The 56980-nt window shown below is 60.0% G+C and carries 52 protein-coding genes, 1 tRNA gene and 1 pseudogene (2 of these 54 cut by a window edge); 14 read left to right on the plus strand and 40 right to left on the minus strand.

From position 1 onward, the window contains the following. Positions 1–1128: the 5' end (the start) of a two-partner secretion domain-containing protein gene (locus tag D3878_RS06160; RefSeq protein ID WP_119784670.1), read on the minus strand. 2445 nt of this gene lie to the left of the window's left edge; 1128 of the gene's 3573 nt are visible here — the first part of the coding sequence; its start codon is at positions 1126–1128; its stop codon lies off the left edge, out of view. A gap of 30 nt (positions 1129–1158) precedes the next feature. Next, a complete protein-coding gene (locus D3878_RS06165) occupies positions 1159–2754 on the minus strand; it encodes a ShlB/FhaC/HecB family hemolysin secretion/activation protein (RefSeq protein WP_119784671.1) in 1596 nt (531 codons plus the stop codon). A 320-nt stretch (positions 2755–3074) separates the two neighbouring features. On the opposite strand from D3878_RS06165, the pseudogene D3878_RS06170 reads away from it, so the two are divergent. Beyond that, positions 3075–3248 (plus strand): annotated as a pseudogene (locus tag D3878_RS06170) (transposase); the annotation flags it as partial. Between the two features lie 92 nt (positions 3249–3340). Here D3878_RS06170 and D3878_RS06175 read toward each other — a convergent pair. The 6 genes from D3878_RS06175 to D3878_RS06200 form a co-directional block, all read right to left on the minus strand. Continuing rightward, positions 3341–3979, minus strand: a complete 639-nt coding sequence (locus D3878_RS06175; protein ID WP_119784672.1) for a PEP-CTERM sorting domain-containing protein — start codon at positions 3977–3979, stop codon at positions 3341–3343. A gap of 351 nt (positions 3980–4330) precedes the next feature. Then, positions 4331–4407, minus strand: a tRNA-Val gene (locus D3878_RS06180). Between the two features lie 32 nt (positions 4408–4439). After that, complete coding sequence (locus D3878_RS06185; RefSeq protein ID WP_119784673.1) at positions 4440–4904, minus strand: TIM barrel protein; 465 nt, start codon at positions 4902–4904, stop codon at positions 4440–4442. 40 nt (positions 4905–4944) lie between these two features. Beyond that, on the minus strand, positions 4945–7203 hold the full coding sequence (locus tag D3878_RS06190; RefSeq protein ID WP_119784674.1) for a RelA/SpoT family protein: 2259 nt from the start codon (positions 7201–7203) through the stop codon (positions 4945–4947). 7 nt (positions 7204–7210) lie between these two features. Next, on the minus strand, positions 7211–7561 hold the full coding sequence (locus D3878_RS06195) for a RidA family protein (RefSeq protein WP_119787735.1): 351 nt from the start codon (positions 7559–7561) through the stop codon (positions 7211–7213). An 83-nt stretch (positions 7562–7644) separates the two neighbouring features. Next, a complete protein-coding gene (locus tag D3878_RS06200; RefSeq protein WP_119784675.1) occupies positions 7645–8511 on the minus strand; it encodes an alpha/beta fold hydrolase in 867 nt (288 codons plus the stop codon). 125 nt (positions 8512–8636) lie between these two features. Here D3878_RS06200 and D3878_RS06205 point away from each other — a divergent pair, with 125 nt between their 5' ends. Then, entirely contained in the window at positions 8637–9431 is a 795-nt protein-coding gene (locus D3878_RS06205) for a 3-hydroxybutyrate dehydrogenase (protein ID WP_119784676.1), read from the plus strand. A gap of 68 nt (positions 9432–9499) precedes the next feature. Here the strand turns inward: D3878_RS06205 and D3878_RS06210 are convergent, their stop codons facing one another. Further along, positions 9500–10351 (minus strand): alpha/beta fold hydrolase, encoded by an 852-nt coding sequence (locus tag D3878_RS06210; protein ID WP_119784677.1) that lies wholly within the window; start codon positions 10349–10351, stop codon positions 9500–9502. A gap of 269 nt (positions 10352–10620) precedes the next feature. Here D3878_RS06210 and D3878_RS06215 point away from each other — a divergent pair, with 269 nt between their 5' ends. The 3 genes from D3878_RS06215 to D3878_RS06225 all read left to right on the plus strand — a co-directional run bounded on the left by D3878_RS06215 (position 10621) and on the right by D3878_RS06225 (position 12854). Continuing rightward, the gene (locus D3878_RS06215; RefSeq protein ID WP_119784678.1) at positions 10621–11253 is read left to right on the plus strand and encodes a hypothetical protein; all 633 of its coding nucleotides are present in this window, start codon (positions 10621–10623) and stop codon (positions 11251–11253) included. A gap of 40 nt (positions 11254–11293) precedes the next feature. Next, positions 11294–12301 carry an alpha/beta fold hydrolase gene (locus tag D3878_RS06220; protein ID WP_119784679.1) on the plus strand — a complete coding sequence of 336 codons (1008 nt, stop codon included), beginning with the start codon at positions 11294–11296 and terminating at the stop codon, positions 12299–12301. 73 nt (positions 12302–12374) lie between these two features. Further along, complete coding sequence (locus D3878_RS06225; RefSeq protein WP_119784680.1) at positions 12375–12854, plus strand: 3-oxoacyl-[acyl-carrier-protein] synthase III C-terminal domain-containing protein; 480 nt, start codon at positions 12375–12377, stop codon at positions 12852–12854. Positions 12855–12903: 49 nt separating this feature from the next. Here D3878_RS06225 and D3878_RS06230 read toward each other — a convergent pair whose 3' ends face one another. Further along, entirely contained in the window at positions 12904–13557 is a 654-nt protein-coding gene (locus tag D3878_RS06230; protein WP_119784681.1) for a 3-oxoacid CoA-transferase subunit B, read from the minus strand. Positions 13558–13572: 15 nt separating this feature from the next. Continuing rightward, entirely contained in the window at positions 13573–14271 is a 699-nt protein-coding gene (locus D3878_RS06235; protein WP_119784682.1) for a CoA transferase subunit A, read from the minus strand. Positions 14272–14410: 139 nt separating this feature from the next. Here D3878_RS06235 and D3878_RS06240 point away from each other — a divergent pair, with 139 nt between their 5' ends. Continuing rightward, positions 14411–14971 carry a LuxR C-terminal-related transcriptional regulator gene (locus D3878_RS06240; protein WP_119784683.1) on the plus strand — a complete coding sequence of 187 codons (561 nt, stop codon included), beginning with the start codon at positions 14411–14413 and terminating at the stop codon, positions 14969–14971. Here the strand turns inward: D3878_RS06240 and D3878_RS06245 are convergent. Then, positions 14968–15372: an acyl-CoA thioesterase gene (locus D3878_RS06245; RefSeq protein WP_233556246.1), complete on the minus strand. Its 405-nt coding sequence runs from the start codon at positions 15370–15372 to the stop codon at positions 14968–14970. The two genes, D3878_RS06240 and D3878_RS06245, sit on opposite strands and share 4 nt — an antisense overlap. A gap of 49 nt (positions 15373–15421) precedes the next feature. Further along, positions 15422–16198 (minus strand): SDR family oxidoreductase, encoded by a 777-nt coding sequence (locus tag D3878_RS06250; protein ID WP_119784684.1) that lies wholly within the window; start codon positions 16196–16198, stop codon positions 15422–15424. A 144-nt stretch (positions 16199–16342) separates the two neighbouring features. Here D3878_RS06250 and D3878_RS06255 point away from each other — a divergent pair, with 144 nt between their 5' ends. Then, positions 16343–18025 carry an electron transfer flavoprotein-ubiquinone oxidoreductase gene (locus D3878_RS06255; protein ID WP_119784685.1) on the plus strand — a complete coding sequence of 561 codons (1683 nt, stop codon included), beginning with the start codon at positions 16343–16345 and terminating at the stop codon, positions 18023–18025. A 72-nt stretch (positions 18026–18097) separates the two neighbouring features. On the opposite strand, the gene D3878_RS06260 is transcribed toward D3878_RS06255, so the two are convergent. The 4 genes from D3878_RS06260 to phaC form a co-directional block, all read right to left on the minus strand. Next, on the minus strand, positions 18098–19264 hold the full coding sequence (locus tag D3878_RS06260) for a cystathionine beta-lyase (protein ID WP_119784686.1): 1167 nt from the start codon (positions 19262–19264) through the stop codon (positions 18098–18100). Between the two features lie 29 nt (positions 19265–19293). Next, a complete protein-coding gene (gene rimO / locus D3878_RS06265; RefSeq protein ID WP_119784687.1) occupies positions 19294–20658 on the minus strand; it encodes a 30S ribosomal protein S12 methylthiotransferase RimO in 1365 nt (454 codons plus the stop codon). Between the two features lie 95 nt (positions 20659–20753). After that, positions 20754–21326 carry a polyhydroxyalkanoate synthesis repressor PhaR gene (gene phaR, locus D3878_RS06270; protein ID WP_119784688.1) on the minus strand — a complete coding sequence of 191 codons (573 nt, stop codon included), beginning with the start codon at positions 21324–21326 and terminating at the stop codon, positions 20754–20756. 181 nt (positions 21327–21507) lie between these two features. After that, positions 21508–23220, minus strand: a complete 1713-nt coding sequence (phaC, locus tag D3878_RS06275; protein WP_233556247.1) for a class I poly(R)-hydroxyalkanoic acid synthase — start codon at positions 23218–23220, stop codon at positions 21508–21510. Positions 23221–23292: 72 nt separating this feature from the next. Between phaC and D3878_RS06280 the strand changes: the two genes are divergently transcribed. Then, positions 23293–23559: a hypothetical protein gene (locus D3878_RS06280; RefSeq protein ID WP_119787738.1), complete on the plus strand. Its 267-nt coding sequence runs from the start codon at positions 23293–23295 to the stop codon at positions 23557–23559. Here D3878_RS06280 and pgeF read toward each other — a convergent pair. Both pgeF and D3878_RS06290 read right to left on the minus strand, forming a co-directional pair. Next, positions 23556–24329 carry a peptidoglycan editing factor PgeF gene (gene pgeF / locus D3878_RS06285; protein WP_119784689.1) on the minus strand — a complete coding sequence of 258 codons (774 nt, stop codon included), beginning with the start codon at positions 24327–24329 and terminating at the stop codon, positions 23556–23558. The genes D3878_RS06280 and pgeF overlap by 4 nt on opposite strands. Next, positions 24326–25372, minus strand: coding sequence for an RluA family pseudouridine synthase (locus D3878_RS06290; RefSeq protein ID WP_119784690.1), 1047 nt, complete (start codon positions 25370–25372; stop codon positions 24326–24328). Before D3878_RS06290 ends, pgeF begins: the two co-directional genes overlap by 4 nt. A 41-nt stretch (positions 25373–25413) precedes the next feature. On the opposite strand from D3878_RS06290, the gene D3878_RS06295 reads away from it, so the two are divergent. Beyond that, on the plus strand, positions 25414–26211 hold the full coding sequence (locus D3878_RS06295) for an outer membrane protein assembly factor BamD (protein WP_119784691.1): 798 nt from the start codon (positions 25414–25416) through the stop codon (positions 26209–26211). 60 nt (positions 26212–26271) lie between these two features. Here the strand turns inward: D3878_RS06295 and yaaA are convergent, their stop codons facing one another. Then, complete coding sequence (gene yaaA / locus D3878_RS06300; protein ID WP_119787739.1) at positions 26272–27048, minus strand: peroxide stress protein YaaA; 777 nt, start codon at positions 27046–27048, stop codon at positions 26272–26274. A gap of 31 nt (positions 27049–27079) precedes the next feature. On the opposite strand from yaaA, the gene D3878_RS06305 reads away from it, so the two are divergent. The 3 genes from D3878_RS06305 (at position 27080) to D3878_RS06315 (ending at position 30088) form a co-directional block, all read left to right on the plus strand. Next, a complete protein-coding gene (locus D3878_RS06305; protein ID WP_119784692.1) occupies positions 27080–27520 on the plus strand; it encodes a putative toxin-antitoxin system toxin component, PIN family in 441 nt (146 codons plus the stop codon). A gap of 79 nt (positions 27521–27599) precedes the next feature. Further along, positions 27600–28796, plus strand: coding sequence for a pyridoxal phosphate-dependent aminotransferase (locus D3878_RS06310; RefSeq protein WP_119784693.1), 1197 nt, complete (start codon positions 27600–27602; stop codon positions 28794–28796). A 158-nt stretch (positions 28797–28954) separates the two neighbouring features. Then, positions 28955–30088 (plus strand): HD-GYP domain-containing protein, encoded by a 1134-nt coding sequence (locus D3878_RS06315; protein WP_119784694.1) that lies wholly within the window; start codon positions 28955–28957, stop codon positions 30086–30088. A gap of 33 nt (positions 30089–30121) precedes the next feature. Here D3878_RS06315 and D3878_RS06320 read toward each other — a convergent pair whose 3' ends face one another. The 18 genes from D3878_RS06320 to D3878_RS06405 form a co-directional block, all read right to left on the minus strand. Beyond that, positions 30122–32617 carry a FimV/HubP family polar landmark protein gene (locus D3878_RS06320; protein ID WP_158592194.1) on the minus strand — a complete coding sequence of 832 codons (2496 nt, stop codon included), beginning with the start codon at positions 32615–32617 and terminating at the stop codon, positions 30122–30124. A 223-nt stretch (positions 32618–32840) separates the two neighbouring features. After that, a complete protein-coding gene (locus D3878_RS06325; RefSeq protein WP_119784696.1) occupies positions 32841–34028 on the minus strand; it encodes a tetratricopeptide repeat protein in 1188 nt (395 codons plus the stop codon). Further along, positions 34025–34915: an ExeA family protein gene (locus D3878_RS06330; protein ID WP_119784697.1), complete on the minus strand. Its 891-nt coding sequence runs from the start codon at positions 34913–34915 to the stop codon at positions 34025–34027. Before D3878_RS06330 ends, D3878_RS06325 begins: the two co-directional genes overlap by 4 nt. 12 nt (positions 34916–34927) lie before the next feature. Then, the gene (mshL, locus tag D3878_RS06335; protein WP_119784698.1) at positions 34928–36655 is read right to left on the minus strand and encodes a pilus (MSHA type) biogenesis protein MshL; all 1728 of its coding nucleotides are present in this window, start codon (positions 36653–36655) and stop codon (positions 34928–34930) included. 14 nt (positions 36656–36669) lie between these two features. Then, entirely contained in the window at positions 36670–37065 is a 396-nt protein-coding gene (locus D3878_RS06340) for a hypothetical protein (RefSeq protein ID WP_199688097.1), read from the minus strand. Continuing rightward, positions 37050–37766 (minus strand): MSHA biogenesis protein MshJ, encoded by a 717-nt coding sequence (locus tag D3878_RS06345; RefSeq protein WP_119784699.1) that lies wholly within the window; start codon positions 37764–37766, stop codon positions 37050–37052. The genes D3878_RS06340 and D3878_RS06345 overlap by 16 nt, the downstream gene beginning before the upstream one ends. Beyond that, positions 37763–38440: a PilN domain-containing protein gene (locus D3878_RS06350; RefSeq protein WP_119784700.1), complete on the minus strand. Its 678-nt coding sequence runs from the start codon at positions 38438–38440 to the stop codon at positions 37763–37765. Before D3878_RS06350 ends, D3878_RS06345 begins: the two co-directional genes overlap by 4 nt. Then, the gene (gene pilM, locus D3878_RS06355; protein ID WP_119784701.1) at positions 38437–39387 is read right to left on the minus strand and encodes a type IV pilus biogenesis protein PilM; all 951 of its coding nucleotides are present in this window, start codon (positions 39385–39387) and stop codon (positions 38437–38439) included. Before pilM ends, D3878_RS06350 begins: the two co-directional genes overlap by 4 nt. 133 nt (positions 39388–39520) lie before the next feature. Beyond that, positions 39521–42772, minus strand: coding sequence for a DUF6701 domain-containing protein (locus tag D3878_RS06360; RefSeq protein ID WP_147383896.1), 3252 nt, complete (start codon positions 42770–42772; stop codon positions 39521–39523). Between the two features lie 22 nt (positions 42773–42794). Continuing rightward, the gene (locus D3878_RS06365; RefSeq protein ID WP_119784703.1) at positions 42795–43208 is read right to left on the minus strand and encodes a hypothetical protein; all 414 of its coding nucleotides are present in this window, start codon (positions 43206–43208) and stop codon (positions 42795–42797) included. Between the two features lie 7 nt (positions 43209–43215). Beyond that, positions 43216–44049 (minus strand): prepilin-type N-terminal cleavage/methylation domain-containing protein, encoded by an 834-nt coding sequence (locus D3878_RS06370; RefSeq protein ID WP_158592195.1) that lies wholly within the window; start codon positions 44047–44049, stop codon positions 43216–43218. Positions 44050–44065: 16 nt separating this feature from the next. Next, the gene (locus D3878_RS06375; protein WP_119784705.1) at positions 44066–44641 is read right to left on the minus strand and encodes a type IV pilus modification PilV family protein; all 576 of its coding nucleotides are present in this window, start codon (positions 44639–44641) and stop codon (positions 44066–44068) included. Next, positions 44631–45152 carry a prepilin-type N-terminal cleavage/methylation domain-containing protein gene (locus tag D3878_RS06380; protein ID WP_119784706.1) on the minus strand — a complete coding sequence of 174 codons (522 nt, stop codon included), beginning with the start codon at positions 45150–45152 and terminating at the stop codon, positions 44631–44633. Before D3878_RS06380 ends, D3878_RS06375 begins: the two co-directional genes overlap by 11 nt. Before the next feature lie 90 nt (positions 45153–45242). After that, positions 45243–45707 (minus strand): type II secretion system protein, encoded by a 465-nt coding sequence (locus tag D3878_RS24590; RefSeq protein WP_119784707.1) that lies wholly within the window; start codon positions 45705–45707, stop codon positions 45243–45245. Positions 45708–45868: 161 nt separating this feature from the next. After that, positions 45869–46354, minus strand: coding sequence for a type II secretion system protein (locus tag D3878_RS24595; RefSeq protein WP_199688098.1), 486 nt, complete (start codon positions 46352–46354; stop codon positions 45869–45871). Between the two features lie 143 nt (positions 46355–46497). Further along, positions 46498–47028 (minus strand): hypothetical protein, encoded by a 531-nt coding sequence (locus tag D3878_RS06395; protein ID WP_119784709.1) that lies wholly within the window; start codon positions 47026–47028, stop codon positions 46498–46500. After that, positions 47009–48241, minus strand: a complete 1233-nt coding sequence (locus tag D3878_RS06400) for a type II secretion system F family protein (protein ID WP_119784710.1) — start codon at positions 48239–48241, stop codon at positions 47009–47011. The genes D3878_RS06395 and D3878_RS06400 overlap by 20 nt, the downstream gene beginning before the upstream one ends. Before the next feature lie 14 nt (positions 48242–48255). Next, positions 48256–49959 (minus strand): GspE/PulE family protein, encoded by a 1704-nt coding sequence (locus D3878_RS06405; protein WP_119784711.1) that lies wholly within the window; start codon positions 49957–49959, stop codon positions 48256–48258. Positions 49960–50114: 155 nt separating this feature from the next. Between D3878_RS06405 and D3878_RS06410 the strand changes: the two genes are divergently transcribed. Then, a complete protein-coding gene (locus tag D3878_RS06410; protein WP_119784712.1) occupies positions 50115–50807 on the plus strand; it encodes a glutathione binding-like protein in 693 nt (230 codons plus the stop codon). Between the two features lie 33 nt (positions 50808–50840). On the opposite strand, the gene D3878_RS06415 is transcribed toward D3878_RS06410, so the two are convergent. Then, positions 50841–51299 carry a MaoC family dehydratase gene (locus D3878_RS06415; RefSeq protein WP_119784713.1) on the minus strand — a complete coding sequence of 153 codons (459 nt, stop codon included), beginning with the start codon at positions 51297–51299 and terminating at the stop codon, positions 50841–50843. A 186-nt stretch (positions 51300–51485) separates the two neighbouring features. On the opposite strand from D3878_RS06415, the gene D3878_RS06420 reads away from it, so the two are divergent. Then, positions 51486–52991 (plus strand): tyrosinase family protein, encoded by a 1506-nt coding sequence (locus D3878_RS06420; protein ID WP_119784714.1) that lies wholly within the window; start codon positions 51486–51488, stop codon positions 52989–52991. 60 nt (positions 52992–53051) lie between these two features. On the opposite strand, the gene D3878_RS06425 is transcribed toward D3878_RS06420, so the two are convergent. Next, a protein-coding gene (locus D3878_RS06425) for a cadherin domain-containing protein (RefSeq protein WP_119784715.1) crosses the window boundary here: on the minus strand, positions 53052–56980 show its 3' portion. 343 nt of this gene lie beyond the right edge of the window; the window shows 3929 of its 4272 coding nt (coding positions 344–4272); the start codon falls outside the window, past its right edge — the gene reads right to left on this strand; the stop codon is at positions 53052–53054.

Here is a 56980-nt window from a genome sequence, read left to right on the forward strand (position 1 = left end):
GACAAAACCGCCATCGCCGCCCTGCGCGCCGCCTCTTGCTGAAATGGCGCCATACGCCCGGGTCAGTTCGTCAGACCATACGATGACCTTGCCGCCATTTCCCTGCGTGCCGGCATCCGCCCTGATCTCGGCATCCCTGCCAAGTACCGTTTGGACTGCATTCGTAAGCGCCGCATTCTTGCCCTGATAATCGCCGCCTACCAGTACAGTGCCGCCGCCAGTCTGGCCGCTGGCATCGATGCTGGCATTTCCGGTCAACCCCACCCGTTCGCCCAGCACGTGAACAGTGCCGCCGACGCCGGCGCCGGTGGCCGTGGTCTGGCTGCCCGCTTCCAGCAAGGCATCCTTGCTGGCCTTGAAGACGATCTTGCCATTCTCGCCCACCACCGCGCTGTTGGCGCTGACGAGGCCGCGCTGCCTGATCAGCGCGCCATAAATGCCGACCTTGCCGCTGTCCGCCACCACCTGGCCGAGGTTGATCGCCTGGTTGTCCGGTGCACTCACCACCACATGCAAGTCCGGATTGGCGCCATCGACCAGATGCACGCTGCGGCCTGCTGCCAGCACCACCTCGCCCTTGGGCGACGTCAATATGCCGCTGTTCTCGACATTCGGCGCGATCAGGTAAATCTGCCCGCCGGCGGCGCTGGTGATATTGCCCTGGTTTTGCAGGTTGGCGGCCTTGTCGCCCGCCTGGAATTTCATGCGACCGGCAAGAAAATCGTCGTTACTGATATTGAGCGTCGACGCTACCAGGCCGCCCACATTGACTTGCGCCCCGTGGCCGAACAGGATGCCGTTGGGATTAATCAGGAGCACCCGGCCATTCGACTGCAGCGCGCCGAGAATCTGGCTCGGGTCCTGCCCGACGATGCGGTTCAGCACCGTGCTGGAAGCGCCTTGCTGCACGAACTTGGTCAGTTCGCCGGCGCCGATGGAAAAACTCTGCCAATTGATGATGGCACCCGGCGAATTGGTCACGGTCAGGACGTTACCCTGACTGGCAATCGAGACCTGGCCATTGACGACCTGCGCCCCGAACGGATTGGCCAGCGCCTGCCCGGCACCAAAGCAGCCGGCTATCAACAGCGGCAACAGCTTGCGGCGCAATTCGGCATTTTTCTTCATAGCATATTTCCTTGTCACGACCCGAGCATCCTAGTACGACCAGTTCAACTTGAAGTGCAGGCGATCGTCTCCTGTCGAGGTAGTCCCGGTGCTCGCCATGGCATGACCGACATCTAGTTGCACGGCCAGCTGCTTTTGCAGCGAAACACGCAGGCCGACACCAGCGCTGCTGATGGCATTGCGCGCACGCTCGCCCGGCAGGGGCTTGTTGCGCCTGAGACCGGCGCCATCGATGAATCCGAGCATCCGGCATTGCGCACCGTTCCAGGGCAGGCTGCTACACAGGTTGGGCGTGTACACTTCCGCGCTGGCGTAATATCCCGAATCGTTGAAAACCTCGCGCTCCCGATAGCCGCGCACGGAAGATGCGCCACCGGCGCCGAACTGCTCGCCCGGCACCAGCGCATCGGGCGTGTACTGGCCATTCATCGTCAGGCGCACCTGCCAGTCATTGGCAAAGGCATGGTTCAAGCCCGCGCCAAAGCGCAGCATCTTGTAGGAAGCAGGCGCACCGAATCGCGCCAGGCCAAAGTCCGTATTGCTGCCGTTTTCGCCGCCAGGCAGATTATGGATCGCACTGACATAATAATTAATCGCGCTGGCGCCCGGTACCCAGTTGCCAGTGTAGGTCACGCTGAGCGGACGCACCGTAACATCATTACCCAGCTGCAGCGGCACGCCCGGGATTTGCACATCGCTCTGGTAAGCCTTGTAATCAATACCGTAGATCAGCTTGCTGTCGTATTCGCCGCGCCGCACCAGGGTCTGGTTATAGCGCGCGCCCAGCACGGTGCCGCGGCCGCTGATATTCAGGTTGACCAGGCCAGCGGCAACGGTGCCCGAATCGACATCCGAATAGCTGCCGAACAAATCGATTGAGTCGCCCAGCGCATACAGCGGAATGTGGTAGCCGACGCCATAAACGCCGACCCGGTTCGGCTCTTCCACGGTGGTTTGGTATTGCAGGCTCAGGACGTGGTCGAGGCCGCCGACGTTCGCATGCTGGTACAACACGCCGATATTGTGCTTGCCGGTCGCGGATTGTCCGCTGTTATCGAGATTCAGGCCGATGGTCCAGGGCTTTTCATCCTGCACCTTCAGCACCGCATCGATCACGCCTTCGCGTTCGCCGCTCTGCAGGTTCAGCGTAGTTTTCTTGGCAGGGTTTTCATTGGCCATGCGCAGGCTGGCGGAAATATCGTCAACGGCCGGTACCTCGCCCTCGCGCAACTGCGGCAGGCTGCGGCGCACATTGGCGGCATCGACGAACTGGTTGCCCTGCACCGTCACGGTGCCCACACGGGTCTCCACCACGCGCAGGCGCACTACGCCCTGGTTCAACTCCTGCTCCGGCAGCACCACTTGCACCAGTTTGAAGCCGCGCTTGTGATAAGCCGCTTCAAGTGCTTCCAGGGCACGCTGGACATAACCAAAATCGCGCGCCTTGCCGGCAAACGGCGCCAATAAGGTTTGCATCGCTTCCGGCTTCAGCAGGGTATTGCCTTCCACCTCAAAACGGGTAATTTCGAAACGGCCAATCGGATTGTCGGCATCCACGGCCGCATGGACCATAGTCGCAGCGGAAAGCATTGCGCCGAGAATCAGGCGGGAATAGGGAAATTTCATTATTGTTTTGCTGACTCTGACGGTAGACGGCGCTGTCTCAAATACAGTTTGGAAGCAGAAAATTGAAAGGAGCCAGCATGCCTAGAAAATTTCTATAAAGAAATGTGCAAGCCGTGCAACTGCTAAAACCATGTCAATGGCAATGTTTATTCTTGTCAATGTTAAATAAATTGTTTCGAGATAGCAAACAAATTACTTATAGCAATGTAAATCATCGTTAAACACGGTATAGGGCATGCGGGATCAGATTTCAGAACGACACCTGAGCCGCTGGGAACATAATGACGGTCGATTCACCGGCATTATTCATCTGGCATTCGGAACATGGCATGAGTTCGGCACTGTTTTACCGGTGGCGCAGCAAGTAGCGCGGCATGGATGCCTCCATGATGGCCCGGATAAAGGAGCTGGAGGAAGAGAATCGGCGCCTGAAGAAGATGTATGCCGAGAAGCGCTTAAAGGCCGAGATTGTCGCCGCGGAATTGGCAAAAAAATGGTGCGTGACGGGCAACAGGCCTATTAAGATAGGCAGTAAATAACCCGCCGAAGCGGGTTACTCAATTTTAAATATAACTTATTTGTTTTATTAGCTTTTCTTCCGCTGCGCCAGCGTAGCCGCCAAAAGTCCTAATGCAAGTAAAGAGATCGTTTCCGGTTCTGGCACATCATTTGATGCCGTTTGAGATACAACTATAGTTCCTTCAAATCCGGGATTATTCGCATTGTTAAAATACCCACTTCCAGTGTAGGTACCACCAAAAGCGAATGCGAACCAATCAATACTGGAAGGAAGTTCTAAGTCTGCCAAATGCACTTGGAATCCGCTCCATGTTTGACCATTGGAAATGAAGCCAGTGCTGAGCGATCGAATCCAAACATTATTGTAAGTATTAGTGGAGCCCCCATAAGTCGAATTGTTCCAACTAGTCCATACGTTTTGGTCCCAGCCAGTTGGCGTATTTACTATGTCACGAGTAGGCAGATCAACACCGAAGAAGTACAAGTTATTAGCACCACCTAAATTATTAGTCACCGAAAAATCAAGAACCCAATTTCCCGCATTGCCTGTAACTGAATATGAAACATCAACTGGAGCCGCATTCGCGACCGGTTGAATTAAAGCTCCGACGGTTAAGCACAGTGCTACAGTTAAATTACGCAACGAGAACATGGCACACTCCATTATTTCTGCGAAATAATTTATAGAATGCAATTTTTGTGCCATTTTTTCTTAATCGAATGTATTCAATGACTTAACAACGTTAGAGACAGGTCTCACAATCAATATGTAAAGTTAGTCGACACATGTTACCTTTAGGGATTCCATCTAGATAACGTACTTTAAGATAAGCATAGATACTGATGCATGGCGTCAATCCTGCTGCGTTGACTTGCAGGCAGGCCACAGTGTAACGATGCTTTTTGAGAAATATGCGCACTGGATTCCAGGCGCTGATGGGGATAGTGAAAGGCGGATTCTGGAGGCTGCCATGGGAGCCGAAAACCGGGATTCCTCCCCCGATCTTCCCCAGAAAACCAAACCCGTCACTAAGTCATTGAAAACAAAGGATGAATTTGGTAGGCACGATTGGACTCGAACCAACGACCCCTACCATGTCAAGGTAGTGCTCTAACCAGCTGAGCTACGCGCCTAAAGAAGCGAAATTATAACGGCATTTTTTGAATTACGCTAGAGTTGCTTGCGATTTGGCATTTTTGCCGCTGCACCATTCACGCAGCCACCCCAAACCGGCGGAAGTTCCGGCACGTGGGCGATACTCGCAGCCGACCCAGCCCGCATACCCCAGCTCGTCCAGCAAGGCGAACAAATATGGGAAATTCACCTCCCCCAGGTCAGGCTCGTGGCGCTGCGGCACCCCAGCAATCTGGACATGGTCGATTCCGGCCATATCCCGCCGCAGCGTGGTCGCCAGATCGCCCTCGAGGATCTGGCAATGGTACAGGTCGCACTGCACTTTCAAATTTGACGCGCCAACTTCCCGGCAAATCGCATGCGCTTCCGCCGCGGTGAAATCATAGGGAAACAGGAATTCCACGCCCGCGAAGCCATCGGCCGCCGCCGCGGCAAAGCGGTCGAGGAAGGCGTATTCGTTGTACATCAGGCTCAGGTTGGCGGCGAGTTTCGGCATAAGGATTCAGGAATCAATCACTGGCTTACCGGCTTACCGCTTACTTGCGCCGCGCGTCGATCACGCCAGTCACTTCGCGGATGACCGCCAGCGCCTTGACGAGTTGCGCGGTCGAACCGATCTCTGCGGTAAACGCCATGCGTGCCTGCCCTTTCGCGCTTTGCGTGCTGACACCGATGACGTTGATCTTTTCCCGCATCAGTATCTCGGAGATGTCGCGCAACAGCCCCTGGCGATCCTGGGCAATGATGAAGATATCGACCGGATAGACGGTTTCCTTGCCGGCCTCGCCCCAGTTGGTCTGGATCACCCGCTCCGGTGCATGCACGATCATCTCGGCGAAATTCTTGCAATCGGCGCGATGGATCGACACACCCTTGCCGCGCGTAATGAAGCCGACGATCTTGTCCGGCGGCGCCGGCTTGCAGCACTTGGCCAGCTGCGTCAGCAAGCCCTCGGTGCCGACCACCAGCACGCCCGACTTGGCGCCCTGCGCCACGCTCGAGGCGCGGCTTTTGCGCGTCACCACCGCCGCATCCGGATTGGCCGGCGGCTGCTTCGCCGCCTCGCCCTCGTGCAGGGCGTGTTCCACCGTGCGCAAACTGAATTCATCCTTGCCGACCGACAGGAACAAGTCGTCCGGCTTGGCGAATCCCAGCTTGTGCGCCAGTTCTTCCAGATTGACCGCAGTCTTGCCTTCACGCTGCAGGGTCTTTTCGATCAGGCCACGCCCCGTCGCCAAAGTGGCTTGCTGGTCGAGCGCATTGAACCACGCGCGCACCTTGGCGCGCGTGCGTGAACTGGCGGCATAGCCCTGGCTCAGCCAGTCGCGCGACGGCCCGGCCGAGGCGGCGCTGCTGCCCTTGGCGGTGATGATCTCCACCGTCTGGCCATTTTTCAGGGGCGTATTCAGCGGCACCATGGCGCCATCGACGCGCGCGCCGCGGCAACGGTGGCCGATATCGCTGTGCAAGTGGTAGGCAAAATCGATCGGTGTGCCGCCGGAGGGCAATTCGATCACGCGCGCCTGCGGCGTCATCACGTAGATGCGGTCATCCAGGGTAGCCGACTTGAGCTTTTCGACCCATTCGCGGCGCCCCTCGTCCTGGCCCACCACGGCATCGGTGACCTCGCTCTTCCACGCCAGCAATTGACGCAGCCAGGCGATCTTTTCATCGTATTTCTTGGCAGCGAAATTGGCGCCGCCGGCTTCCTTGTAGCGCCAGTGTGCCGCCACGCCATACTCGGCGAACTGGTGCATTTCGCGGGTGCGGATCTGCACTTCCAGCGCGCGGCCGTCTTCCGCCGTCACTACCGTGTGCAATGACTGATATCCGTTGCCCTTGGGGCGGGCGATATAGTCGTCAAATTCATCCGGGATCGGCGTCCAGATATGGTGCACGATGCCCAATACCGTATAGCAAGTCTTGACATCCTTGACGATCACGCGGAAGGCACGTACGTCGTAGAGCGAGGCAAAGTCGAGCGACTTGCCCTTCATCTTGCTCCAGATGCTGTAAATATGCTTGGGGCGACCGGAGACTTCGGCCTCGATACCGGCTGCGGCCATCTCGGACTGCAGGCGCGCGATGGCTTCGGCGACGAAAGCTTCGCGGCCGAGGCGTTTTTCCTCGAGCATCCTGGCGATGCGCTTGTAGGTTTCCGGCTCGATGAAGCGGAACGACAAGTCTTCCAGTTCCCACTTCAGCTGCCATATCCCGAGACGATTGGCCAGCGGTGCATACAGGTCGAGCGTGGTGCGGCCGTATTCGCGGGTGCGGTCGGTGTCGAGCTTTTGCTCGGCGAAATAGCGCAGCGAGGCTACCCGCGACGCCAGCCGCACCAGCACCGCGCGCATGTCGGTGGCCATCGCCAGCAGCATCTTGCGCAGCGTTTCCTGCTGGATCGCCGCCTGCTGCTGGGCATTCTTGCCCTTACCCGGCTCCTGTTGCTCGAAAGTAGTTTCATGCAGGCGCATCAATTGGCGAATGCCCGCCACCAGATCGGCGATTTCCTTGCCGAAGCGGATTTCGATTTCCTCGCCCTGCGCCGGCGCCAGCGCCGGCAACTCGAACAGCAGCGCGGCAATCCGCGTATCGGCATCGGCTTCCAGATGCGCCAGCACGCCCGCCACCGTCAGTGCGTATTCGTAGGCATCCTGGCCCTTGATGACATTCTGTCCGGCATAGTAAGGCTGGACAAAATCGAGCGCCGCGCACACGCGCTTGGCATCGGTGGCACTCAAGCCCGCCACCAGCAATTCGTGGCTGGAGTGTTCAGCGGCCGTTACGGAAACCATGGAAGCATTATTTTTGCGCTGCGGTGACAACCATCTCGACCAGCCACTCTGACCGGGCAAGCCTGGCCTCGACGGTGGCGCGGGGAGGCGCATTTCCAGGCGCAACCCATTCGTTCCAGACCGCGTTCATGGCGTCGAAATTGGCAAGGTCGGCAAGGTAAATCTGGCACATCAGGATGTGCGCCTTGTCGCTGCCCCCTTCGCCCAGCAGACGATCGATATGTCCCAGCACTTCGCGTGTCTGGCCGGCGATATCCTGGGCGGTATCCTCGGCAACCTGCCCTGCCAGATAGAGCGTGCCGTTGTGTAACGCCATCTCGGACAGAGTTTTGCCCGGATGGAAGCGTTGAATTGCCATGATGGTCAATGCTTTATGCAATTAGATGGAGCGGAAAAAAATGAACCGAGAATCAATCCACAATCCGATTCTCGTTCAGACCATCAATCGCGCAAAAAGTCTTTCACAATCGAGATCTGGTCTTCATGCATCAAGGTCGGCGCATGGCCGACACCTTCGAACTCGGCCACTTTGGCGCGCGGGCCGCGCTGACGCATGGCATCGGCAGTCGCCGCCCTCATCAAGCCTGACTGGGCGCCGCGCAGCAGCAGGGTCGGACAGGTGATCGCATCGTACTGTTGCCACAACAAGGCTTCCGAAGCGACGACATCCGCAAAATAGGCATGCTTGAAAGGATCGGCCAGCCCCAGATCATAGTGGCGCGTCCACTGGCCATCGTCGCGCTGGCGCAATACGCCCTTGGCAAGCCTGTGCCACTCGGCATCGGTATGCGAACCGAAGGGCACCGAAATGGCGCGAATATAGGTCTCCGCATCCTCGTACGTCGGAAAGCGCAAATCCTGGCCGATATAGTCGGCGATGGTTTTCAGGGAAGTCATGTCGAGCGCGGGACCGACGTCATTGAGCACCAACTTGCGGATCGGATTGCCCGGCAGCGCCGCCAGCGGGATGGCGATCAAGCCCCCCATCGAAGTCCCGATCCAGTCCACGGTCTCGACATCCAGCCGCGCCAGCAAAGTCACCATGTCGCAAACATATTGCGGAATGACGTAATACGCCGGATTGCGCAGCCAGTCGGAACGGCCGCGTCCGACGATATCCGGGCAAATCACGCGATATTGGTCGCACAAAGCGGCGGCGATATTATCAAAATCATCAGAAACCCGCGTCACCCCATGCACGCACACCAGCACTTTCGGATTGGCGGGATCGCCCCATTCCTTGTAGACCATTTTATGCAGGCCGGCTGGAGAAATACATTGCACGCTTTTAATCTGAGGCTGGGTCATGTCTGCTCAATCTGGCAACAATATGGATATCAATTAACATTTTACTGCCGGATAAGATTAAAATCCCAGCTCCGTCACTCCGCGGTAATAATTTATTTTTATAAGACACATTGGAAGAGGACATTATGCAAGGTAAGACGCTTCAAGGTAAAACCGCACTCGTTACCGGCTCGACATCCGGCATCGGCCTGGGGATCGCCCGCTCTCTGGCGGCGGCAGGCGCCAACATTGTATTCAATGGCTTTGGCGACCTGAAGGAAATCGACGCCTTGCAAACATCCGTCGCGCAGGAATTCGGCGTGCAAACGGCTTACCATAATGCCGACATGTCCAAGGCCGGCGAGATCGAAGCCCTGATGAAATTCGCCGCCGAAAAATTCGGCGCCGTCGATATTCTTGTTAACAATGCCGGCATCCAGCATGTCGCCAATGTCGAGGATTTCCCGGTCGAGAAATGGGATGCCATCATCGCCATCAATCTGACTTCCGCTTTCCATACCACCCGCCTGGCGCTGCCGGCGATGAAGGCGAAAAACTGGGGCCGCATCATCAACGTCGCCTCGGTGCATGGCCTGGTCGGCTCCGCGCAAAAATCCGCCTACGTCGCCGCCAAGCATGGCATCGTCGGCCTGACCAAGGTCACCGCACTGGAAAACGCCCAGAGCGGCGTCACCGCCAACGCCATTTGCCCGGGCTGGGTGCTGACCCCGCTGGTGCAAAAACAGGTGGATGCGCGCGCCGCCGCCGGCAATCTTTCCAACGATGAAGCCAAGCGCCAGCTGCTGCAAGAAAAGCAGCCGTCCGGCGAATTCGTCACACCGGAACAACTGGGCAGCCTGGCGGTGTACCTGTGCAGCGAGGCCGCCAGCCAGATGCGCGGCATGTCGCTCAACGTCGACGGCGGCTGGGTCGCGCAGTAAGTTGAAGCAAGCAGCGCGCAACGGCGCGCTGCCCGAAATCGCGCGGGCAAGCCCGCGCGATTTTTCGTTTACCGATTCGCTGATCCTTCGGCCAGAAAATCCAGCACGATATTGATCTGGTCGCCCGCCATCAGCGGCGGCGCATGGCCGATCCCTTCGAACACATGCGCGCGCGCGCGCGGATTGCGCCGTAACATTTCCTCCAGGGTTTCCTGGGTCAGAATGCCGGACTCGGAACCGCGCAGGATCAACACCGGGATATCGATCTTTTCCCACAAATCCCATACCTGGAAGTCTTCGTGCAAGTTGCGAAAACTCTCGCGTATGCGCGGGTCATAAGCCAGGCGCAGATCGCCATCCTCGGTGAGCCGCGAACCGATGCGCGCCAGGTGGCGCCATTGCTCTTCGGTGAGCTCGCCGAATTTGGGATACAGGAGGCGCAAGTGCGCCTCGACTTCGGCGTGATTACGGAAGCGCTCGTCCCTGCCGATGTAATCCGCGATAAATGCCAGGCCCTCCCTGGCAATGAAAGGGCCGACATCGTTCAGCACCAGTCGCTTGATCGGATGGCTTTTCCTGCTGGCGAGATAAATGCCGATCAGGCCACCCATCGAGGTACCGACCCAGTTCACCTTTTTCGTACCTATGCGCGCCAGCAATGCCGCGGCATCGCTCATGTACTGGTCGAACCAGTAATGCGCGGGTTCGACCCATTCGCTATTGCCGCGGCCGATCACATCCGGGCAAATCACCCGGTAGTGGTCTTCGCAAGCCTTGGCGAACCAGTCGAAATAGCGGCTATTCAAGGTCAGGCCGTGGGCGCAGACAATGATGTCGCGGTTGCCAGGATCGCCCCACTCGGTATAGGCCAAGCGATGAAAGCCATCCTGGTTCATGCCGAGAAATTGATGTTGTCTCATGGTCCCCTCCCCATTATGTAATTTATTGTTTTTAGTGAATTATTGCTATTTATAACATTTTTCTCCTGCTTAATCTTCCAATATGCCTGGTGCCAGCCTGAAATTCACCTATCCGCAACACCGGAAGCCGGCGGAAAGACAGCAATAGCTTTGCACGCTTGCATTCACATGGAAAAAGATGGGTGATTCAAGTAAACTATTGCCAACATTAATGCCCTTTCCCATGGATAGGGTGGCCCAGCAAGATGACCAACCCCACTGGAGACGCCATGTCCGACCCATCCATCGAGATTCGCACGCGCGCGATGGAATTTCTCAAGCAACAGGAGCTCAGTCCGGATACCCAGACCCGCATTTGCCTTTTCCTGCAGGGCGTCAAAAGCATTAATGCCACCATCCTGTCGCGGGTGGAATTCCAGCCAATGGATTGGGTTCCCTACAAGTTTTTGCACAGCCAGTGCTACAAGGAAGTTGAACTGACCACCCTGCTGGGAAAATCCACTACCTGGAGCAGCAATCCGCTGATATTCCTTGCCGCCACCCAACTCAACCTCTCGCTGTGGCAGGAGACCGGCGCGGCCCGCTACATGGGCGGCATGCTCAAGGTCGACCGCAACTTTTACGAATACCTGGCGCTGTCGCATGCCTTCCTGTCGGTGATTCGCATCCTGCCGCTACTGTCGGTGCAAATCAGCCTGGACACGCCTTTCCTGTCTGCCCTGAAGGAAATCGAGGAAGAAAACGGCCGGCAGATCCAGACCCAGATCCGCCTGCTGAAGGACATGGCCATCGAGCTGTCCCTGGATGAAAAGGAAAACATCATCGAATCGCAACGGCAGATCGTCGAAAGGCTGTTCCTGCGCCTGCTCGACGAGATTACCGAGACCCGGGTCGCCGCCTAACTAAGACCGTTGCCGCCGTACCGCCCACCAGGAAGCCACCATGCCAGTTTTTCGCTACAAGAATTCCGAGATTTACTACGACCTGTTCGGCAACGAAGGCGATCCGGCCCTCACCCTCGTCAATGGCTTGTCGATGCGCACTTCGCATTGGGCGCCCTACTTCAAGATGCTGCCGCAAAAAGGCGTGCGTGTGCTGTCCTACGACATGCTCGGCCAGGGCCATTCCAGCAAGCCCATCCTCGGCGTGGATTTCGACGACCATGCCATCATGCTCAAGGCGCTGCATGACCATCTCGGTATCGAACAGCCCTATGTGATGGGTATTTCGTTTGGCGGCGTGGTGGTGCTGCGCTACGCCATCATGTTCCCGGATGCCCTCAAGGGCTTGCTGCCGATCTCGACCTTTTCCGAGCTCGACCCGGTGCTCACCTGCCACGCGGCCAATCTCTACATCAGCATGGCGCGGGTCGGCTTCGAGTTCTATCTCGACTTGCTGATGCCGCTGAATTTCACCAACGAATGGCTGTCGAAAAACAGGGACTTGCTCGCCATCGTCAAACGCGTCGGCAGCAGCGGCAATGAAATCTACGGCATCCAGAACCTGATGGAATCGCTCGCCAGTTTTTCGACGATTACGCCGGATCTGGCAAAAATCACCGTGCCGACCCTGATCCTGAATGGCGAGTACGATGCACTCACCCCGCGGCATCTGCATGACATCATCCGCACCAACACGCCGAACTCGCGCATGCTGGTCCTGCCGAGAATGTCGCACGCCTTTACCCTGGAAATCCCCGAACTCTGCGCCCGCATCTTCGCCGAATTTATCGCGCAGGTGGGGAACGGCACCTGGCAAGGCGACCAGACCGTGTGGATCGCCAATGAAGACGCGAATGCACCTGAAATCGCTTACCAGTGCCCGGGCGACCACCTGCGTTATGTACCGCAAACCAGCCAGGAGCCGACCACTCAAGTCAAGCGCACCACCTGGGTTCGCCGCAGCACGCGCACCGCAAAGTCTGCAAGGAAAACCGTCAAGGCAGGCTAAACGTCCGCGCTTGTGATCGGATTCGACGTATGTCATTATTGCCCCACAATAATTTTAAAGAGGGGGATAAGACATGTCGCGTATTGCCAACATCATTTCAACAGCGCACTACTTACCCGAACACAAAGTCACCAACGCTGAACTCACCGACCGCTTCACCGCGCGGGACAATCCGGAAGTCATCGCCAAATTCGCCGCCAGCACCGGTATCGACCAGCGCTTCTACGCGCCCGACGACTGGGCCACTTCCGACCTGGCCCTGCCCGCCGCGCGGGAAGCGCTACGGCGCGCCGGCCGCAAGCCGGAAGACGTCGACCAGCTCATCTTCACCCAGGTGCGCAAGCCGACCATCGAACTGGCCGCGCAAAACTGCGGCGTGCCCATCGAAAAATGCCACATGATCATGGATAAATGGGGCTATACCGGCTCGGCCTGCATCCCGATGGCGCTGGACGACGCCATCAGCCTGGGCAAGGTCAAGTCGGGCGACCTGGTGGTGATGATCGGCTCGGGCGTGGGTTACAACCAGGCGGTCTGCGCGTTTAGAATGTAAAAAAACGGCGCCTGTTTCCAGGCGCCGTATTCATTGGAGCGACTGCAGCTTAAGCCACTGCGCTCACATCCAGCTTGGCTTCGGTGTGTTCCTGCACTTCTTCCTTGGTCACGCCCGGTGCCAATTCGATCAGTTTCAAGCCGTTCGGCGTCACATCGATCACGCCGAGGTCGGTGATGATGCGATTGACCACTTTCACGCCGGTCAGCGGCAGGTTGCACTGCTTGAGGATCTTCCTGGAGATCGAGCCATCCTTGCCCTTGGCCACATGCTCCATCAGCACGACCACACGGCCAACGCCGGCCACCAGGTCCATTGCACCGCCCATGCCCTTGACCATTTTTCCCGGAATCATCCAATTGGCCAGGTCGCCGGTTTCCGACACCTGCATCGCGCCGAGGATGGCGATGTTGATCTTGCCGCCGCGGATCATCGCAAACGAATCCGCCGAGCTGAAGAAGGACGAGCCTTTCAAGGTCGTAACGGTCTGCTTGCCGGCGTTGATCAGGTCGGGATCGATTTCATCTTCGGTCGGGAACGGGCCGATGCCCAGCAAGCCGTTTTCCGACTGCAGCCAGACTTCCATGTCGTTCGGCACATAGTTGGCCACCAGGGTCGGCAAACCGATGCCCAGATTGACGTAGAAACCATCCTGCAATTCTTTTGCCGCGCGTGCGGCCATTTCATCACGAGTCCATGCCATGTCTATTCTCCCCTGTTACTTTGCACGCGTGGTGCGTTGTTCGATGCGTTTTTCCGGCGTGGCGTTGACCACGATGCGGTGCACGAATATGCTGGGAGTATGGACCTGGTCCGGATCGATCTCGCCCACTTCGACCAGTTCCTCGACCTCGACGATGGTGATCTTGCCGGCCATGGCGGCGTTCGGATTGAAGTTGCGCGCGGTCTTGCGGAACACCAGGTTACCGGCCTTGTCGGCCTTCCAGGCCTTGACCAGCGAAACGTCGGCTACCAGCGCACGTTCCATGACGTATTGCTGGCCATCGAATTCGCGGATTTCCTTGCCGTCGGCGACGATGGTGCCCACGCCGGTCTTGGTGAAGAATGCGGGAATGCCGGCGCCGCCGGCGCGCAGTTTTTCGGCCAGGGTGCCTTGCGGGGTGAATTCCAGCTCGAGTTCGCCGGACAGATACTGGCGTTCGAATTCCTTGTTCTCGCCGACGTACGACGAGATCATTTTCTTGATCTGGCGGGTCGTCAGCAACTGGCCGAGGCCAAAGCCATCGACGCCGGCATTGTTGGAAATGGCGGTCAGGCCCTTGACGCCCGAGTCGCGCAGCGCGGCGATCAGTGCTTCAGGTATGCCGCACAGGCCGAAACCGCCAACGGCGATCGTCTGGCCATCCTTGACGATACCGGCCAGGGCGGTGGCCGCATCGGGATAAACTTTTTTCATACTCCCCCTCGTCTCTTTATATAAAGTGGATCCGTTACTACACTACATAGGTCTCCAGCATAAGTTGCGCACCGGGACTGTACAATACCGTAAAAATACCTTATGTTGATAACTGAATACCACCATAGATGACGGCTTCATGAGCATACCGCCAGCGATCGATTACGAAAACATTTTTTTGCGTTCCCCAGTAGGCATGTGCGTCAGCCAGAATCGCATCATCCAGGCCTGCAATGACGCCCTGGCCAAAATGTTCGGTTATGCACGCGCCGAGCTGACCGGCAAATCCCTGCTGGTACTCTACCCTACTCCGGACGAATTCGAACGCACCGGCGCCCGCATCATTCCCATCATGAACAGCAAGGGCTGCTATTCCGACGAGCGCATCATGAAGCGCGCCAACCAGGAACTGTTCTGGTGCCATGTGAATGGCCGCGCACTGGTGCCGAACGACCCGCACGCAGCCGGCATCTGGACATTCGAGGATTTGAGCGCCAGGCGTCCCGTCACGGCGGAACTGACCCCGCGCGAACGGGAAATCGCCGCGCTGCTGGTCGAAGGCAAGACCAGCAAGCTGATCGCCCGCCAGATCGGCCTGAGTCCGCGCACCGTGGAAATGCATCGTGCCAAGCTGATGCGCAAATTCTCCGCCGCCACCTCCAGCGAACTGGTGCACCGGCTGGTGGGTGTAGCAAATTAGGTGCCGATCAGCGCGCGCACGGATGCCGGTATCGGCACCGACTTTTCCTCAGCATAATTCACCCAGACCACTTTGGCGCCGCCTTCGGCGACCAGCAGATCCGGTTGATCCGTGCGGCGGATTTCCACCATGGTGTCGAAACTGGAGCGTCCGGGCGGCCCGGCAAAGGTGCGCACCTCCACCGCTCCGGGATATTTCAACTGGCGCAGGAAACTGCACTGCGCATTGACGATTACCGGGCCTTCGCCGCCGCCCACCATCGCCAGTCCGTTTTCCTCCAGCCATTCGATCCGCGCCTGCTCCATGAAGCGGAAAAACACCGTATTGTTGACATGCCCGAACGCATCCATGTCGCCCCAGCGTATAGGCATGCATGCCGTATGCACCAGCTTTTTATCCATAATCCCCCTGATTAATTCCCCTGATTACCTGATCCTTGCCGCTGCGCGGCTATTGCAAGCTCATGCCGTCATCGGCGGCAATGATCGCACCGTTGATGAATTGCGAGTCCTCGGAAGCCAGCAGCAGCAACAGGCCATCGAGGTAGGCCGGCTGGCCAACCCGCTTGCGGGGCAGCATGTCGAGCATCTTGTGTCCCGCATCGCTGGCATAGAATTCGGCATTGAGCTCGGTGCCGACATAGCCGGGGCAGATGGCGTTGACATTGATGCCGTAGCGCCCCCATTCAACCGCCATGGCCTTGGTCATATGAACCAGGGCGGCCTTGCTCATGCTATAGATGCCGATCTGCGGTATCACGCGCAAAGCTGCGACGGAGGCGATGTTGATGATGCGGTGCTGGTGTTGCGGATCGCCCTTGGCGCGGGCAATCATGCGCTTGGCCACCTCTTGCGCGACGAAAAAGGCGCCGCGCTGGTTGGTATCCATCACGAAAGCATACTCCTCCGGCGTCACATCGGCCAGTTGCTGGCTGCTCGCCACGCCCGAATTATTGACCAGGATATCGATCGGTCCGGCTTCGGTTTCCGCGTGCGCGATCGCCGACTTGATGCTGCCGTAATCGGTCACATCCAGCATGACCACGTAGGCCGCCCCACCCTCGGCCTCGATTTCCGCGCGCAATTCCTTCAGGCGCTCGACCCGGCGCGACGCCAGCACGACCTGCGCCCCGGCGCGGGCCAGGATCTTGGCAAAGCGCGTACCGAGCCCGCTGGAAGCGCCGGTCACCAATGCGACCTTGCCTTCGAAATTCATCTCCACGCCCATAGTGACTCCTGCTCTTTGCCGGGTGCAAAAACGCTATCATTACATGAAAGTGCATATATCGAATCACGCAATCTGGCATTCTCCTGCAAAATCCCGGACAATCGCCAGCGCCGTTAAATAATTTTAATTTATGTTGGAGAGGCAATGACGCAAACGACGAATCAGGATCTGGTGGCGCAATACGGTCCGCGCGAAGCAATGGAATACGATGTGGTGGTGGTCGGCGGAGGACCTGCCGGCCTGGCGGCGGCCATCCGCCTCAAACAGCTTGCTGCGGAAAAGGGCAAGGATGTCTCGGTGTGCGTCCTGGAAAAAGGCGGCGAACTCGGCGCCCACATCCTTTCCGGCGCCGTCATGGACCCCATCGCCATGGCCGAGCTCTTCCCCGACTGGCAGGAACGCGGCGCGCCCCTGAACACCCCCGTCACCGAAGACCGCTTTCTCTTCCTGTCGGAAAACAAGGCCTTCAAGACGCCCAACTGGCTCTTGCCCGCCTGCTTCCAGAACCATGGCAATTACGTCATTTCCCTGGCCAATGTGGTGCGCTGGCTGGGCCAGCAGGCAGAAAGCCTGGGCGTGGAAATCTTCCCGGGCTTTCCGGCGGCCGAAATCCTCTACAACGACGACGGTTCCGTCAAGGGCGTTGCCACCGGCAACATGGGCGTGGACCGTGAAGGCAAGCCCACGGCAGCTTTTCAGCTTGGCATGGAATTGCATGCCAAATACACCCTGTTTGCCGAAGGCGCACGCGGCCACCTCGGCAAGCAATTGATGGCCAGGTATGACCTGAACCAGGGCAAGGATCCGCAAACCTATGGCATCGGCATCAAGGAATTGTGGGAAATCGATCCCCAACTGCACCAGCCTGGCCTGGTGATCCATACCGCCGGCTGGCCGCTGGACAATGCCACCTATGGCGGGTCGTTTTTGTACCACCTGGAAAACAACCAGGTCGCGGTCGGCTATGTGGTGGGGCTGGCGTATGAAAACCCGTATCTCTCGCCCTTCGAGGAATTCCAGCGCTACAAGACCCATCCGGCAATCCGCAAATTCTTTGAGGGCGGCAAGCGCCTGTCCTATGGCGCCCGGGCGATTACCGCCGGCGGCCTGCAATCGCTGCCCAAACTGGTCTTCCCGGGCGGCGCCCTGATCGGCTGCGATGCCGGTTTCTTGAATGCCAGCCGCATCAAGGGCAGCCATGCCGCCATGAAGACCGGCATGCTGGCGGCCGACGCCGCGTTCGAAGCGCTGGGCGAGCAGCGCCAGCATGACGAACTGACGGCCTACCCGCAGGCATTCGAGCACTCCTGGCTGCATGCAGAGCTGCACAAGGCGCGCAACTTCAAGCCGGCCATGGGCAAGGGCCTGGTCACCGGCACGCTGCTGGTGGGCATCGACCAGGTCGTGTTTGGCGGCAAGGCGCCGTGGACCTTGCATCACACCCATGCCGACCATGAAACGCTCAAGCCAGCGTCGGAATGTCAGCCGATTACCTATCCGAAGCCGGATGGCAAGCTGACCTTCGACCGCCTGTCGTCGGTCTTCATTTCCAACACCAACCATGCCGAAGACCAGCCGGTCCACCTGACGCTCAGGAACGATGCAGTGCCGGTGAATGTGAACCTGGCGACCTATGCGGGGCCGGAAGCGCGCTATTGCCCGGCGGGGGTGTATGAGTTCGTCAAGACCGAAGAAGGGAAAGACCGCCTGCAGATCAATGCGCAGAATTGCGTGCACTGCAAGACCTGCGACATCAAGGATCCGACCCAAAACATCGTCTGGGTGACGCCCGAAGGCGGCGGCGGGCCGAATTATCCCAATATGTAAAAAATAAAGCCGCGCAAGCGGCTTTATTCAGATCGGGATCGCATCCAGTGCATCACCGCAACGCAGGGCGGCTTAGAGCGCCCGCAAGCCCTGCTCAAGATCCGCGATCAGGTCGTCCGGGTTCTCCAGGCCAATATTCAGGCGCACCAGCTGGCCATCATGCGGCCAGTTGCGGCGCATGGCCTGCATGCGGTAAGGCACGGCCAGGCTGTTCGAGCCGCCCCAGCTGAAACCGATCTTGAAGAGTTTCAGGCTGTCGACGAAGCGGTCGGTCTGCTCCTCGCTGTAGCGGGCATCGAACACCACCGAAAACAATCCGCCGGCGCCGGAAAAGTCGCGCCGCCAGTTCTCATGTCCCGGACAATCCGGCAAGGCCGGATGCAGCACGCGGTCAGTCTCCGGACGGCTTTTCAGCCAGCTTGCCACTTTGAGCGCGCCGGCATCGTGCGCTTCGAAACGCAGCTTCAGGGTCGGCAAGCTGCGCAGCACCAGGTAGGCGTCGTCCATGCCAATGCCATAACCGAGTCGCATGTGGGCCGTTTCCAGCTTGCGGTGCAATGTCGTATCGCGCGTGATCAACGCACCCATCAGCACGTCCGAGCCGCCCGACTGGTACTTGGTCAGCGCCTGCATGACGATATCGACGCCGAGCTCAAAGGCGCGCAATGCAATGCCGGCCGACCAGGTGTTGTCGAGCGCCACCATCACACCCTTGTCGTGCGCGGCGCGGCAGATTGCCGGCAAATCCGGCACTTCCATCGACACCGACCCCGGCGCCTCGGTCCAGACCAGCCGCGTATTGGGCTGGATCAGGGCGGCAATGCCGGCGCCGATCAGCGGATCGTAGTAGCGCACGCTGATGCCGAAGTCGCGCGCCAGCCAGTTGCCAAGGTCACGACTGGGACCATAGACATTCTCTGGAATCAGGACATCGTCGCCGCTTTTAAGCAGGGCGAAATCGACCAGCGCGATCGCCGCCAGGCCGCTGGGGGCCAGCACGCAATGCCTGCCATCCTCGATTTCCGCCAGCCGCGCTTCCAGCGTGAAGCTGGTGGGGGTGCCGTGCAAGCCGTAGGTGTAGGCCGACTTGTCCTGCCAGTTGCGCGAGCGCAGCGCCGCCACGTCGGCAAACACCACAGTGGAGGCGTGGTGGATCGCAGTCGGAAAGGCGGCAAAGCCGCCGGGCGCCGTGTAGTCACTATGGATCAACGCGGTCTGGGGGGATTTCGGCACGCTCAAGCCACCTCTCCTGCAAGCTCAGAGAATAATTACGCCGCCGCCCACAAATCATGCGCATCCGCAGCGGTGATTTCCACCTCGACAAATTCGCCGACTTTCAACTGCTTATGCGGTTCGAAGGGGCGCTTCACGTACACCACGCCATCGATTTCCGGCGCATCCGCCGTCGAGCGGCCGATGCCGCCGCCGCTGGCTTCGACTTCATCGATCAGTACGCGCATGGTCTTGCCGACCTTGGCCTGCATGCGTTTTTTCGAGATTTCTTCCTGCAGCAGCATCACGCGGCCACGCCGCTCTTCGCGCACTTCTTCCGGCACCGGGTTGGCCAGCTGATTGGCGGTGGCGCCTTCCACCGGCGAATAGGCGAAGCAGCCGAGGCGGTCGATCTCGGCTTCCTTGAGGAAATCGAGCAGGTATTCGAACTCCGCTTCGGTTTCGCCCGGAAAGCCGGCGATGAAGGTCGAGCGGATGGTGAGATCCGGGCACATCTTGCGCCAGGCGGCGATGCGTTCGATATTCTTTTCGCCGCTGGCCGGGCGCTTCATGCGCTTCAACACATCGGGGTGGGCATGCTGCAGCGGCACGTCCAGATAAGGCAGGATGCGGCCTGCGGCCATCAGCGGGATGATTTCGTCGACGTGCGGGTATGGGTACACGTAGTGCAGGCGCACCCAGGCGCCGTACTGCGCGGCCAGTTCGCCCAGCGCGGTGACCAGCTGCGTCATGTGGGTCTTGACCGGCTTGCCGTTCCAGAAGCCCATGCGGAACTTGACGTCGACGCCGTAGGCGCTGGTGTCTTGCGAAATCACCAGCAATTCCTTGACGCCGGCCTTGAACAGGTTTTCCGCTTCCAGCATGACATCGGCGATCGGCCGAGACACGAGGTCGCCGCGCATCGACGGGATGATGCAAAAGCTGCAGCGGTGGTTGCAGCCTTCGGAAATCTTCAGGTAGGCGAAATGCTTGGGCGTGAGTTTGACGCCCTGCGCCGGCACCAGGTCGCTGAAGGGGTCGTGCGGCTTGGGCAGGTGCAGGTGTACTGCGTTCATGACTTCGCCGAGCGCATGCGGGCCAGTGACGGCCAGCACTTTCGGATGCACCTTCTGGATGATGTCGTCGCCGGCCGCATCCTTCTTGGCGCCGAGACAGCCAGTGACGATCACCTTGCCGTTTTCATGCAGGGCTTCGCCGATGGCGTCGAGCGATTCCTGCACGGCGGCGTCGATGAAGCCGCAGGTATTGACGATCACCAGGTCGGCGCCGTCGTAGGACTTGGCGGTGTCGTAGCCTTCGGCGCGCAGCTGCGTCAGGATCTGTTCGGAATCGACCAGCGCCTTGGGGCAGCCGAGCGAAACGAAGCCGACTTTCGGGGTTGAATTGGATGCGTTGGACATAAAAATGGGCACAAGAGCGAATCCGCTATTGTACCCTCTTGTGCCGCGTCAATTCCGCCGCGACGCGGTGCGCCGGGCGGAGATGGTGACTTTGTCTATTTATTCTCGTCTTCGCCCTTGTCGCCCGGTTGCACGAACGGAAACACGCCGACAAACAGGTTCTTGGTCTGGCTTTGCATCTGTTCCTGCATTTGCATGAACATGTTCTTGCTCTGTTCGATATAGTTACCCATGATGCCTTGCATCATCGGTCCCTGGACATTCATGAACTGGGTCCACATTTCCGGGGTAAATGGCTTGCCTTCGTAAAAGCCCTTGGAGCTTTCAGCCAGCTTGTTCTGGATATCGATGAAAGCCTGGATATTCTTTTCCAGGTAAGTGCCCATCATGCCCTGCATGGCATGGCCGTAGTAACGGATGATCTGCGACAGCGCATCGCTGGAAAACATCGGGCTGCCGTTGGATTCTTCTTCCAGGATGATTTGCAGCAGGATGCTGCGAGTCAAGTCTTCGTTACTCTTGGCATCGACCACGGCAAAGATTTCATTGTCGAGCACGAGTTGCTTGACGTCGCTTAAGGTGATGTAGGAACTGGTTTGCGTGTCGTACAGCCGACGGTTCGGATATTTCTTGATCAAACGTACAGAAATCTTGGGTCCGCTAGTCATTGAACTTCCAGTGCATTGCGTCGCAACGCTTTTCAGGCTGATGAAAGGATGGCGCGCCAAAGCGAGCCAGGGAGTAAGGCATTATATTGCGTTAAAACAAATATTTACGCAATTATGACAAAATTGTACGCCGATTGTTGCAGCACGGGGACCTGGACATGAAAATCCAGGCCCTGCCCGCTCAAGCCTTGGCCTTGACATAGCGGCCAGGGGCCGGTTCGATCGCCGGGTACGCGTCACTGCCATATTGCGCCGGCGCCTTGACCTTCTTGCCGGCATGCTCGGCGAGGAAGTCGGCCCACTCGCCCCACCAGCTGCCGGGCTTCTCAGTCGCGGATGCCAGCCAGGCGTCGGCATCGGTGGCCACCGTGTCGCTGACCCAGTAGTTGCGTTTTTTCTTTTCCGGCGGATTGATGACGCCGGCGATGTGGCCGGAAGCGCCCAGCACGAAACGGTTGCGCTCCGGCTTTTTCGGGTTCAGCAGGCGCGTCGAGGCGAAGGCCGATGTCCAGGGCACGATATGGTCGTCGCGCGAACCATAGATGAATGTGGGCGCATCGATGGCGCCAAGATCGACCTGCGTGCCACAAATGCTCAGGCTGCCCGGCTCCTTCATCTTGTTTTCAAGATACATGTTGCGCAGGTACCAGGCATACATCGGCCCGGCCATGTTGGTGCTGTCGGCATTCCAGTACAACAGGTCGAACGGCGCCGGCGCCTCGCCCTTCAAGTAATTGGCCTTGACGTAATTCCAGATCAGATCGTTCGGCCGCAGGATGGAAAACGCCGACGCCATGTCGCTGCCCTTCATCAGGCCGCCGCGACCCAGGGTCTGTTCGCGCATGCGCACGTGGCCTTCATCGATGAAAACGTCAAGCACACCGGTATCGCTGAAATCCAGCAGCGCCGTCAGCAGGGTCAGGCTGGCGATGGGCTTTTCGCCGCGCGCAGCCATGACCGCCAGCGCGCTGGAAACCAGGGTGCCGCCAACGCAGAAGCCGAAGGCATTGATCTGCTTCTGGCCGGAGATTTCCTGCACGGTATGGATGGCTTCGATCACGCCTTGATCGACATAGTCATCCCAGGTGGTCTGCGCCATCGAGGCATCAGGATTGCGCCAGGAAATCAGGAACACGGTATGGCCCTGTTCCACCAGGTGGCGCACCACCGAGTTTTGCGGCTGCAGGTCGAGAATGTAGTACTTGTTGATGCAGGGCGGCACCAGCAACAGCGGCTTCTGGAATACGGTGGCGGTCTGCGGACGGTACTGCAGCAACTGGAACAGCTCATTTTCGAACACCACCGCGCCTTCCGTCATGGCGAGGTTACGGCCGACTTCGAAAGCCGATTCGTCGCTCTGCGAAATGCGCCCCTTGCGCATATCGGCCAGCAAATGACTGATGCCTTTGGTGAGGCTCTCGCCTTTGGTGTCGATGATTTTCTTATGCGCTTCCGGGTTGGTCGCAAAGAAATTGGCCGGCGACATGGCGTCGATGGTCTGCTGTACGGCGAACTGGATACGCTGCTTGACTTTGGGGGGCGCTTGCACGGCATCGGCCATCGACTGCAGGAAACTGGCGTTGAGCAGGTAGGCTGCGGCCGTAAAGGCGTGCAGCTTGTTACCCTGCCACTCCGGGGCGGCAAAACGGTTATCCGCCAGTGCCGGCGCCTTGTCGGATGCCAGCTCCTGCCAGAGCGAAGTAAATTGCTTGAGATAATCCCCCTGCAATTGCGACGCCACGGCGGGATCGAGCTTGACTTCGGCGTCCCCTACCTTGACGGAGAAGGCGTCGAATCCGGATTGGGCGGACTTGAACAAATCCTGGAAGGCCCCGGGATCGGCGATCTGGGTCATCCACATGGTCGGGTGCAATTGCGGCGGAAGATTATTCATGGCTGTCAGCGGTCTTGATTTGCGGTATCGTTGGAAACTTGACGTTTTGTTTGGATGCTGCCGGACTTGCTTATGCTACTGATTGTTGCGATTGCCTGGATTTACGTGGTGCTGATGATGTCGATTACCGAACACTCGGTGGTTGCAGGCATTATGACCTTTTTGCTGTATTGCGTGTTGCCTTTGACAATTATTTTGTACCTGATGGCGACTCCGCAACGCCGGCGCCGTCGTCAGCCTGAAACAGCGCCCGCGCAGGCCGGCGCCACGGCGGATCTGCCGGCGGCCGCACCTGCGACTGCCACTACGGAGACGCCGGAGCAGCCGCCGGCGCGCTAGCTTTCTAGCCAGATCAGCGAAGCCATGCGTCCGCTGGTGCGGTCGCGCCGATAAGAATAAAACCGCGCCGCATCGGTTACCGTGCAAAAACCGCCGCCGGAGATGTTATCGATGCCCTGGCGGTGTAATACCAGTCGTGCCAAATGGCAAATATCGGCGAAATATTTACCTGAAGCATTGATATTCGGCAAGAAAGCCGCATCGGCTTCTCCACTGACAGCCAGGAACGCCTGCCGCACTTCCTCGCCCACCTCGAAACAGGCTGGCCCGATCGCCGGGCCCAGCCAGACCAGGATCTCGCCGGCGCCCGCCGCGCGCATGGCGGCGACGGTATTTTCCAGCACGCCCGCGACCAGTCCGCGCCAGCCGGCATGGGCGGCGCCGACCACGCGCCCCCGGACGTCGCAAAACAATACGGGCAAACAATCTGCAGTCATGATTGCGCATATCGCCCCGGGGCCCATGGCAATGCTGGCATCGGCTTCGGGCACGCCCACCACGCGGGCGGCATCCAGCACGACCGTGCCGTGCACCTGGCTTAGCCAGGCCGGCTCGGCTGGCAGCAAGGACCGCAGGAGCGCGCGATTTTGCGCCACCGCTGCAAGGTCGTCGCCGACATGGATGCCCAGATTCAGGCCGCCACCGCCGGCGCCGTCGTCATACGGCGCCCGGCTCACGCCGCCGGCGCGCAGGGTGGACAGCGCGCCGACATTGGCAGGCATGCCCGGCCAGTCCGGGATCAGCACGGCAGGGCCTGGCTTGGCAGTCATGCCGGCGCCGGGATTCCGGCGCGCTCGAGCAAGGCGGCGAAATCGGCGGCCAGCGGCACGCTCCACTCGCACGCCGCGCCAGTCTGCGGGTGGATCAGGCCCAGCCGGCATGCCTGCAGGGCCTGGCGCGGGAATACCGGCGCCAGATGGGCCTTGCCATACAGCGGATCGCCCACCAGCGCAAAACCGAGCGATTGCATGTGCACGCGGATCTGGTGGGTACGCCCCGTCTCCAGCTGGCATTGCATCAGGCTGACGGCGCGGCCGTCGATGGCGCCGGTGGTCAGGCGCTCGAAATGGGTCAACGCGGGCTTGGCGCTGGGGCTCTCGCTGACCGCCATTTTCAGGCGGTCGCGCTTGTGGCGGCCGATGGCCGACTCGATCCTGCCGCGCAGCACCGGCGTGCCCCACACCAGCGCCAGGTATTCGCGCTTGACAGTGCGGGCCTGCAGCTGGCGCACCAGGTCGGTATGCGCCTCGAGGGTCTTGGCGACCACCATCAGGCCGCTGGTCTCCTTGTCGAGGCGATGCACGATGCCGGCACGCGGCACCCCGGCCAGCGCCGGCAAGTGGTGCAGCAGGCCATTCAACAGGGTGCCCGACCAGTTGCCGGCGGCCGGATGCACCACCAGCCCGGCCGGCTTGTCCAGCACCAGGATGGCGTCATCCTCATGCACGATGCGCAAATCCATCGCTTCCGGCTTGTAGGCCTGCTCTTCGGCGGCCGGCTGCGGATGGACCAGCACGGTTTCATCGCCCAGCACCGTCATTTTCGCCCGGGCGGGCTGGCCGTCCAGGAGAACATGGCCGGCTTCTATCCATTGCTGCAGGCGACTGCGCGAATATTGCGGCAGTAATTTCGACAAGGCCTTGTCCAGGCGCTCGCCGCCGGCCTCATCGCCCAGACGCAAGGCGATCGGCGCGACCGGGGCAATCGCCTCGCCCGCGTCTCCGCCCTCGTCTCGTATATCATCATCAAGATCGTCATCCTGCAAAATTTCGGTCACTTCCGGCACTGCGGGTAATCTCACGGTAAATCCCATCGGCTATAATCCGCCTATTGTCCAATTTGTAGCAGATACTCATGCAAAGAAAAATCTTGAATGCGGCAACCCTGATCCTGGCGCTGCTGGTATCAGCTTGCAGCATGTTGCCGGATCAGATCGACGAAACCAAGGACTGGTCGGCCAGCCGATTATACTCGGAGGCGCAATCCGAAATGACCACCGGGAATTACGACAGGGCAGTCAAGAACCTGGAAAAGCTGGAGTCGCGTTATCCTTTTGGCACGTATGCGCAACAGGCGCAGATGGACGTTGCCTATGCCTATTACCGTCAGGGCGAACAGGCGCAGGCGCTGGCGGCGGTGGAACGCTTCATCAAATTGCACCCGAACCATGCCAACGTCGATTACATGTATTACCTGCGCGGCCTGATCAATTTTAACGACAAGCTCAGCCTGTTCAATTTCCTGTCACGCCAGGATCCGACCGAGCGCGATCCAAAGGCGGCGCGCGATGCCTTCGATTCGTTCAAGCAATTAGTCGACCGTTTCCCGGACAGCAAATACGCTCCGGACGCGCGTGACCGCATGCGCTACCTGGTAAACGCCATGGCAGCCTATGAAGTGCATGTGGCCAATTACTACTATCGCCGGGGCGCCTACCTGGCCGCCGCCAACCGCGCGCAGATCACGGTGCGCCAATATCCCGACGCCCCGCCGGCCGAGGAAGCGCTGTTCATCATGGCGCGCTCCTACGATGCGCTGGGCCTGGATGCGCTGCGCGACGATGCCGAGCGCGTGCTGAAACTGAATTATCCGAACAGCGAGTTTTCCCGCGGCGGCAAGGTCAAGCAGCGTGCGTGGTGGCACCTGTTTTAATCCGCTAATGTTATGCAAAAGCCCCGCCGGCAAAAAGATGGCGGGGCTTTTTTGTGCGCCTCAGTCTTGCTGGCGGCGACGGAATACCCAGCTATGCTCGCTCGAGACACTGACGTCGAAACGGTAGCCTTCGCTGTCGAAGGCTTGCAGATCGCGCGGCCGGGTAATGCCGTTTTGCGCCGCAAAGCGCGCCATCAGGCCGCGCGCCCGCTTGGCATAGAAGGAAATGATCTTGTACCTGCCGCCCTTCCAGTCCTCGAACACCGGCGCAATCACCGGCGCTGCCAGCAGCTTCGGCTTGACCGCCTTGAAATACTCCTCCGAGGCCAGATTGACCAGCGCCTCGGATTTGCGCTCGGCCATCACGGCATTCAGCCGGACGCTGACGCGCTCGCCCCAGAAGGCGTAGAGATCCTTGCCGGCCGCAGTGACCAGTCTGGTGCCCATTTCCAGGCGATACGGCTGCATCAGGTCGAGCGGGCGCAGCACCCCATACAAGCCGGATAGAATACGGATGTGCGCCTGCGCATAATCCAGCGCCGGTGGCGCCAGGGTTGCCGCATCCAGGCCTTCGTAGACGTCGCCGTTGAAGGCCAGCACCGCCTGCCGGGCGTTCTTGCGCGTAAACTTCGGCGACCAGGCAGCATAGCGCCCATGGTTGAGCGCCGCCAGCGGATCGGAGATTTTCATCAGGCTGCCGATTTGGGGCGGCGACAGTTCGCGCAGGCGCTCGATCAGCCTGGCCGCTTCGGGGATGAATTCCGGCAGTGTATGGGACTCGGTGACGACGGGAGATTCGAAGTCGAGGGACTTGGCGGGCGACAGAACAATCAGCATGTAATCAAACTCTTTGGAAGCAAACTTTGCAATGATACCGAATCGCGTCATCCTCGATACCAACGTCTGCCTCGATTTATTCGTATTCCACGACCCGCGCTGGCAGAATCTGCTGGCTGCGCTGCGGGATGGCCGTGTGCACGCGGTCACGCGCGCCGATTGCCGGCGCGAATGGCAGATCGTCCTGGGCTACGAGCACCTGCGCCTGGACGAGGCCGCCCGGGCACGCTGCGAGGCATCCTTCGATGCCCTGATCGGCCTCTTGCCGGAGCAGGAACTGACGCCGTTGACGGACATCCGCCTGCCGCTTTGCCGCGATACGGATGACCAGAAATTCCTCGAACTGGCACGCGACGCCCGGGCCGATGTCCTGATCACCAAGGACAAGGCCTTGCTCAAGCTGGCCAGAAAAAACGCCAAGTCGGGCCTGTTCCGCATCATCGCGCCGGAAGCCTGGGCGCTGGCAGCGTAAACATGGCACGGACAAACCGCTAGAATGGCAAAAAAGCCCTGACCGGCATTCGTTCAACCATTGCATTCGCCAACTCGCCATGAGCACTCCTACGACCGTATCGAACACGTCGACCGCATCCAACGCTCCGAGCCTGCTCTCGCGGCTGCCGAACGTCGGCACCACGATCTTCAGCGTCATGTCGGCGCTGGCCGCCGAAAAAGGCGCGGTCAACCTCGGTCAGGGATTCCCCGACTTCGACTGCGACCCGGCCCTGGTCGATGCGGTGGCCGCCGCCATGCGCGCCGGCCTGAACCAGTATCCATTGATGCCCGGCGTGCCGGCCCTGCGCCAGGCGATCGCCGCCAAGGTCGAAGCGCTGTACGGCCATGCCTATGATGCCGGCAGCGAAATCACCGTTACCGCGGGCGCCACCCAGGCCTTGTTGACGGCAATCCTGTGCTGCGTCCATGCGGGCGATGAAGTGATCGTGATCGAACCCGCCTACGACAGCTATCTGCCGGCAATCGAACTGGCCGGCGGCAGCGCGGTAACGGTGCAGATGGCGCTTGGCGCGGATGGCTATTACGTCCCCTGGGCGCAGGTGGCTGCCGCCGTCACCGCAAAAACCCGGCTGATCATGGTCAATACGCCGCATAATCCGACCGGCTCGATCCTGCGCGCCGCCGACCTCGAGGCGCTGGCGGACATCGTGCGCGGCACCGATATCCTGGTGTTGTCGGATGAAGTCTACGAACACATGGTGTACGACGGCGTGCGCCATGAATCGCTCAGCCGCCATGCCGAGCTGGCGCGGCGCGCCTTCATCGTATCGAGCTTCGGCAAGACCTACCATGTCACGGGATGGAAGGTCGGTTATGTCGCTGCCCCCGCCGCGCTGACGGCGGAATTCCGCAAGGTCCACCAGTTCAATGTCTTCACCGTCAATACGCCGATGCAGCACGGGCTGGCCGCCTACATGGCCGATCCGGCGCCCTACTGCCAGTTGCCGGCGTTTTACCAGCGCAAGCGCGACCTGTTCCGGGATGGCCTGAAGCACACCCGCTTCCGCTTGCTGCCGGCCGACGGCACCTACTTCCAGTGTGTCGATTACTCCGCCATCTCCAGCCTGGCCGAAAACGACTTCGCCCAATGGCTGACCGCCGAAGTCGGCGTGGCGGCGATTCCAGTGTCGGCGTTCTACCGCAAGCCGCGGGAGTCGGGCATCGTGCGCTTCTGTTTTGCCAAGAAGGATGAAACCCTGGGCGCGGCGCTGGCACGGCTGGCCACATTGTAAAACTACGTTAATCCGTATTGACACCATGAACAGGAAAGGCATTTAATAGGGAGCAGACGACGCCGGCAAAGACAGGCGCTTGTGATGCAAGGCAGACTTACCGCAAGACGATACATAAAAAGTCAGGTATGCATTTGCTTAATTTTCCAGGAAGAGACATGGAGAAACTCCGCATCAGCATGGCCGACCTGATCATTGGCCAGCCCTTGCCATGGGACGTAGTCGACGCCACGGGCCATCTCCTGCTGGGCAAAGGGCACGTACTCGCGCATGAGCGGCAGCTCGATACCCTGGTGGAGCGAGGCCTGTTCATCGATGCGCGATCCGCTGGCCGTAATAGCCATGTGCCGGCGCCGGCCGTCGAGATCCCTTCGGCATTGCGCACCATTAGCCTGGTCAACCGGCGGCTGGAAGCCTTGCTGGTCAACCTGCCGAACGAAACGCAGGCCGAGGCAAAGCTGCTGGAAGTGGCCACGGTGCTGATCCGCGCCGCCAGCAGCGAACCCGATATTGCCCTGGCCACCATCCTGCACAACCAGCAATGCGGCATTTATCCGGTACGGCACAGCATCGATACGGCAATCGTGGCGCTGCTGGTCGCATGTGCCCTGCGCAAGCCGGCCGAAGAATTAACGCTGATCGCTGCGGCGGCCCTGACCATGAACGTGGCGATGCTGCGCCTGCAGGAAAAGCTGCAGCACTCCGATGCGCCGTTGAGCGCGGATGAAAGCAGATTGATCCACGAACATCCGCAGGAGGGTGTGCGGCTGTTGCGCCAGGCCGGCGTCACGCAGGATGAATGGCTGTCCTGGATATTGCACCACCATGAAAACGAGGACGGCAGCGGCTACCCATTGGGCAAGCGCGGGGCAGACATCCCTGACAATGCCAAGCTCATCTCGCTGGCAGACCGTTACTGCGCCAGGGTATCGATGCGCAATTACCGCAAAGCGCTGGTGCCGAACGCCGCCTTGCGCGATATCCTGCTGGCTGAAAAAAACAATATCGACCCGAGCCTGGCGACGGCCTTCATTCGTGAACTGGGGATTTATCCGACCGGCACTTTTGTGCGCCTGCAAAATGGTGAAATCGGCGTGGTCACCGGCCGGGGCCCCAGCACCACCACACCCAAAGTACATGTATTGATCGGTCCGCGCGGCGCGCCGCTGGCGCAGGCATTCAAGCGCGACACAGACAAGCAACTTTACGCGATCCGCGACGTGCTTAACGACGAGCAGGCCGGGCTGCGTTTTACGATGCAACAACTGTGGGGGCCTGCGGCAGCCCTTTAGCCGGCGCTTGCACGCCGAATCAGGCGACCATCATCACTGCCAGTCAATTTCCTTCAGCAGCCTCTTGAGCATCGCCTTGGCCTTTTCCACCTGCAGGGGCGATCCGCCCTGGATTACCTCCTCCAGCAATACACGGGCGCCGACGTGCTCGCCGATTTCCTGGTAAGCCAGCACCAGGTCGAGCTTGCGCGCCATGTCGGCAGTGCGCTCGGCATCGTCATCAGCATTTGCATCGGCCTTGACGACTTCTTTGGCGGCCGCCTTGACGTTATCCTTGCTGCTCTCCTTGATGCCGCCCCCGGCAACGACCATAGGCTGTGCGGCAACCGGCGCCACCTCAACAGAAGGTGCTGCCCCCACAGAAGGCGCTTTCGGCAGCGCCGGTTTGATCGAAACCTGCCTGGAAGTGGCTTGCAGCGAAGTCGCCCTGTCGAACACATCCGCTTCCTCGTCCGTGATCAAGGGTTCGGGCCTGGCCGGCTTTGCGGCCGGCATGCGCACTGTCTGGCTGATCAGGCGCGGCTGCGTCTCGTCAAAGCTTAATTGCTCGCGCCGCCTCGGCGTCTCCGGATCGCGCGCCACCCCGATCAGGTGAATGATTTCACGATACACCGCCAGGTCAAAGCCGGCGCGGGCGCCCTCGCGCTCATCGAATAGCAGGTTTTCCAGGTAAGGAACGATCCCTTCGCTTTCCCACATGTCCTCGATCGCCTGCACCACATGCGGATAATCCCGCAAGCTGCGCGAAGACGCCGCGGCGCCCTCATCATCCCAGGCCGGCGCATTGGCATTGAATCTTCTCTTGATGCGGCCCGCCAGTGCCTGGTAGTTTTCGCGCTGTCCGGTCAGGCGGTACAGATCCAGCAGATAAATCCAGGGCACTGGAGAAATCGGTTGGCCAACGCCGGCGTAGGGCTCCAGGATTTCAATGGCCCGTGCCGGATCATTCAGCAGCATCCAGAACTCGGCTTCCTGCATCAGGTCGGATATATCCTCGACCTTCATCGGCTGCGCATCGTCATTACGCCTGGCGGCTGTGGCTGACGCGGGAGCAGCCTGCTGTGCTGCTTGTGCTGCTTGTGCTGGTTGTGGTGCCGGGGCTGTGGCCGGCATGGTACGACGCGCCGGCTGCGCGATCCGCGGAATTTCCCGCTCGGCGGCCTCTTCGACCGTGCCGCTGGCAACCGATGTACCGTCCTGCTGCGCCTGCTGCATCTGCCGCGCCTGCGCCTCGGCCGCAGTCGACATCTGTGGCGCCAGACTTTGCATGGTCGCTTGCCGCGACGCCCAGTCGACGGCCAGCGTATCGTCCAGCGGGATGCCCCGTTCCCAGTCGGAAGGTTTGCTTGCGGTCGGCGCGACGCTTTCGGTCCGGGCCGCAACGAATGTATCGTTCCCGCCCAGCGTGTTGCCCCAATCGCCGGCTTCAGTTGACGAGCCAAGCCCGGTCTTGTCCCAGAATGCCGCTGGCTGTCCCCGGCCCGCCTCTTTCAGGCGCCGGCGCAGCCAGGCGATCGCCGCCAGCGCCGCCAGCAGCAAGCCACCCAAGGCGACAGCCCAGCCCGATGAAACCGTGTCGCGCCGCAGGCTGGCCAGCGCCTCCTGGTCAGCCTGGCGCTGCTGTTCGCCATGCGCGCGGAGCTGGGCCGTCTGACTTTCCAGTTCCCGCAACTTCGCCTGCATGTCCTGGATCTGTTTTTCGCCGTTCTGTAGCGGATCTTCACCCCGCATTACCTGGGCAAAACGGGCATACGCCGACTTGAGTTCGGCCGCCTTTTGCATGTCGCCCGTATCGCGTGACTCCGAGAGCGTGTCGGCAAGCTTCAGTCCGGGGGCAAACGTCGCCCCGATATCGACGGCGGCATCGTCACTGGAAAGCTTCAGCACGCTGCGCGTCACTTTCCGGGGCAGCTGCCGCGCCGGAGGCGCCGCTTTGTGGCTGCTTCCAGACCTCATCATCCCGGCCGTAGCCGGGGCTGCCGGGGCTGCATTATCGCCTTGCGCCTTGCGTGCGGCGGCCCGCCGCGGCGACGCAGGCACGCGCACAGTATTGTCCGCCGGCGCGAGCATGGCTTGTTCGCCATGCGCGTTCCTGGCCGCAGCGGCGCCGCTGCGCCCCTCCTGCTGTGCTTGCGCCAGTTGCGGCAGGATCACCACCGGGTCCAGCAACAGCTGGTAGCTGCGCTGTATGGCGGCGCCGCAGTTTATCGCGAGATCGAGCGTGACGGCCGGTTCATTGACCGGCTGCCGGGTACTGATCTGAATGCTTGTCGCCTGGCCGTTGCGTGCGACGTCCGCCCTGGCCGCCATCATCAAGGTGCCGTCCGGCTGTGCCAGCGTGACCCTGATGCAGGATGCGGTGAGTTCGGGCGTGTCGGCGCCGAGCACCGGCACGCTGGCGCGCAGCGGCTGGCCGAGTGCGGATTGCACCCGGACCGGCCCCAGGCCGGCGGCGTAGCCGGCGCCCCCCCATACGACGATCACCACGAGCGCAATCGTGCGTAATGCGGGCATTCGATGATCGCGCATGATCGGGTGTCTCCTCCAGCTCATTCAACGATGTCTGATTAATTATTGGATCGAAAGCCTGATCACTTACTTTAAGTCGTCCAAGCTAAGGCGATGATTTGGCGGCAAAAACCTCCCGGTTCGCCTTCGTTTTCCTGTAACCGTAATAATGCCTCATAGACACGATTAACTCTCTTTCACATTGCGTGCAGAGAGAATTTTTGTATTTAATTTACAACTAATGTTACAAACTGTTTAATTTTTCTTCTACGAATGCTCTTAATTCGGCGGACAGGCCATCTCCCGCCTTGGCCCTGGTGTAGGCGTCGATTGCTTCCGGTATGCGGTTTTCGGCCTGAAGCGAGATGCCTTGCCCCATCCACCACACGGCATTGCCCGGCGCCTTGCGCAGTGCCAGCGCATACTGCTCGATCGCTTCGCGGTGGCGGCCATCGCGTTGCAGCAAGGCAGCCAGGAATGCCAGGTAATCGGCGCGATCGGCCGCATGCGGCAGCGAGCGCTGCAGGGTTTGCAGGGCCGGCTTGAGCTCGCCGCGTTCCAGCTGCAGCCGCGCCAGGATCATCGCCAGCCCGGTCTGGGCAGGGTCGAGCTGCAGACCCTCGCGCAGACTGCGCACCGCCTCATCCTGGCGCCGCGAATCGATCAGCAGGGCGGTCAGGGTCTGGCGCGCCGCCACATGGCGGGCATCCAGCCGCAGCGCCTGCTCCAGCGCGGCGATCGCCTCGGCAGTGCGTCCCTGCTGGATCAGGCTGGAGGCCTTGCGGTAATCATTCTCGGCAAACTGCTGCGGCGTGAGTTCGCGCACCTGCTTGGCGAGGGGGGCGGGGGTGGCAGATACTGCGGGCATTGCCGGCGGCGCCACCACAAGGGGGGCAAGCCTGGCCGGCGCAGTGTCCTTGGTAGCGACCGTTGCTGCAGCCGTACCAGCGGGTCCAGTGGGCACGATCCGTTCGCCGGCAGTCGGGCTGACCGCGACTGGCTGCCCTCCCTTGACCGACGCAACCGCTGCCAATGGTGGAATACCTGGCGTGGTTGGCAAGGGCGCCACTGCGCCGGCATTGGCCACCGCCGGTTCCACGATGGCGGCGGCAGGTGCGGCCTGATGGCTTGCGGGCGCCGCAGGTATGGATTCGAACAGCGGCGACGGTCGCAACTCCGTGCTCAAGTCCATGTCGATTTTCAGCGGCAGCGCGGCACGCGGCTGAGGAACCGCCGCAGGCGCCGCGCGTCCAATCCACACCCAGAGTCCGCCGGCACACAAGGCACAGGCAAGCAGCAACGCCAGCCACCATGCAGGATGCACGCCGCCACGTTGCGGCACTGCCCGCACCTGCCCGTGCAATACGCCGCCCAGCGCCGCCGGCGTGCCGCGCGCATCGAGATCCTGCAGCATTTGATTAATCAGACTCATATCAGATACACCCCAAACAAACTGGCAACGGCAACCACGCCGAGCGCTACCTGCCACGTCCAACGCATGACGCTTCGCCGCACCGCGACGGTATCCCGGGCCGCCGCGCGCACATGGCGGGCGCACACCTGCTGCCGACCTTCTCCGTAAGCCAGCATCAAGGCCTTGTGCGCGAGGATGTTGGCCAGACGCGGCACACCGCCGCTGGCCGCGTGCAGGACCTTGACGGCGTCGCGCGCGAACAGCCTGCCTCCGGGATAGCCGGCCACATTGAGACGGTGGGATAAATAAAATTCAAGATCATCGCGCGAAAGCGGCCCAAGATGATAATGAAAAGTAATGCGCTGGGCCAATTGCCGGATCGATTCGAGCTGCAGCTTGCGGTTCAACTCCGGCTGGCCGAACAATACGATCTGCAGCAGCTTGCGCTTTTCCGTTTCGAGGTTGGTCAACAGGCGCAATGCTTCCAGCGTTTCCAGCGGCATTGCCTGCGCTTCGTCCAGGCACAGCAAGACCGTCTTGCCGGCGCGCGCCAGCAGCAGCAGGCGGTGGTTGATCGACTTGAGCAACTGATGCTGGTCGATATCCTTCTCTGGCGTCAGTTCCAGCTCCTCGGCCAGCGCCAGCATCAGGGCGCGCGGTTCGAGCAGTGGATTGGGGATGTAGGCCGTGAAGAAATCGCTGCCCAGGCTCGCCATGAACTTGCGGCATAACAGTGTCTTGCCGGTGCCGACTTCACCGGTGATCTTGATGAAGCCTTCGCCGTTGTTGGCGGCGATCAGCAGCGTATTCAACGCCTCCTGCGAGGCCGGCGCGGCAAAATAATAACTGGTGTCGGGTGTGATGCCGAACGGTGGTTCGCGCAAGCCAAAGTGATTCATGTACATGCAAGACGCCCGCTACTGCAGCGGATTGCGCGGTTCGAGCGGATTGCGCGGTTCGAGCGGATTGCGCGGTTCCAGCGCCTGGATGCGGCGCTGGCTCTCCATCAGGTCCTGGGTCCAGGCGTTATTGCCATCGACAACGGTCGGTTTCAGCAGGATCACCAATTCGCGTTTTTGCGTGCTACGGTTGGTATTGCCGAATAATGTGCCCAGCACCGGCACGCTGCCCACGCCCGGCATTTGCGAACGGTCGGATGCCGCTGCCTGGCGCATCAGGCCGCCGATGGCTACGATCTGGCCATCCTTGCCGCGTACGATGCTGTCGGTTTCCGATATTGCGCTGGATGCCAGCGGCAGGCTGAAAGTGCCGGCGCTGCCGAGATTGATCGGCTTGTCGATTGTGGTTACGTCGCTGACCGAGGGATGCACGTGCAGGATGATGTTTCCCTCGTCGTCGATCTGCGGCGTCACATCCAGCGCCACGCCTGAAAAGAATGGCTGCACCGTTACGCTTGGACTGGTGGTGGTGGAGGTGCCGGTGGTGGTGGTGGTGCTGACATTGGTGACGAAAAACTCGTCGCGACCGACCTTCAGCACCGCCTTCTGGTTATTCAGGGTGGCAATGCGCGGGCTCGACAGCACATGCACCGAGCCTTGGGTTTCGAGGAAGGATAGCAAGGCAGCGAAATTGCTGGTCTGGAATGCCAGGCCGAACAGGCCGCCTGGCAGCGCGGCCGATGCGGCAGCGGCCAAGTCCTGTCCTGCTCCGCTGGTGGCGATTTGCGAGCCGGCCAGGGGGCCATTCGGCTGCAGCAGCGTTCCCGGCGTCAGGACACCGACGGAACTGCGGCTGCTATGGTTGCCAGCCCTGAAGGCGGCCCAGTTGACGCCGGTCTGGTAACCGTCATTCAATTGCACTTCCAAAATCTTCGCTTCCAGGATCACCTGGCGCCCCACCGAAAGCTGGGTCGCCTTCAGATAAGCATCGACATCGCGCAACTCGTTCCACATGGCGCGCACCACCACCACGCCCGATTGCGGGCTGACGACCACGCTGCGCCCCTCTGTGCCATTGCCGACGATGGCGTCCAGCGAGGCTTTCAATTCGCCCCAGAAATCGTTGGAAGACGTCGTGCTGATCTTGCTGCCTTCTTGCGCACGCGAAGTGCTGCCAGGCACGGTCGTAGTGCTTGTTCCCCCAGTGGAGCTGGAACTGGGCGTATCGCTGATCGAGCCCGAAGTCACGCGGATTTCCGACATGCCCTTGCGGCTGCCGGTGAGGTAATTGACCTGGAATACGCGCGTCTGCATGGTCAGCGGCTTGACGTAGATGCGCGTGCCTTCCAGCTTATAGTCGTAACCGTACTGTTCGCGGATTGCATCCAGCGCTTCAAGCACCGTGACATCCTTGAGGTTGGCGGAGATCACACCGCTCACCTCCGGATGCACCAGCATGCTGTAGCGGGTGCCGGTGACAATGGCCATGAAAAATTGCTGCGCTGGCACCGCATTGAATGCCAGGCTGAAACGCTCTTCCAGCGGCTTGCTCGGCTTGGGGATTTCGATATTCAGCGGCGGCAGCAGTGCCGCCGACACCGCATCACGATCCGCCGGACGGGCCTTGCTTGCAGTCGCGGCCTTGGCAATTTCCGCGTTGATCGCATCATAGGTGTCGCGCCTGGAGGCAACGGAGCCGCAGCCGGCCAGGCTAACGATTACGAGACTTGAAATTATTTTATGCATTCGTTTTTATCCACTCATTGCCGGCGGCCGGCATCCCTGGCGGTCGAACCACCCGTTGCCCGCTGCTTTTCGATCCCTGGAAAAAGCTTCAATGTCTGCGACTGTCCGCCGCGCACCAATACCACTTCACCTTCGGCGATTTTCGCCACGCGGGCATCGCCCAGCCTGTCGCCCACCTGCACGGTCTGGCCGCTGACCACCGCGACCCGCCGCCCGGCTGCAATCAGGACCGATTGCAGCACCGGCCCGCTGGCGGCCGCCGGCGCCGCCTCTCCGGCATCAGGCGCCGCCGGGGGGCGGGTGGGGTCCGGAAGATTGTCCGCCGCCCTGGCAGCAAAGCCGCTGGCCAGCAGCAAGATGCAGCAGCACAGCGACAGCGCCTTGCATGCCTTGCTCAAAGATTCAACCATGTGCGATCCAGACTCAGGGTAAACAAGGTCAAGGTCAGGGTGGCTTGCGGATACTCATCCACTTCCATCTTTGCCTTGCCCCAGTACAGTTGCCAGGGCATGGCTTCCAATTCGGCCATGTAGCGCAGCATGTCGGGGTAGCCGCCTTGAATGGTGATTTCCACGCCATGCTTGTAGATGTGGCCGGCCGCCGGTCGCGCTGCCTGGCTGCTGCCTGCGGGCGCCGCCGCAACACCAGGACCGGATTTCGGCGCGGGCGCCAGGTCGGCGTTGGCATCGACATCGGCAACCGGCAAGGTCTTCAATGCAATCAGGCGCAACTTGCCATTACGCTTCAGGATATCTTCCAGCAGCGACGACATCCGTTCCGGCGACACCAGGCCTTTTTGCAGATCCTTCAGGTTGTTTTGCGTTTGCGCGAAGCGCTGCTGCAGCGCCTGCAGGCGGGCCCGATTGGCTGCATCCGGATCGATTTCACGCGCCTTGATCTTTTGCTGCATGCTCGACTGGATCTCTTTCACGCTGACCTGGTCCTGGCTGATTTGCGCAGCCAGCTGTTTTTGCCGGAGGAATTGGGGCTCGAGCAAGTAGCGATTGATCAGGAACAGCAACGCAACGGCAATTGTCATGAACACGATGACGCGCTCACGCAAGCTTAACGCGTCGATCTTTTGCGCTAGTTGTCGCAATTGCTGCTTCATTGTTTCCCTACCTCGCCAGGACTTGCCGGCTGCGCAGACGCATCCGTCGATTGCAGGCTGAACTCCACATAAGCCGCGACTTCGCCCGGCACCTTCCCACCCGCAGCATCGGCTGCCTGATTCAATTGCGGCGCCTGCATTTGCAAAGCAGAAAAAGACTTGCCTTGCAAGACGGGCTCATGCTTGAGGCGATTGATATAGGCCGGCACCAGTTCCGGCCGCAATGCCCTGCCCCGCAAGCCGATTTCGGCGCCGGCGCCATGAATACTGAAACCTGTCAACCAGACGCCATCGATGATCTGGCGCGCGAAAGCCCGCATATATTCGGCATAACCGCTGGTATTGCCGAATTCGCCGGTCCGCAATATGTCAGCGACTTTGCGCAATGCAGCCGTCTCGACTTCCATGTTCCTGATCTGTTCTTCCAATGACTTGCTTTTCTGGCGTGAGGGAAATGCCGCTTCGACCTGAACCAGTTGGGCTTGCGCCACCTTCAGCTGCCTGTTCGCCTCGACCACTTCGGCGTCGAGCCTGGATGTACGGTAACCCGCATACGCGGTCAGCGCGGCTGCACCGAGCAGAATCAGGCCGATGGCCTGCGCCATCGTCACGGCGGAAAAATATTTTTTCTGCTGCCGGAAGATCGGGTTGAACAGATTGATTTGCTGGCTCAAAGCACCTTCTCCTCAAGGCGCAAGGCAGCCCCCAGCGTGAAAAAATAACGCTGTTGCGATTCAATCTCGGCAAGCTCAGGGATCCTGGACATATCCAGCACGGCATCCAGATCCAGTTGCTCCACCGGCAGGTAAAGATTGGATGCGAGATACTGTTGCAGACTGGCGCCGCCCTGCGCCATCGGGCCCAGCACCAGTCGGGCAACGGTAATGAAATGGAACTGGCGATCGAAGTGGTCGAGCGAACGCTGCAATTCCAGCGTAATGCGGTCGAACCATTCGTTTTTTTGCGATTCGTCCGCAGCGTCCAGTTGCGGCAAATTCGCTTCGATATGGCGCGACAGATACAGTTCGCCGGCATACGTCACGGTCAGCAGCCCGCCGTAGGCGCCGAACGACAGGAAGGCAATGCCGCGCCCTTCGGTTTCCAGCAGTTGCGCGATATTCCGCTGCGCCATCTCCGGGATGTCGATCACGTTCAGGGGAATTTTTGCCTGCGCAAACAACACCTGGCGCTGCTCGATGATCTGGTTGCGCGCGGCGACGGCATACATTGAGCGGCTGCGCACCGGGGCATTGCTGTCGCCCGGGATATCCATGACATCGATGGTAGCGTCGTCAATGTGGAAATCGAGCATGTCCTTCAGGCGCCAGCGCATGGCCGTCTTCAGCTCTTCCTGAGGCACATTGGGCGCCTCGACCGTCAGCAACTGATATTCCCCTGGATTCAACACCGTAGCGCAGGCGAAGCCATCGGCATGCAAATCCTTGCCGATCTTTTCCAGCTGGGTCGCGGATGGCGGCATTGAGGACGGATAAAAGGCCAGCAGCTCGACGGCAGGCCGGGCTGCGGCGGAACGCTTGATATGCGCAGCACAGATCCCGTCATCCAGGAAACTGACGGCAAGGGAACCCGTATTTTTTTTAATTTTTGTAAAAAAGCCCATGCCGCCAACCAAATGAGAAGTTGCTTGAAATTAAGTTAATAAGTGCTTGATGTCAATGGCTTTTAACCCCCGATCAGCTTTCCGCGACAGGAAGCGCGCGTGAATTTCACATTTGTTTTCATATATCCATAAATCAATACATTTCCCGCATGTAAATTGCCGCCCCACCCTTGTACACGCCGAAAGTCGCCCGGCCAGTATTGGCTGGCAGGTAAGTGGGGGAAGTCGCGCCCACATCGACACTTCCCTGATTATTTGCGCCTGGTTTGGACAGAATCATTAACCCGGCACCATTGACAATGGTCGGCGCCGTCGGCACGGTTTCGCCGCTATTCAGATTGCGCTGGTAATTATCGAGCGTCATCACGGGAACCGTCTCGCTGTCATCCTCATTCGTGATGAAGGTCATGCCGTTCCAGTACTGCACCTTCACGGGAAGCGGTAGCGCCAGCAGTTCTGACCCATGCGCCGTACCGATTCGCAGCCGCCCATAGCGCATCTGGGTACTGCCAATCGAGGCGTGATCCTTGCCCGTAACCCCATCCGTGTCAATGTCAAAGGCTCCCATGGCCACGCCGTCGCCATCCACCGGCGCGACTCCAATATGCAGGGCGGCATAGGGGCCGTCGCGCACTGCGCGCGTCATCGTCAGTGGCGCCACGATATCCGCACTGCCGTAACTGAAAGAACCGCTGGCGGCCACCGAGGTATCCAGCCGCCCGTTCAGATAGCTTGGCGCTACCGTATCCACCGCGCCAAATCGCAAAGGATTGCCGCTCGCGGCCGGATTTAATTTGACATAGGCGCCGGCGTAATTTTGGGTGATATCGCCATTTTTAGCCTTGGCGCTCAGAGCGAATTGTGCATCCATGCGCTCCCCCATGTAGGTGAAGGTGCATCCATCGCAAGCAATATCCGCCCGATTCAGAATCCGCGCATTCGGATCCGGGTCCAGCGTCACATCGAAGTGGTGCGGGTAAAAGCGACCGATATTACCGCTGACGGTGCCAACAATGTCCACGCCGGTGCTCAGGTAGTTGCCGCTTGCCAGCCTCGGCGTGAGCTTGATGATGCCGACCTCATTCCAGGTAAATGCGGTGCCAGTCGCAACCCCGTCGGAAAATGCGTCGAAGGCGCCATTGACTCCAGGATTGTTCGTCAGAGCGGGGTCGACGATCAGTGCCGCGCTCAGCTTGACGCTTTCTGGCGAGGTTTCTTTACCGAAATTCGGTGTAGCATCGCCCAGCGCGTTTTTGGCCGTCACCGTCACGCTGAAATTGTCGCCTGCCTGCACGAACTTCGCGCCAGCGGCATTGGCTGCTGCCGGGTTTTCCAGGTTGTCGCTGCTGCGCTTGATTGCCGACAGGGTAAAACCAGCCGGATAGGCGACAAAACCGCCGACGCCGTGCGTACTTCCCGCATCGGTCGCAGTCGCGTCCAGCGTCACCCTGCCGACATCGGGATAATTCACACTGAAGGTGGCAATGCCGTTCTTGTCGAAATTCAGGGAGATCGCCGTAGGCGAAGCAGATGACTTGCTGATCGCCGTATTATTGATGCTTACTTGCGCGGTGCCGCTCGACGGATTGGTATAGCTGGAATAAAAATTGACGGCGACAGTCTTGTTTTTAAAAGAAGCCGTACTGCAGGAATCATCGGTCGCCTTGATGGTCGCCGAGGCTGTGCCAGTCGCGGCGGGAAAATTGGGCAGGCTCAATGTCAGCCCCGCCTTGCTGAAAACCATGCTGCAACTGGCGCTACCGGTAACCCGGTTCAGGCAGCTCACCGCCGGCGAGCCAAGCGGCGCCGGCGACAAACCCGTGGCATTCAAGTTATCGGTTCCGGCGGCCGACGGATTCACGGTGCCGGTGGTCGAACCGGAGGCGCCGATGGCGAACCCGCTGCCGTTGGGGAACAACGTCCCCGTGACTCCACCGCCAGTATACAAAGTATTGCAGGCCGCGTCGGCACAGGCCTTGACGGTGACCGTCTCAGGTGCGCATGTCACTCCCGCACCATCATGCTCAATCTGGATATGATGCGGCGCGGATGACGCCGCTCGCAGGGCGATCGAGACTGTAGCGCCCCTGTCGGCGTTCTGGGATGCTGTCGCTGTTTTTGTGCCGGTAGCTCCGGGTACGCCCAGCAACAAGTCGTTCATTACCATGCTTACGCCATCTTTATTGGCTTTTCTGGAAAGTATTTCCACACGCCTGGTCATGCCTGCTGGCGCGGCCCAGCTGCTGGCGCTGGCAAATTCATGCACCGTCACCAGCATGGCGCCGGCCTGCGTAGGCGTTATGCTTGGCGCGACATGGTCCTTTGAGCTGGCAGTTGTCGCAACGGCAGATACGTCGACCGGATTTACATTGACAACCCCGCTGTAAGTCAGAATGCCGGCGACCGCGCCGGCCTGGCTGCTGGAGAGCGTCCAGCTATAACTGGCCGGCTCGCTGGCGCCCGCCACCCGATAATAAGTCGAAACAATGCTGGAATTACTGGACGTCTGCTGCTGCGACTGAATCAGCGTCCAGCCGGCAGGCCCGGCAATCGGCACCGAACTTGGCACTGTTGCCACCGCCGCGATCATCACGTCGCCGGCGGCGGTCCCGGCCGGAACATTGATGGTCAGCGTCGATGCCGGCTGCAATGCCATCAACACGCCGTGGCTTTCCACCGGCAGCGACACTGTGGTGGTAAAAGGCCCGACGGTAGCCGCAGTTGCCTGGGATTTATGATACAAGGCGATGCGCGTACCCATGGCCAGCGACGAATTCGAATAAATGCGCCGGGTCCAGCCGCTTGGTGTATTCAAGGTCATATTGCCGGCCAGGTGCGCCGCAAACAGCAAGTACGTATTGGCAAAGGTGGTGGTCATGCTGCCGGTGCCGACCGTCGTCGAAGCACCCGCATATTTTTCCGCATAGCTGCCATCGAAGGGGTCGCCAAGATCGACGCCGCGAAAGCTGAGACACCTGGCGATGATCGTGCTGCCCCCCGGGTGCGTGATCAGCGGGTTCGGCTCGCTGGCGCCGGATATCTTGTAAAACAGCGAGGCCCGATGGGTGGGTGTGCCGGCCAGCGAATAGCGCATGGTCCAGCCGGCAGGCATGCTGTGTGCCACGTTATCCCGCGATTCCACCTGACAAATCAGCAAATCGCCGCTACTCACCAATCCTGACAACGATACCGTGACATTGCCGCTGGCGGCCGAAACCGCGCTGCCCATCGCGCTATAGCTGATGGACGCCGTGCGCGCAGCAGCCGAACTTGCGGCCTTAAAGCTGATCGCCGCCTGCACGCTTTGCACATGCAGTAGCATCAGCACCACCCAGCAAAACAAGACGCCCTTGATTGACTGGTGCAGACGAGTCATGTTTTTCATATCTTCCCCATCGCGCCTGATGTCATTGTTCCACCGCCGCATGCAACTGCCTTTGCACGAAATTCGGGCTACCGGCAGTGCCAATCGACGCCGTCGAAGTAATCTGATACATGTTGCCGACCGTATCCCCTTCGGTGAAACTGCTTTTGACGCATTGCACATTCACGGCAATGCCGGCAAGCGCGCCGCCCAGGCTCAGCGACGTGTTGGCACTGCAGGCCGCATTGCGCAATATCTGGAAGCTGGCCCACTCGATGCCGGCGCGCGCCGCCTGATAAGTCTTCGAACCATTGACATCCTGGGCCGACGTCGTGTGCTGGACCGAAGAAAAAAACACCATGGCGGCGCCCAGGGATGCCAGCACCACCAGCAGGAAAATCGCCGACACCAGGGCGAAACCGCGTTGCGCCGGCCGCACTGCCGGATGTATTTGCATGTTTTGTCTAGGGCACATTATTGACATGCACCTCGTGATACAAGCGGACCGTTTCATTATTCTCGGTGATCGAAAGCTGCAGCGATACCAGGCCAGCGCGGGACGTCACCTCCGACGCATACACAAAATTGCAAGCTGATACTCTGTTCGCCAGAATCGGGGTCGCAGCCGGCGGCACCGGACAAGTGATTGCCGCCGTCGCGCTTGTTGCATAATTCGAATAGCGGTACAGGATGCCGGTGCCGTTGCCGCTGGCGTCCGTGCCGGCGTCGCGACAGACATACGACACGACGCTGTCGGCAGCGGGAATGATCTGGAAGCGGTTGCCTGGAGAAACGAATGGAAACAGCTTTGACGAGAATGCGAGATGGCCGGCGCTTGGCGTCGAAATGATCGCCGTATTGTCGCCGGCATAGGCATCCGCCCCGGGAACCCCGAGGTTATAGATCGCCACCGTGTCGCCCACGGCGGGAACCGAACTCATCGGACTCAGGACATCGAAGCCGGTATCGGCGGCGTCGAAATCCAGCTTGTCGCCGCTGCAGCCGGCGCTGCAATCCTGTTCCGCGCGGTAGCGGCCGCCGGTGATGGTCGGTAAAAACTCGATGCAGGAAGATCCGGCAGCGTTGCGCACGCTATTGGGCAGCGCCAGATGCAAGTCGCGCGACATGCGGCGCACGGCCGTATCGGCGATATCCGTCAGCGCCGCGCGGCGGGAGGAATCGAGGTAGCCCTGCACAGGCGCGCGGATGAATACAGCCACCACCGCCGCGATCACCCCGGTGATGGCGATCACCATCACGGCTTCGATCAAGGTGAATCCTGTCTGGAATCTGCTCATGGCTGTCGGCAACTCATCAGGGTACGGCATTCGGCGCATAACGGAAGCGGTAGCCGGTCAGCGTCAGACTGGTGTCGCCCGGGCCGGTCACGGTGACGTCGATCCGCACTGCATCGCCGGCATTTGGAAGACTGAATGCAGAGTTGCCCACCTGGGTCAGCGCCACGCTGACCTCATATCCGCCCAGCCCGGCAATCGTCGTGCCCTCGATATCCCGGACCGGATTCATCAAAAACCCGCCATAGTCGCCCACGTTATCAAATCGCGGCTCGGCATCACGGCTTTCGCCTGGGGTAGACGTAAATCCTTGCACGGTCGTGGCGCAATCGCTGGCATCCGCCGCTGTCGTGGCATTGGCATCATCCGGATCGCAAAAAGTGAATGCCTGCAGTTCGATTTCCTCCAGCAGGGATTCCGCGATCGCCAGCGCCTGCTTGCGCGCCAGCGGGTCGGCGCTGGATTTTGTCGTCACATTCATCACCGACAGGATGCCGGCGACGCCGACGCTGACGATGACGATGAACATGACCAGCTCGATCAGGGAAACGCCCGACTGCCGGTGTGCATCCCTGCCGATGCGCCTAGTGTACATAACCGGTATCCCGCTCAACCACGATTGTGTGGGACACGCCATCTCCGCTGATGGCAAGCGTCAGGTTGGTGAAACTGGAGTTGGAGACAGGATCGTCCGGCAGATAGGGCTTGCCGAGCCCGCTGAAAAAAAACTGCGGGTGCGTCGAGGTATAGGTTAGGCCGCTTGGCGGCGCCTCGCAAAACCAGCTGGCGATGTTGGAACAGGCAGCCAGCGTGGCTGGCCTGCCGCTATTGGCTCCCGCGGGAGCGCGGACGAGTGATGCTGTGTCAGGGCAGCCGGCGTCAAAGCAAAGTGCAATGCTGTTGCCGTTCAGGCGCACATAGACATCGCGGCGTTGCGCGATCGCCAGCTTCTGTCCGTAGCGCAGCATGGATAAGGCCTGGTCGGAAAAACCACGCGCGTCGAAAGTCGTCCGGTCGAATAAGCGCGGAATTGCGACTGCCGACAAAATGCCGACAATAACCATGGTCATGATCAGTTCAACCAAAGTAAAGCCCGCTGTTTTCATGTCACTGGCACGTTTCCGGGTTTAACAACAAAAAAGTCAGCAAGCCGCGAGGCTGCTGACTTTTTATCTAACGTTGTTCTGTTTTTACATTTAGCAGCCGGTAGTGGTGACTGTAACTGCGCCAGTCGCACCGGCATATACGACCTGACAGGTAGCAGAACCGCCGCTGGCAGGTTGAAATGTCGCAGTGCCAGCAGGACCATCGTAAGTAATTCCGTTAGCATCGGTCAACGCCCTGCCAATACCGTTTGCCGAGCCCGCAGGAAGTCCCGAGCTTGCAGCAACCACTACACCACTACCAACTGCTTGCCCCTGCAGTAAAACTTCAACGGAAGCATTGTTGCCGGTCGCAGCATATCTGGCTTGCACGATTCCTACTGCAGAACGCATTCCACCTGCCACGCCGTTTACTGCTGCAATCCGTGCGTCGCCGCTCAAGTTAACAAAACGCGGAAGCGCCGTCGCCGCCAAAATGCCCAGAATGACAATCACCATGACCAGTTCGATCAAGGTAAAGCCGGATTCAGCACCTGATGCCTTTTGAGGAATCTTCATTTTATAACTCCAATTTAAAAAATAATCGCCGTGTCCGGACTCAAATGCGTAAAAACACCCCCCTGAAACTTCCTAACTATATTCTTGCCTCCTTCGGGCAATTCAATTGCATCGACAAATGCCCTTTCAACTTAAACCACAGCGAATCTTTTGTTGTGTTGTTACTGGCAGTTTGCAGTTGTCAGCGCCGCAGCGCTGTACGTCGGCGCAACGCCTGGTCCGGTCGGAACCGTATAGGTAATCGCGCAAGCCGCGTGCGTCGCATCTGGTCTCACCGTGAATACGGTTCCAGTTGGTACGGGAAGAACATATCCCGGAATTGCCACGTCAGCATCATTCACCAAGCCTGCAGCGCGGCCGATCGATGCGAGTGCCGACGTGGGATAGCCGTTAGCCATTGCCACATTGCCAGCCGCACCTTCCATGGTGACTGCAGCATTAGGTGCCAGATTCTGGGTCAATTGAATCGAGTGCGCCATCACCGCGGCCGCCTTGATCGATGCCAGCGCACCATTCATTTTCGCGATCCGGGCATCAGCTTGAAGCGCAGCAAATCTTGGCAAGGCGAATGCCGCCAGAATGCCCAGAATGGTAATGACAACCACCAGTTCAATCAGGGTGAAACCGCCATTTTGGTTTTTACGCATCAAGTTCCCCATGTTTTTCTTTAATGTAATTAATTCCTATACTGCAAATTATAGGCGAGAGAAATTGCAACCCAGTACTATTTACACTCTTTAACCTTGCATGTCGGACAGATGCAACGGCTTTCTTGGAAGCAACATCCCTCTCAAAACCAGCGATAAGGCTCCAACAACACCAAAACGACGTTGGCAAGCAAGGGCTTGGCATCTTTGCTTTGCTGTGTTTCAGCCGCATTCTGCACCAGTCTGACTTGCAGGCGTATGCGCTTCTGGCCCGAAGCGTCTTCCCGAAAATGATCACCATGCCTTACCTGGTACACCAGCGTACGGCTGACGGTGTCGAAGTACCAATTGCCGGGACGCGTCCGGTCGGGCGCCAAGGCCGGCAATTCCCCCTGATAATTCGGCGGCATTTTTTCCAGCCAATGCATCGGGTTATCCTGCGCCAGCAAACCGAAGTCCTGCACCCGCCCCTCGATCATCATGCTAGCCATGCGCATGCGCAGACTGCTTTTCAGGGATATGACGGTGTACTCCATCACCGCTTTTTCCGTCATTTCCTGATAGTAGAAAACCTTGTTCAGCAGGATTGCCGAGGCGATGCCGATCAAGGCGATGGCCGTTGCCAGTTCGAGGCGCGAAAAACCGCGAACCCGCTTATTTGTGCATTGCCGCATTGCCCAGATCCCAGATCGGCAAGAACACGCCCAGCGCCAGGATCAACACCAGAATCCCCAGCCCGACAATCAGAATCGGCTCGATTTGCGACGACAGCGTCTTCAATTCATAATCGACTTCACGCTCGTACATCTGGGCGATCTCGTCCATCAAGTCGTCCAGGGCGCCGGTTTCCTCGCCTACCGCGACCATCTGCAACACGATCGGCGTGAATACGCCGGCGGTGGTGGCGGTGCGCAAAATGCTTTCGCCGCGCTCGACGCCGTCGCGCATCTGTTCGATCCGGCCTGCAATGTACGCATTGTCGACCGTCTGCGACACCACGCTCAAGCCCTGGACGATCGGCACGCCGCTTTTGCTGGCCAGCGCAAAGCTGCGGGCAAAGCGCGCCAATATGCCTTTCAACATGATTTTTCCGACGATCGGAAAACGCAATTTCGACTTGTCCCAACGATAGCGCCCGCGGTCGGTCGCAATCCAGAACCGGAATCCGATTACCGCGCCGATCAGTGCCAGCAAAATCATCGGCCAGTAACGTATGGTGAAATTGGAGGAGCCGATGAGGATTTTTGTCATCAACGGCAATTCGGCATTGAAACCGGCATACACTTTGGCGAAAGCGGGAATCACGAACAGGTTGATCACCGCCATCGCCGCCACCATCGCAACGATCACAAATATCGGATAGCGCAGCGCCGACTTGACGCGGCTGCGCATCTCCCGCTCGAATTCGAGATGGTCGAACAAGCGCAAAAACACTTCTTCCAGCCGGCCGGTAGTTTCCCCCACCCGCACCATGTTCACGTAAAAAGCGGAAAACACCTCAGGATGGCGCCGCAGCGCGGCCGACAATTCACGACCGGCATCGAGCGATTCACGCACGTCCCTCAGCACCCGCGCAAACGACTTGTTGATCGCCGATTCCTGCAGGCCGGCCAGGCCGCGCATGATCGGCACCCCGGCCTTGAGCAAGGTGTACATCTGGCGGCTGAACAGCTGCACATCGATCGAGCGCACCTTTTCCGCGAACAGTTGCCGCCACCATCCGCCCTCGCCATCTGCGCTGGCTGGCTTTTTGGTCTCGACGATTTCGATCGGCGTGGCGCCGGTGCCGAACAGCTGCTCGGCCACCGCGCCGGTGTCGGCGCTCTCCAGCACGCCCTGCAGTAGTTCACCGCGGGCATTGCGGGCTTTGTAGGCGAAAAATGGCACGTCAGCCCCCCGGATCAGTCATCGAACTGGTTACTGATGCGCATCGCTTCGGATACGGTCGTCCTGCCGGCCACAGCCAGCTGCACGCCATGCCGGCGCAGGGTGTTGCCCGCCATTTGCGCCTCGGCGACTTTCATGAAATGCGCCGGGTCGCTGTGGTTCGCGGCATCGGCCACCGCTTCCGTCATTTCCAGCAATTCATACACGCCGGTGCGGCCGCGGTAGCCGGTGCCGTTGCAATGAGGGCAGCCGAGGCCATGGGAGAATTTTTGCGCGTCCACCTTGTCGCCCAGCTCGGCCTTCAGCCACTCGCGCTCGGCCGGCGTCGGCTGATAAGGCTCGGCACAGCTCTCGCAAATCACCCGCACCAGGCGCTGCGCCAGCACGCCCTGCAGCGAAGTCGCCACCATGTAGCGCGGCACCCCCATGTCCAGCAGGCGGACCGGCGTGCTGACGGCATCGTTGGTATGCAGGGTGGACAGCACCAGGTGGCCGGTGAGCGCGGCGCGCATGCCGATCTGGGCGGTTTCCTGGTCGCGCATTTCGCCCACCAGCACCACGTCCGGGTCCTGGCGCAAGGCCGAGCGCAACACGCGCGCAAAGGTGAGTTCGATCTTGTCGTTGACCTGCACCTGGTTGATGCCGGGCAGGCGATATTCGACCGGGTCTTCGACTGTAATCAGCTTGCGCTCGCTGGTATTCAATTCGGCCAGCGCGCCGTACAGGGTGGTGGTCTTGCCGCTGCCGGTGGGGCCGGTGACCAGCACCAGGCCATTCGGGCGGTTGACGATGGCGCGGAATTTCTTGACCATTTCCGGCGGCATGCCGATCGCGTCGAGCCGCAATGTGCGGCTGCCCTGGTTCAGCAGACGCATCACCACCGATTCGCCGTATTGCGTCGGCATGGTCGAGATACGCACGTCGATCTGCTGCAGCCGGACCTTGATGGCAAAACGGCCATCCTGCGGCAGGCGTTTTTCCGAAATATCCAGCTCCGACATCAGCTTCAGCCGCAGCGCCAGTGCCGCTGCGATCTTGATATCGGCTTCGGTTTGCAGATGCAATACGCCGTCGATGCGGAAGCGGATCTGCAGGCGCTTTTCCTGCGGCTCGATATGGATATCGGAAGCGCGCACCTGGGTGGCGTCATCGAAGATCGATTGCAAGAGCTTGACGACCGGCGCTTCCTCCAGGCCAGCGGCGCCGCCCAGCCCGCCGAAATCGATCACCGCATCGCCCATGTCCTGCTCGAGTTCGCGGGCGAAGTCGCTGATGTCGTCGGTGCGGCGATAGATGCGGTCTACCGTCGCCAGCAGTTCGCTTTCGTTGACCACCGCCAGCGCAATGCCGCGCTTGACGATGCGGGAGATTTCGTCATAGGCGAACAGGTCGGTCGGATCGGCCATGCCCACCACCAGGGCGCCCCCCTTCTCCTCCAGTACCAGCGCGCGGAAGCGCCGCGCCTGGGTTTCCGGCAGCAGGCGCACCAGATCCGGGTGCACATTGAAAAACTTGAGGTTGATGTAGGGAATATTCAGCTGCCTGGCCAGCGCCCCCGAGATTTGCTCCTCCGTGACAAAGCCGTTCTCAATGAAGACGCGGCCGAGCTTGCGCCCTGTGCGCTTTTGCTCGCCCAGTGAAAATGTCAGCTGTTCTTCCGAAATCAGCTTTTGCTGCACGAGCAATTCGCCCAGTCGGATTTTTTCCGGCCTTGGCATAGGCATTCCTCCCATATTTATAGGAGGCAATTCTATGTCACAAAAACCTGCTTGAGCGAAATGTAATAATATTTCACGCCTTTGCTGCCTCAAATGGCCACAATTGCTGCGGCCATTTGCTCACCACTGGCATTTTCAGAATTCGGAGAACCCCTATGATTGACGTCTATTCAACCGCCACCCCTAATGGCCACAAGGTCCACATCATGCTGGAGGAATGCGGCCTGCCTTACCGCATCCACCACATCAACATCGGCGCCGGCGACCAGTTCAAACCGGAATTTCTGGCGATTTCGCCCAACAATAAGATCCCGGCGATCGTCGATGAGGCCGGCCCGGATGGCCGTCCGATGTCGCTTTTCGAATCCGGCGCGATCCTGATCTACCTGGCCAGCAAGACCGGCAAATTCCTCGGCAATACCGACCGCGAAAAATTCACCACCCTGCAGTGGCTGATGTTCCAGATGGGCGGCGTCGGCCCGATGCTGGGCCAGGCGCATCACTTCCGCATCTATGCGCCGGAAAAGATCGACTATGCCATCGACCGCTACACCAATGAAGCCAGGCGCCTGTATGGCGTGATCGACAAGCGCCTGGCAGAGTCGCCTTATCTCGCCGGCGATACATACACCATCGCCGACATCGCCACCTTCCCCTGGCTGCGCTCCTGGAAAAACCAGGGCATCGACTGGGCCGACTACCCGTACGCCAAGCGCTGGTTCGACGAAATCGCCGCCCGCCCGGCGGTACAGCGCGGCGTCGCGGTGCTGGCCGACCTGCGCAAGCCGCTCACGGACGACAAGGCCAGGGACATGCTGTTCGGGGCAAGCCAATACAAAAAGCATTGAAGCACGTTGTCGGCACGCGGCTGCGGCGCGACCTCAGCCAGCCCCACCCCGCAAGCCGAACATGCAAATCACCTTCGCCGTAGCCACCAACTCGCCATCCTGATTCCTGGCCTCCCACCTCGTCGTCACCACCCCGCGATCCGGCTTGCTGACGGAAACGCGGCTTTCCAAAACCACGCAACGCCCACTGAGCACATCCCCACCGCGCACGGGCTTCAACCAGCGCAGTTCATCTACCCCTGGCGACGGCAGATTGGCGGACTGATTGAGCAGTCCATCGACCATCAAGCGCATCATCAGGCTGAAGGTATGGCTGCCGCTGGCAATGACACCACCATGCGTGCGCGCAGCGGCTTCGCGATCAATATGGAACGGCTGCGGATCATAGCGCCGGGCGAACTCCATGATTTCCTCTTCGCTTACGCCAATCTCCCCCACCTCGATCACCTGGCCCGCCTGAAAATCCTCGAAATACCACTGCATGTTCGCCATACCCTCTCCTTTTCCCACGGTAAATTCTCAATACGCGAAAATAGCACGATCGTTTTAATTTGTCGCGGATTGATTGCGCAGCACCGCGCTTGTTACGACTTGGTCAACAGGTCCCATTGTGCTTGCTCAAGGGCGGCATCAAAGCACCGCATATCATCGAAGCTCCATTACCAGCGGCCGCCCATCATGCAATCATACAAACTTACCCGACGCGATTTCATCAAAGGTACGTCCGCACTGCTGGTGGCAGGCATACCCGGCCGCGACTTGCTCGCGCAGACAACCCCGGTCCAGCGCCTGGACTGGAACACCTTCAAGACCACGCGCAACTATGCCTCACTGCTCGACGCAATCGCCCGCATGAGAGCAAACACCAACGCGGCCGACAAGCGCAGCTGGAGTTACTGGATTAACGTGCACCAGAATTTTTGCCCACATGACATCCCCTACTTCCTTTCCTGGCACCGCGGCTACCTGTATTACTTTGAGCAGCAGCTCCGTGCCGTATCGGGCAACAAGTCGCTGGTGTTGCCCTACTGGGATTACTACATCAACCCGTCACTGCCGCCCGAATTTACCAATCCTGCCAGCTATAATCCCCTGTATGCGCCGCGCATGAATACCAATGTCATTGACGCACTGACCATGGCGCCGTTCGCCAGCACCGTCACCAACATGCAGCGCGGCCTGCCCAATGCCTTCGAAACCTCTTTTGAAAACATGCCGCACAACCCGGTGCATAACATTCTCGGCAATGCGATGGCGACCATGCAGTCGCCCACCGATCCGATTTTCTGGCTGCACCATGCCAATGTCGACCGTCTGTGGTCAGCCTGGCAGCAGGCAGGCGGCGGCCGTACCACGCCGCCTGCCAACAACAGTTACTGGAGCGGCAATTTAACCTACGCGACCAGGCTCTCGCTGGCCCGCGTCACGACAATTAGCACCGGCAGCCTTAACTATTCCTACCAGAACGAAAGTATGCCGTCTTCGCTGCCGGTGGCGGCACGCGACAATGCCGGCGGCATCATGTTGGCAAGCATGAAGGAAGATCAGCAACTGGCTCAACTCGGCCCGCGCACTTCAGCCAGAACCGCGCGCCTGCTGTCGCGCCCAGTCAACGGCAAATTCCAGTCGTCCGGAGCCAGAAATGTTAGCGATGGGCAGTCACTGGGCGGCGTGCTGAACGTCCAGCTCAACGAAGCGTCCGTCAGCGCCGAACTGGGCGTCGAAACCGGTTCGGTCGATCTGCTCGAGCGCACGCTCGCGCAGATTGATGGAGCGCCTGCCGCGCCGGCCACGCCTTACCGCTCGGTGCTGCTGGTGCTGGATAGCGTGAGCATCAGCGATTCAGGCCGCAATGGCGGCTTCTTCTATAACGTGTATATCAACCTGCCGTCCAATACCGATGTCACAAATGCCGAAGCCACAAACCTGGTCGGTAGCATCGGGCCGTTCGAAATTGCCGGCGCTGAACATCGCGCTCACATGAACATGGGCCGCAGCGGCAGCAATCCTGGCACAGCACGCCTGACCTTTCCGCTTACCGCACCACTGCGGGAAATGATCGCGGAAAATCCCCGCAGCCTGACGATTTCTTTCATCCGTGTCAGTGGTGATACCTCACCGGCCGGCACCGTGATCAGCATCGGTGAAGTCCGGCTTGAACTGTCTCGCCAGGACGATCAGTAGTGCATCAGTAGTGCAACAATAGTTCGACTACGCGGCCGGCGTCATGCCGGCCGCTACGGATTACAGCACGTAGTTGGCAGTATCGCTCTGCTGCAGCAGAACGCCGGTAAGAGTAGCCAGCGTGACATAGGAATTGGCGCCGCCGTTGGTATCAACCCGCACCGTGGTGCCAGTGCCGGATGCAATGTTGAACTGCAGGTAACCGCCATTGAATGCGTTGTTCCCGTTATAACCCGCAAACGTCTGCAGCAGGTCTTGCAGGTTCAGCACGTCTACCCCATTTGCCCCGCTTCTGCTGAAGTCGGTAATGACGTCGCCGCTGGTACCGCGATCGGCGATGGCATTGAAATCAAAGACGTCATTGCCTGTGCCGCCAGTCAGGGTATCGTTGCCGCCATTGCCGATCAATACATCATTACCGGCACCGGCGATCAGCCTGTCATTACCCGCACCGCCTGCCAGTGTGTACGATGTGCCGGTATTGGTTTCTGCCGCGGCGTTCACTGTCAGCGAGTTGCCGCTGCCTAGGCTATAGCCATCCACCGAAAATTGCTGGCTGCCAGTCAGCATCGCATTGTTCATGGTCAGGTTGTAGTTGTTGCCGGCCTGGACCACGAGCACCTCGACATTGAGCAGGGTATTGGCGCCGAAGGTCAGCCCGGCGCCGTAATTGCCGCTCAGGTAGGCAAAGTCGGTGCCGGCACCACCATTTATCTGGTCAGCGGCAGTCAGGGCAGCGCCGGCGAAAAAGGTATCGCGCCCGCCGCCGCCGTTGATAATGTCATTGCCGCCAAAGCTGATGTCGAAGTAGTCGGACCCGGCACCGCCAGTCAGCACGTCATTACCGGCACCACCCGTAATCACATAACTGGTACCGGCTTCGGTTTCCGCTGCGGCATTGACAGTCAGGATATTGGCGGCGCCCAGCGCAGAGCCATCTATGCTGAGAGTGGACGCGACCACAGTGGCATTATGTGTCGTCAAGCTATAACTATTGCCCGCCGCAAGCGTAATCTCTTCCACATTGACCAGCGTGGTTGCACCGAACGTCACGCCGCCTGCATAGTTCCCGTCGAGGACCAGCGTGTCGATCTGCACCGTGTCATCGGTTTCAGTTCCGCCATCAATGCGATCGTTGGTGTTAAACGCAGCACCGGCCAATATGGTGTCGTTGCCGATGCCCGCGGCAACCGTATCATTACCGCCTGCCGAAATATTGATGAGATCATTGCCGGCGGTGCCATTCAGCGTGTCATTGCCGGCAGTGCCAACGATCCCCTCGTTGGCGACATCCGTGACGGTGACGGCAATCGCCTGCGTCGTGTTCAAGGCGCCATCACTGACCTGCACCGTCAGGTTGTAGACATTGTTGGCGCCCACATCCGCCGGCGCTTCAAAATTCGGCGCAGTGACGAAACTCAGCGCGCCGGTATTGGCATTGATGGCAAAACGCGCCGCATCGCCGCCTGCCACCAGGCTGTAGGTCAGCGTCGGGCTGTCGGCGTCCGTCGCGGTCACGGTGCCCACCGCAGTGCCGTTCTCGGCGACCGTGTACGCCGCCGGCGACGTGATCACGGGCGCCTCAACCACATCGGTCACCGTGACGGCGATCGCCTGCGTCGTGTTCAAGGCGCCATCACTGACCTGCACCGTCAGGTTGTAGACATTGTTGGCGCCCATATCCGCCGGCGCTTCAAAATTCGGCGCAGTGACGAAGCTCAGCGCGCCGGTATTGGCATTGATGGCAAAACGCGCCGCATCCCCGCCTGCCACCAGGCTGTAGGTCAGCGTCGGGCTGTCGGCGTCCGTCGCGGTCACGGTGCCCACCGCAGTGCCGTTCTCGGCGACCGTGTACGCCGCCGGCGACGTGATCACGGGCGCCTCAACCACATCGGTCACCGTGACGGCGATCGCCTGCGTCGTGTTCAAGGCGCCATCACTGACCTGCACCGTCAGGTTGTAGACATTGTTGGCGCCGACATCGAGCGGCGCTTCGAAATTCGGCGCAGTGACGAAGCTCAGCGCGCCGGTATTGGCATTGATGGCAAAACGCGCCGCATCCCCGCCTGCCACCAGGCTGTAGGTCAGCGTCGGGCTGTCGGCGTCCGTCGCGGTCACGGTGCCCACCGCAGTGCCGTTCTCGGCGACCGTGTACGCCGCCGGCGACGTGATCACCGGTGAGGCGTTGTTGGGCGCCTCAACCACATCGGTCACCGTGACGGCGATCGCCTGCGTCGTGTTCAAGGCGCCGTCGCTGACCTGCACCGTCAGGTTGTAGACATTGTTGGCGCCGACATCGAGCGGCGCTTCGAAATTCGGCGCAGTGACGAAGCTCAGCGCGCCGGTATTGGCATTGATGGCAAAACGCGCCGCATCCCCGCCTGCCACCAGGCTGTAGGTCAGCGTCGGGCTGTCGGCGTCCGTCGCGGTCACGGTGCCCACCGCAGTGCCGTTCTCGGCGACCGTGTACGCCGCCGGCGACGTGATCACGGGCGCCTCAACCACATCGGTCACCGTGACGGCGATCGCCTGCGTCGTGTTCAAGGCGCCATCACTGACCTGCACCGTCAGGTTGTAGACATTGTTGGCGCCCACATCCGCCGGCGCTTCGAAATTCGGCGCAGTGACGAAGCTCAGCGCGCCGGTATTGGCATTGATGGCAAAACGCGCCGCATCCCCGCCTGCCACCAGGCTGTAGGTCAGCGTCGGGCTGTCGGCGTCCGTCGCGGTCACGGTGCCCACCGCAGTGCCGTTCTCGGCGACCGTGTACGCCGCCGGCGACGTGATCACCGGCGCGACATTCACGCCGCTGGCCCCGCCCACGACGCCGATGAAATCGCTTGCTATCGGAACCAGCGCGGTGGTGTTCTGCAACTCGATCATCAGTTCCGGTGGCGGCACCCCGCCCACGTCCAGATAGATAAAGGTGCTGCTGCCCGACTTGGCATACCAGACCGAGTTCCCGTTCGGGGTGGTATTGCCCCAGGCCAGGTCGGTGGCGCCCAGGAAGGCGCTCACATCGATCTTGTCGACGCCCTGTGTAAAATCCGTGATGACATCCCAGGTCCGCGTCACCGTGCCATCCGGCGGCACCGCCCAGTTCGCATTCGGCACCGAATCGGCTGCTGCGGCATAGACAAAGCGGTCCGCGCCGCCATTGCCGCTCAAAAGGTCGGCGCCGCCATTGCCGGTGAAAACGTCATTGCCGCCGGCGCCGACCAGCGTATTGTTGCCGGCAGTGCCCGTCAGGGTTTCATTGACCACGTCGGTCACCGTGACGGCAATCGCCTGAGTCGTATTCAAGGCACCGTCGCTGACCTGCACCGTCAGGTTATAAATATTGTTGGCGCCCACATCCGCCGGCGCCTCGAAATTGGGCGCCGTGACGAAGCTCAGCGCGCCCGTGTTGGCATCGATGGTAAACAGCGCCGCATCCCCGCCCGCCACCAGGCTGTAGGTCAGCACCGGACTGTCGGCGTCCGTCGCAGTGACCGCGCCAACCGCCGTGGCGTTCTCGGCCACCGTGTACGCCGCCGGCGACGTGATCGCCGGCGCGGCGCTGTTGGGCGCCTCGACCACATCGGTCACCGTGACGGCAATCGCCTGAGTCGTGTTCGAAATACCGTCGCTGACCTGCACCGTCAGGTTATAGACATTATCGGCGCCCGCATCCGCCGGCGCCTCGAAATTGGGCGGCGTGACGAAGCTCAACGCGCCGGTATTGGCATTGATGGCGAAACGCGCCGCATCGCCGCCCCCCACCAGGCTGTAGGTCAGCACCGGACTGTCGGCGTCGGTCGCAGTCACCGTGCCCACCGCGGCACTGTTCTCGGCGACCGTGTAGGTTGCCGGCGAAGTGATCACCGGTTCGGCATTGACGTCGGTCGCCCCGCCTGTCACGCCGATGAAGTCGTTCGCCGTCAGGACCAGCGAGGTGGTGTTCTGCAGTTCGATCATCAGCTCCGGCGGCGGCTGCCCGCCCACGTCGA

The organism is Noviherbaspirillum sedimenti (genome assembly GCF_003590835.1).
GTDB lineage: Bacteria > Pseudomonadota > Gammaproteobacteria > Burkholderiales > Burkholderiaceae_D > Paucimonas > Paucimonas sedimenti.

What these genes read in the sequence shown, in the direction of transcription:
- D3878_RS06165 (WP_119784671.1), bottom strand. Translation starts at nt 2,754, where the DNA reads ATGAAATTTCCCTATTCCCGCCTGATTCTCGGCGCAATGCTTTCCGCT.
- D3878_RS06175 (WP_119784672.1), bottom strand. Translation starts at nt 3,979, where the DNA reads ATGGCACAAAAATTGCATTCTATAAATTATTTCGCAGAAATAATGGAG.
- D3878_RS06185 (WP_119784673.1), bottom strand. Translation starts at nt 4,904, where the DNA reads ATGCCGAAACTCGCCGCCAACCTGAGCCTGATGTACAACGAATACGCC.
- D3878_RS06190 (WP_119784674.1), bottom strand. Translation starts at nt 7,203, where the DNA reads ATGGTTTCCGTAACGGCCGCTGAACACTCCAGCCACGAATTGCTGGTG.
- D3878_RS06195 (WP_119787735.1), bottom strand. Translation starts at nt 7,561, where the DNA reads ATGGCAATTCAACGCTTCCATCCGGGCAAAACTCTGTCCGAGATGGCG.
- D3878_RS06200 (WP_119784675.1), bottom strand. Translation starts at nt 8,511, where the DNA reads ATGACCCAGCCTCAGATTAAAAGCGTGCAATGTATTTCTCCAGCCGGC.
- D3878_RS06205 (WP_119784676.1), top strand. Translation starts at nt 8,637, where the DNA reads ATGCAAGGTAAGACGCTTCAAGGTAAAACCGCACTCGTTACCGGCTCG.
- D3878_RS06210 (WP_119784677.1), bottom strand. Translation starts at nt 10,351, where the DNA reads ATGAGACAACATCAATTTCTCGGCATGAACCAGGATGGCTTTCATCGC.
- D3878_RS06215 (WP_119784678.1), top strand. Translation starts at nt 10,621, where the DNA reads ATGTCCGACCCATCCATCGAGATTCGCACGCGCGCGATGGAATTTCTC.
- D3878_RS06220 (WP_119784679.1), top strand. Translation starts at nt 11,294, where the DNA reads ATGCCAGTTTTTCGCTACAAGAATTCCGAGATTTACTACGACCTGTTC.
- D3878_RS06225 (WP_119784680.1), top strand. Translation starts at nt 12,375, where the DNA reads ATGTCGCGTATTGCCAACATCATTTCAACAGCGCACTACTTACCCGAA.
- D3878_RS06230 (WP_119784681.1), bottom strand. Translation starts at nt 13,557, where the DNA reads ATGGCATGGACTCGTGATGAAATGGCCGCACGCGCGGCAAAAGAATTG.
- D3878_RS06235 (WP_119784682.1), bottom strand. Translation starts at nt 14,271, where the DNA reads ATGAAAAAAGTTTATCCCGATGCGGCCACCGCCCTGGCCGGTATCGTC.
- D3878_RS06240 (WP_119784683.1), top strand. Translation starts at nt 14,411, where the DNA reads ATGAGCATACCGCCAGCGATCGATTACGAAAACATTTTTTTGCGTTCC.
- D3878_RS06245 (WP_233556246.1), bottom strand. Translation starts at nt 15,372, where the DNA reads ATGGATAAAAAGCTGGTGCATACGGCATGCATGCCTATACGCTGGGGC.
- D3878_RS06250 (WP_119784684.1), bottom strand. Translation starts at nt 16,198, where the DNA reads ATGGGCGTGGAGATGAATTTCGAAGGCAAGGTCGCATTGGTGACCGGC.
- D3878_RS06255 (WP_119784685.1), top strand. Translation starts at nt 16,343, where the DNA reads ATGACGCAAACGACGAATCAGGATCTGGTGGCGCAATACGGTCCGCGC.
- rimO (WP_119784687.1), bottom strand. Translation starts at nt 20,658, where the DNA reads ATGTCCAACGCATCCAATTCAACCCCGAAAGTCGGCTTCGTTTCGCTC.
- phaR (WP_119784688.1), bottom strand. Translation starts at nt 21,326, where the DNA reads ATGACTAGCGGACCCAAGATTTCTGTACGTTTGATCAAGAAATATCCG.
- phaC (WP_233556247.1), bottom strand. Translation starts at nt 23,220, where the DNA reads ATGAATAATCTTCCGCCGCAATTGCACCCGACCATGTGGATGACCCAG.
- D3878_RS06280 (WP_119787738.1), top strand. Translation starts at nt 23,293, where the DNA reads ATGCTACTGATTGTTGCGATTGCCTGGATTTACGTGGTGCTGATGATG.
- pgeF (WP_119784689.1), bottom strand. Translation starts at nt 24,329, where the DNA reads ATGACTGCCAAGCCAGGCCCTGCCGTGCTGATCCCGGACTGGCCGGGC.
- D3878_RS06290 (WP_119784690.1), bottom strand. Translation starts at nt 25,372, where the DNA reads ATGGGATTTACCGTGAGATTACCCGCAGTGCCGGAAGTGACCGAAATT.
- D3878_RS06295 (WP_119784691.1), top strand. Translation starts at nt 25,414, where the DNA reads ATGCAAAGAAAAATCTTGAATGCGGCAACCCTGATCCTGGCGCTGCTG.
- yaaA (WP_119787739.1), bottom strand. Translation starts at nt 27,048, where the DNA reads ATGCTGATTGTTCTGTCGCCCGCCAAGTCCCTCGACTTCGAATCTCCC.
- D3878_RS06305 (WP_119784692.1), top strand. Translation starts at nt 27,080, where the DNA reads ATGATACCGAATCGCGTCATCCTCGATACCAACGTCTGCCTCGATTTA.
- D3878_RS06310 (WP_119784693.1), top strand. Translation starts at nt 27,600, where the DNA reads ATGAGCACTCCTACGACCGTATCGAACACGTCGACCGCATCCAACGCT.
- D3878_RS06315 (WP_119784694.1), top strand. Translation starts at nt 28,955, where the DNA reads ATGGAGAAACTCCGCATCAGCATGGCCGACCTGATCATTGGCCAGCCC.
- D3878_RS06320 (WP_158592194.1), bottom strand. Translation starts at nt 32,617, where the DNA reads ATGCGCGATCATCGAATGCCCGCATTACGCACGATTGCGCTCGTGGTG.
- D3878_RS06325 (WP_119784696.1), bottom strand. Translation starts at nt 34,028, where the DNA reads ATGAGTCTGATTAATCAAATGCTGCAGGATCTCGATGCGCGCGGCACG.
- D3878_RS06330 (WP_119784697.1), bottom strand. Translation starts at nt 34,915, where the DNA reads ATGTACATGAATCACTTTGGCTTGCGCGAACCACCGTTCGGCATCACA.
- mshL (WP_119784698.1), bottom strand. Translation starts at nt 36,655, where the DNA reads ATGCATAAAATAATTTCAAGTCTCGTAATCGTTAGCCTGGCCGGCTGC.
- D3878_RS06340 (WP_199688097.1), bottom strand. Translation starts at nt 37,065, where the DNA reads ATGGTTGAATCTTTGAGCAAGGCATGCAAGGCGCTGTCGCTGTGCTGC.
- D3878_RS06345 (WP_119784699.1), bottom strand. Translation starts at nt 37,766, where the DNA reads ATGAAGCAGCAATTGCGACAACTAGCGCAAAAGATCGACGCGTTAAGC.
- pilM (WP_119784701.1), bottom strand. Translation starts at nt 39,387, where the DNA reads ATGGGCTTTTTTACAAAAATTAAAAAAAATACGGGTTCCCTTGCCGTC.
- D3878_RS06360 (WP_147383896.1), bottom strand. Translation starts at nt 42,772, where the DNA reads ATGAAAAACATGACTCGTCTGCACCAGTCAATCAAGGGCGTCTTGTTT.
- D3878_RS06365 (WP_119784703.1), bottom strand. Translation starts at nt 43,208, where the DNA reads ATGCAAATACATCCGGCAGTGCGGCCGGCGCAACGCGGTTTCGCCCTG.
- D3878_RS06370 (WP_158592195.1), bottom strand. Translation starts at nt 44,049, where the DNA reads ATGAGCAGATTCCAGACAGGATTCACCTTGATCGAAGCCGTGATGGTG.
- D3878_RS06375 (WP_119784705.1), bottom strand. Translation starts at nt 44,641, where the DNA reads ATGTACACTAGGCGCATCGGCAGGGATGCACACCGGCAGTCGGGCGTT.
- D3878_RS06380 (WP_119784706.1), bottom strand. Translation starts at nt 45,152, where the DNA reads ATGAAAACAGCGGGCTTTACTTTGGTTGAACTGATCATGACCATGGTT.
- D3878_RS24590 (WP_119784707.1), bottom strand. Translation starts at nt 45,707, where the DNA reads ATGAAGATTCCTCAAAAGGCATCAGGTGCTGAATCCGGCTTTACCTTG.
- D3878_RS24595 (WP_199688098.1), bottom strand. Translation starts at nt 46,354, where the DNA reads ATGCGTAAAAACCAAAATGGCGGTTTCACCCTGATTGAACTGGTGGTT.
- D3878_RS06395 (WP_119784709.1), bottom strand. Translation starts at nt 47,028, where the DNA reads ATGCGGCAATGCACAAATAAGCGGGTTCGCGGTTTTTCGCGCCTCGAA.
- D3878_RS06405 (WP_119784711.1), bottom strand. Translation starts at nt 49,959, where the DNA reads ATGCCAAGGCCGGAAAAAATCCGACTGGGCGAATTGCTCGTGCAGCAA.
- D3878_RS06410 (WP_119784712.1), top strand. Translation starts at nt 50,115, where the DNA reads ATGATTGACGTCTATTCAACCGCCACCCCTAATGGCCACAAGGTCCAC.
- D3878_RS06415 (WP_119784713.1), bottom strand. Translation starts at nt 51,299, where the DNA reads ATGGCGAACATGCAGTGGTATTTCGAGGATTTTCAGGCGGGCCAGGTG.
- D3878_RS06420 (WP_119784714.1), top strand. Translation starts at nt 51,486, where the DNA reads ATGCAATCATACAAACTTACCCGACGCGATTTCATCAAAGGTACGTCC.